The 51,315-nt window shown below is 71.0% G+C and carries 43 protein-coding genes and 1 tRNA gene (1 of these 44 cut by a window edge); 37 read left to right on the top strand and 7 right to left on the bottom strand.

Annotation, left to right across the window (positions count from 1 at the left end; genetic code table 11):
• From EFK50_RS22590 to pyk, 16 genes are all read left to right on the top strand, one after another.
• Positions 1-451, top strand: a 451-nt coding sequence (locus tag EFK50_RS22590; RefSeq protein WP_246004004.1) for a His/Gly/Thr/Pro-type tRNA ligase C-terminal domain-containing protein, incomplete at its 5' end; no start/stop codon positions are given.
• A 58-nt stretch (positions 452-509) separates the two neighbouring features.
• On the top strand, positions 510-1,160 hold the full coding sequence (locus EFK50_RS02995) for a hypothetical protein (RefSeq protein ID WP_148046034.1): 651 nt from the start codon (positions 510-512) through the stop codon (positions 1,158-1,160).
• A 4-nt stretch (positions 1,161-1,164) separates the two neighbouring features.
• A complete protein-coding gene (gene dusB, locus EFK50_RS02990; RefSeq protein ID WP_281273977.1) occupies positions 1,165-2,313 on the top strand; it encodes a tRNA dihydrouridine synthase DusB in 1,149 nt (382 codons plus the stop codon).
• Between the two features lie 160 nt (positions 2,314-2,473).
• Positions 2,474-3,289: a VldE C-terminal domain-containing protein gene (locus tag EFK50_RS02985; RefSeq protein ID WP_123226062.1), complete on the top strand. Its 816-nt coding sequence runs from the start codon at positions 2,474-2,476 to the stop codon at positions 3,287-3,289.
• A gap of 65 nt (positions 3,290-3,354) precedes the next feature.
• Positions 3,355-5,184, top strand: coding sequence for an ABC transporter ATP-binding protein (locus tag EFK50_RS02980; RefSeq protein ID WP_246004003.1), 1,830 nt, complete (start codon positions 3,355-3,357; stop codon positions 5,182-5,184).
• Entirely contained in the window at positions 5,177-6,973 is a 1,797-nt protein-coding gene (locus EFK50_RS02975; protein ID WP_342772362.1) for an ABC transporter ATP-binding protein, read from the top strand. Before EFK50_RS02980 ends, EFK50_RS02975 begins: the two co-directional genes overlap by 8 nt.
• An 82-nt stretch (positions 6,974-7,055) precedes the next feature.
• Positions 7,056-7,406 carry a phosphoribosyl-AMP cyclohydrolase gene (gene hisI, locus EFK50_RS02970; RefSeq protein WP_123226061.1) on the top strand — a complete coding sequence of 117 codons (351 nt, stop codon included), beginning with the start codon at positions 7,056-7,058 and terminating at the stop codon, positions 7,404-7,406.
• Positions 7,399-7,986 (top strand): Trp biosynthesis-associated membrane protein, encoded by a 588-nt coding sequence (locus tag EFK50_RS02965; RefSeq protein ID WP_221177248.1) that lies wholly within the window; start codon positions 7,399-7,401, stop codon positions 7,984-7,986. Before hisI ends, EFK50_RS02965 begins: the two co-directional genes overlap by 8 nt.
• Before the next feature lie 87 nt (positions 7,987-8,073).
• Positions 8,074-8,265: an HGxxPAAW family protein gene (locus tag EFK50_RS02960; RefSeq protein ID WP_123226059.1), complete on the top strand. Its 192-nt coding sequence runs from the start codon at positions 8,074-8,076 to the stop codon at positions 8,263-8,265.
• Between the two features lie 104 nt (positions 8,266-8,369).
• Positions 8,370-9,158: an indole-3-glycerol phosphate synthase TrpC gene (gene trpC / locus EFK50_RS02955; RefSeq protein WP_123226058.1), complete on the top strand. Its 789-nt coding sequence runs from the start codon at positions 8,370-8,372 to the stop codon at positions 9,156-9,158.
• Positions 9,155-10,414, top strand: coding sequence for a tryptophan synthase subunit beta (gene trpB, locus EFK50_RS02950; RefSeq protein ID WP_123226057.1), 1,260 nt, complete (start codon positions 9,155-9,157; stop codon positions 10,412-10,414). Before trpC ends, trpB begins: the two co-directional genes overlap by 4 nt.
• Positions 10,411-11,229 (top strand): tryptophan synthase subunit alpha, encoded by an 819-nt coding sequence (gene trpA / locus EFK50_RS02945; RefSeq protein WP_123226056.1) that lies wholly within the window; start codon positions 10,411-10,413, stop codon positions 11,227-11,229. Before trpB ends, trpA begins: the two co-directional genes overlap by 4 nt.
• 51 nt (positions 11,230-11,280) lie before the next feature.
• A complete protein-coding gene (gene lgt, locus EFK50_RS02940; RefSeq protein ID WP_123226055.1) occupies positions 11,281-12,279 on the top strand; it encodes a prolipoprotein diacylglyceryl transferase in 999 nt (332 codons plus the stop codon).
• Positions 12,280-12,479: 200 nt separating this feature from the next.
• Positions 12,480-17,045 (top strand): glutamate synthase large subunit, encoded by a 4,566-nt coding sequence (gltB, locus tag EFK50_RS02935; RefSeq protein ID WP_246004002.1) that lies wholly within the window; start codon positions 12,480-12,482, stop codon positions 17,043-17,045.
• Between the two features lie 68 nt (positions 17,046-17,113).
• A complete protein-coding gene (locus EFK50_RS02930; RefSeq protein WP_123226054.1) occupies positions 17,114-18,586 on the top strand; it encodes a glutamate synthase subunit beta in 1,473 nt (490 codons plus the stop codon).
• Positions 18,587-18,804: 218 nt separating this feature from the next.
• A complete protein-coding gene (gene pyk / locus EFK50_RS02925) occupies positions 18,805-20,250 on the top strand; it encodes a pyruvate kinase (protein ID WP_123226053.1) in 1,446 nt (481 codons plus the stop codon).
• On the opposite strand, the gene EFK50_RS02920 is transcribed toward pyk, so the two are convergent.
• Positions 20,216-20,794 carry a P-loop NTPase family protein gene (locus EFK50_RS02920; RefSeq protein WP_123226052.1) on the bottom strand — a complete coding sequence of 193 codons (579 nt, stop codon included), beginning with the start codon at positions 20,792-20,794 and terminating at the stop codon, positions 20,216-20,218. The two genes, pyk and EFK50_RS02920, sit on opposite strands and share 35 nt — an antisense overlap.
• A gap of 198 nt (positions 20,795-20,992) precedes the next feature.
• On the opposite strand from EFK50_RS02920, the gene EFK50_RS21790 reads away from it, so the two are divergent.
• The 5 genes from EFK50_RS21790 to EFK50_RS02905 all read left to right on the top strand — a co-directional run bounded on the left by EFK50_RS21790 (position 20,993) and on the right by EFK50_RS02905 (position 25,033).
• Positions 20,993-21,367 (top strand): hypothetical protein, encoded by a 375-nt coding sequence (locus tag EFK50_RS21790; protein WP_148046033.1) that lies wholly within the window; start codon positions 20,993-20,995, stop codon positions 21,365-21,367.
• 145 nt (positions 21,368-21,512) lie between these two features.
• Positions 21,513-22,073, top strand: coding sequence for a hypothetical protein (locus EFK50_RS22045; protein WP_183407673.1), 561 nt, complete (start codon positions 21,513-21,515; stop codon positions 22,071-22,073).
• Positions 22,063-23,172, top strand: coding sequence for a peptidoglycan-binding domain-containing protein (locus EFK50_RS02915; RefSeq protein WP_183407672.1), 1,110 nt, complete (start codon positions 22,063-22,065; stop codon positions 23,170-23,172). The genes EFK50_RS22045 and EFK50_RS02915 overlap by 11 nt, the downstream gene beginning before the upstream one ends.
• Positions 23,169-23,858 (top strand): ABC transporter ATP-binding protein, encoded by a 690-nt coding sequence (locus EFK50_RS02910; protein WP_123226050.1) that lies wholly within the window; start codon positions 23,169-23,171, stop codon positions 23,856-23,858. The genes EFK50_RS02915 and EFK50_RS02910 overlap by 4 nt, the downstream gene beginning before the upstream one ends.
• Complete coding sequence (locus tag EFK50_RS02905) at positions 23,855-25,033, top strand: ABC transporter permease (RefSeq protein WP_123226049.1); 1,179 nt, start codon at positions 23,855-23,857, stop codon at positions 25,031-25,033. Before EFK50_RS02910 ends, EFK50_RS02905 begins: the two co-directional genes overlap by 4 nt.
• 46 nt (positions 25,034-25,079) lie before the next feature.
• On the opposite strand, the gene EFK50_RS02900 is transcribed toward EFK50_RS02905, so the two are convergent.
• A tRNA-Leu gene (locus tag EFK50_RS02900) sits at positions 25,080-25,155 on the bottom strand.
• 76 nt (positions 25,156-25,231) lie between these two features.
• Here EFK50_RS02900 and EFK50_RS02895 point away from each other — a divergent pair.
• From EFK50_RS02895 to EFK50_RS22930, 6 genes are all read left to right on the top strand, one after another.
• The gene (locus tag EFK50_RS02895; protein WP_123226048.1) at positions 25,232-25,834 is read left to right on the top strand and encodes an ANTAR domain-containing response regulator; all 603 of its coding nucleotides are present in this window, start codon (positions 25,232-25,234) and stop codon (positions 25,832-25,834) included.
• A gap of 186 nt (positions 25,835-26,020) precedes the next feature.
• Positions 26,021-27,157: a branched-chain amino acid ABC transporter substrate-binding protein gene (locus EFK50_RS02890; protein WP_123226047.1), complete on the top strand. Its 1,137-nt coding sequence runs from the start codon at positions 26,021-26,023 to the stop codon at positions 27,155-27,157.
• 88 nt (positions 27,158-27,245) lie between these two features.
• Positions 27,246-28,277: a branched-chain amino acid ABC transporter permease gene (locus EFK50_RS02885; protein WP_246004001.1), complete on the top strand. Its 1,032-nt coding sequence runs from the start codon at positions 27,246-27,248 to the stop codon at positions 28,275-28,277.
• The gene (locus tag EFK50_RS02880; protein WP_123226046.1) at positions 28,274-29,488 is read left to right on the top strand and encodes a branched-chain amino acid ABC transporter permease; all 1,215 of its coding nucleotides are present in this window, start codon (positions 28,274-28,276) and stop codon (positions 29,486-29,488) included. The genes EFK50_RS02885 and EFK50_RS02880 overlap by 4 nt, the downstream gene beginning before the upstream one ends.
• Complete coding sequence (locus EFK50_RS02875; protein ID WP_123226045.1) at positions 29,485-30,270, top strand: ABC transporter ATP-binding protein; 786 nt, start codon at positions 29,485-29,487, stop codon at positions 30,268-30,270. The genes EFK50_RS02880 and EFK50_RS02875 overlap by 4 nt, the downstream gene beginning before the upstream one ends.
• Positions 30,260-31,552, top strand: coding sequence for an ATP-binding cassette domain-containing protein (locus EFK50_RS22930; RefSeq protein ID WP_123226044.1), 1,293 nt, complete (start codon positions 30,260-30,262; stop codon positions 31,550-31,552). The genes EFK50_RS02875 and EFK50_RS22930 overlap by 11 nt, the downstream gene beginning before the upstream one ends.
• 9 nt (positions 31,553-31,561) lie before the next feature.
• Here the strand turns inward: EFK50_RS22930 and EFK50_RS02865 are convergent, their stop codons facing one another.
• Complete coding sequence (locus EFK50_RS02865) at positions 31,562-32,314, bottom strand: DUF554 domain-containing protein (protein ID WP_123226043.1); 753 nt, start codon at positions 32,312-32,314, stop codon at positions 31,562-31,564.
• Positions 32,315-32,402: 88 nt separating this feature from the next.
• Here EFK50_RS02865 and EFK50_RS02860 point away from each other — a divergent pair, with 88 nt between their 5' ends.
• The gene (locus tag EFK50_RS02860; RefSeq protein WP_123226042.1) at positions 32,403-32,999 is read left to right on the top strand and encodes a GNAT family N-acetyltransferase; all 597 of its coding nucleotides are present in this window, start codon (positions 32,403-32,405) and stop codon (positions 32,997-32,999) included.
• Here EFK50_RS02860 and EFK50_RS02855 read toward each other — a convergent pair.
• Positions 32,996-33,424 (bottom strand): hotdog fold thioesterase, encoded by a 429-nt coding sequence (locus EFK50_RS02855; RefSeq protein ID WP_123226041.1) that lies wholly within the window; start codon positions 33,422-33,424, stop codon positions 32,996-32,998. The two genes, EFK50_RS02860 and EFK50_RS02855, sit on opposite strands and share 4 nt — an antisense overlap.
• A gap of 63 nt (positions 33,425-33,487) precedes the next feature.
• Here EFK50_RS02855 and polA point away from each other — a divergent pair, with 63 nt between their 5' ends.
• Together polA and EFK50_RS02845 are read left to right on the top strand one after the other, a co-directional pair.
• Positions 33,488-36,175, top strand: a complete 2,688-nt coding sequence (gene polA, locus EFK50_RS02850; protein ID WP_123226040.1) for a DNA polymerase I — start codon at positions 33,488-33,490, stop codon at positions 36,173-36,175.
• A gap of 50 nt (positions 36,176-36,225) precedes the next feature.
• Positions 36,226-37,404, top strand: a complete 1,179-nt coding sequence (locus EFK50_RS02845) for an acyltransferase family protein (protein WP_123226039.1) — start codon at positions 36,226-36,228, stop codon at positions 37,402-37,404.
• Positions 37,405-37,413: 9 nt separating this feature from the next.
• On the opposite strand, the gene EFK50_RS02840 is transcribed toward EFK50_RS02845, so the two are convergent.
• Positions 37,414-38,727: a lipopolysaccharide biosynthesis protein gene (locus EFK50_RS02840; RefSeq protein ID WP_148046032.1), complete on the bottom strand. Its 1,314-nt coding sequence runs from the start codon at positions 38,725-38,727 to the stop codon at positions 37,414-37,416.
• A 109-nt stretch (positions 38,728-38,836) separates the two neighbouring features.
• On the opposite strand from EFK50_RS02840, the gene EFK50_RS02835 reads away from it, so the two are divergent.
• A complete protein-coding gene (locus EFK50_RS02835) occupies positions 38,837-39,883 on the top strand; it encodes a hypothetical protein (RefSeq protein WP_123226037.1) in 1,047 nt (348 codons plus the stop codon).
• Here the strand turns inward: EFK50_RS02835 and EFK50_RS02830 are convergent.
• The gene (locus EFK50_RS02830; RefSeq protein ID WP_123226036.1) at positions 39,877-40,623 is read right to left on the bottom strand and encodes a class I SAM-dependent methyltransferase; all 747 of its coding nucleotides are present in this window, start codon (positions 40,621-40,623) and stop codon (positions 39,877-39,879) included. The two genes, EFK50_RS02835 and EFK50_RS02830, sit on opposite strands and share 7 nt — an antisense overlap.
• An 82-nt stretch (positions 40,624-40,705) precedes the next feature.
• On the opposite strand from EFK50_RS02830, the gene EFK50_RS02825 reads away from it, so the two are divergent.
• From EFK50_RS02825 to EFK50_RS02810, 4 genes are read left to right on the top strand one after another with little or no spacing between them, the layout of a single operon-like run.
• Entirely contained in the window at positions 40,706-44,779 is a 4,074-nt protein-coding gene (locus tag EFK50_RS02825; RefSeq protein ID WP_183407671.1) for an alpha-(1->3)-arabinofuranosyltransferase domain-containing protein, read from the top strand.
• Positions 44,772-46,604: a hypothetical protein gene (locus EFK50_RS02820; RefSeq protein ID WP_148046031.1), complete on the top strand. Its 1,833-nt coding sequence runs from the start codon at positions 44,772-44,774 to the stop codon at positions 46,602-46,604. Before EFK50_RS02825 ends, EFK50_RS02820 begins: the two co-directional genes overlap by 8 nt.
• Positions 46,601-48,334, top strand: a complete 1,734-nt coding sequence (locus EFK50_RS02815) for an MmpA family trehalose lipid delivery protein (protein WP_148046030.1) — start codon at positions 46,601-46,603, stop codon at positions 48,332-48,334. Before EFK50_RS02820 ends, EFK50_RS02815 begins: the two co-directional genes overlap by 4 nt.
• Positions 48,335-48,373: 39 nt before the next feature.
• Positions 48,374-48,595: a hypothetical protein gene (locus tag EFK50_RS02810; protein ID WP_123226032.1), complete on the top strand. Its 222-nt coding sequence runs from the start codon at positions 48,374-48,376 to the stop codon at positions 48,593-48,595.
• Positions 48,596-48,685: 90 nt separating this feature from the next.
• Here the strand turns inward: EFK50_RS02810 and EFK50_RS02805 are convergent, their stop codons facing one another.
• Positions 48,686-49,771: a glycosyltransferase family 4 protein gene (locus EFK50_RS02805; RefSeq protein ID WP_183407670.1), complete on the bottom strand. Its 1,086-nt coding sequence runs from the start codon at positions 49,769-49,771 to the stop codon at positions 48,686-48,688.
• Between the two features lie 161 nt (positions 49,772-49,932).
• Here EFK50_RS02805 and EFK50_RS02800 point away from each other — a divergent pair, with 161 nt between their 5' ends.
• Positions 49,933-50,625: a class I SAM-dependent methyltransferase gene (locus EFK50_RS02800; protein WP_246004000.1), complete on the top strand. Its 693-nt coding sequence runs from the start codon at positions 49,933-49,935 to the stop codon at positions 50,623-50,625.
• A gap of 153 nt (positions 50,626-50,778) precedes the next feature.
• A protein-coding gene (pgfA, locus tag EFK50_RS02795) for a cell envelope lipid trafficking protein PgfA (RefSeq protein ID WP_123226029.1) crosses the window boundary here: on the top strand, positions 50,779-51,315 show its 5' portion. The gene runs 426 nt beyond the window's last position; only the first 537 of its 963 coding nucleotides appear in the window; its start codon is at positions 50,779-50,781; its stop codon lies off the right edge, out of view.

Raw genomic sequence — 51,315 nt, 5'->3', positions numbered from 1 at the left:
CAACGAGCGGTACTTCCCCTACGTCATCGAGCCGGCGGCCGGACTGTCGCGGAGCCTGATGACCTTCCTGGTCGACGCGTACACCGAGGACGAGGCCCCGAACACCAAGGGCGGTGTCGACAAGCGCACCGTGCTGAAGCTCGACCCGCGGCTGGCGCCGGTCAAGATCGCCGTGCTGCCGCTGAGCCGCAACGAGGACCTGACCCCGAAGTCCAAGGCGCTCGCGACCGAGCTCCGGCAGTACTGGAACGTCGACTTCGACGACTCCGGCGCGATCGGCCGCCGCTACCGCCGTCAGGACGAGATCGGGACGCCGTACTGCGTCACCGTCGACTTCGACACCCTGGACGACAACGCAGTCACCGTCCGCGAGCGCGACTCGATGCACCAGGAGCGGATCTCGCTCGACGGCCTGCGCACCTGGTTCGCGGAGCGGCTGGTCGGCTGTTGAGCGTCCGGTCGGGCCTGATATCCCGCACTCCGGGTGCTCTGCCGTGCACAATGTCCGGGTGATCGTGCGCACCCACCGCTCCCTGCTGACCCTTCCGGTCGCCGCCCTGGTGGCTGCGCTGACGCTGGCCGGGTGCGGCGGCCAACCGGAGAAGAAGGCCGGGCCGAGCGCCGACGCCAACGCGCAGACCGAGGTGCCGGTCCCGACCGGGATCGAGCTCACCGACTTCGGCTCGGAGCTGAAGTTCGGCGAGGCGGCCCGGGTGGCCTACGCGCCCAACGAGCAGCGCAAGTCGGTCCTCGAGCTGACCGTGCTCTCCGCGACCCAGGGCACCATCGGCGACCTCAGCGGCTACTCGCTGGAGGAGCGCACCCGGAACTCGACGCCGTACTACGTCCAGGTGAAGGTGAAGAACGTCGGCGACGGCGACGTCGGCCAGACCCCGATCCCGCTCTACCTGGTCGACAACCGCACCCCGAAGACGCTGATCATCGCGTCCAGCTTCACCAACTCGTTCACCAAGTGCCCTTCGACGAAGCTGCCGACGACGTTCGCGCCGCAGGCCGAGCTCAGCACCTGCCTGGTCTACCTGGCGCCGGACCACGGCACCATGACCGGGGTGTCGTTCCGGGGTGCCGACCAGAAGGGCGACCCGATCCTGTGGACCGGCACGGTGACCGTCCCCCAGGACAAGAAGAAGGCGTCCTGACGCTGTGCCTGCTTCTGGACTAGCCCTCGGCTCGGTCCGGGTCGACGTACCCGTGGTGCTGGCCCCGATGGCCGGGATCACCAACGCCGCCTACCGCCGGCTCTGCCGTGAGCAGGGCGCCGGGCTGTACGTCTGCGAGATGATCACCAGCCGCGGGCTGGTCGAGGGCGACGCGACCACGAAGCAGATGCTGGTCTTCGACGAGCTCGAGGACGTCCGCTCGGTCCAGCTCTACGGCACCGATCCGGCGTACGTCGGCAAGGCCACCGAGATCCTCTGCGCCGACTACGGCGTCCACCACGTCGACCTGAACTTCGGCTGCCCGGTGCCCAAGGTGACCCGCAAGGGCGGCGGCGCCGCGCTGCCCTGGAAGCGGAACCTGCTCGGCGAGATCCTCACCGCCGCGGTCTCCGCCGCCGCCCGGTACGGCGTCCCGGTGACGATGAAGACCCGGATGGGGATCGACCCGGAGCACCTGACCTACCTCGACGCCGGCCGGATCGCCGAGGAGTCCGGCGCCGCGGCGATCGCCCTGCACGGACGGACCGCCGTCCAGGGCTACTCCGGCACCGCGGACTGGGCACCGATCGCGGAGCTGGTCGAGCACGTCGGCATCCCGGTGCTCGGCAACGGCGACATCTGGGAGGCCGCCGACGCGCTCCGGATGGTCGAGGAGACCGGCGCGGCCGGTGTCGTCGTCGGACGCGGCTGCCTCGGCCGGCCGTGGCTCTTCCGCGATCTCGCGGCCGCCTTCACCGGCACCGCGGGACCCGGCGCGAGCGGCCTGGTACTGCCGACGCTGGGCGAGGTCCGCACGATGATGTACCGGCACGCCGAGCTGCTCAGCCAGCACATGGGCGAGGAGCGCGGGTGCAAGGAGTTCCGCAAGCACATCTCCTGGTACCTGAAGGGGTTCAGTGCCGGGGGAGACCTGCGGCACGCGCTGGCGCTGGTGAGCTCGCTGGCCGAGCTGGAGCGGCTGCTCGCCGAGCTCGACGGCGACGAGCCGTTCCCGACCGTCGTCCTGGGGGCGCCACGGGGGCGTCAGGGGAGTCCGCGCAAGCGGGTGGTGCTGCCCGAGGGCTGGCTGGACGACGAGGACGGCACAGGGTTGAGCTTGCAGGAGGACGCCGACGAGGTCAGCGGCGGCTGAGCGTGAAATCCGGGGTTACGGCCTCCGCGGGTGGGACGCGTCACGACCGTTTCGTCCCTATATGTCGCGAGTTCAGTTGGTCTTTTGACGCTGATCCGTGTTTGCATGGTCGCGCCCTCTCGGGCGGGCAGACCCTGTAGTCAACGTTAGGACCCACCCCGTGCCCCAAGGCCGACACAGCCTTGCCTCGCGCAACTCTCGGGCCCAGCGCCTCACCCTGATCGCCGCTCCTCTCGTCACCTGCGCCGTCGTCGGCGCCGGCGTCGCGCTCGCCGACGACGCCTCCCAGAAGCCCGACCCCGCGCTGCAGGCATCCAGCACCGTCGCCGCCGGCGCTGCCGCGGCCGCCACCGCCGACCGCTCCGCTCCGCTCTCCCGGAGCGTCGAGCGCGTCCCGGTCGTCACCGCCAAGCGCTGGTCCACCGCGGACCTCGACCTCCGACTCGCTCCGACGGACGGCGCCAGGACCCGCGGTGAGGTCGACAGCCTCAGCCGGATCGCCGTCACCGGTGTGAAGCGGGCCGGCTACGCCCAGGTCGTCGTGAACAAGAAGGCCTACTGGGTCACCGCCGAGTACCTGGTCGCCAAGAAGCCGACCTCCCCGGGGAACCTGCCGATCGTCGACAAGCCCTGCGCCGGCACCAGCGGCGTCGAGAGCGGCCTCACCGCCGGAGCGATCCGGGTCTACCGGGCCGTCTGCAACAACTTCCCGCAGATCACCAGCTACGGCGGTCGCGACAACCATGGCGAGCACCGCGGCGGCAAGGCCATCGACATCATGACGAGCGATGTCTCGCTCGGCACCGCGATCGCCGAGTTCCTGCGCGCCAACGCCGCCGAGTTCAATCTCTACAGCGTGATCTGGCGGCAGCGGATCTTCACCCAGGAGCGCGGGGGAGAAGGCTGGCGCTCCATGTCGAGCCGCGGCTCCGCCACCGCGAATCACATGGACCACGTCCACGTGTCGGTCTACTGAGGCCCGTTCCCAGCACAGAAATCCGCGCGCGGGAACAGACCGCCAGCACCTAGGGTTGGCCCACTGTGAGCACTGACCCCGCGACCGACGACACCCTGGTGGACGCGTCGCGGACGACCCTGATGGACGGGTTCCGGGTGCTCGGGGTGGCGATCCGGCGGGAGCCGTGGGTCTTCACGCTCTCCACCCTGGGCAGCGTGCTCTTCGGCGCGCTCACCGTGGCCGACGCCTGGGTGCTCGGCTGGTCCACCGACCACGTGCTGCTGCCGGCGTTCCGGACCGGGGAGACCTCGGCCGGGCTGCTGTGGGCAGTGCTGGCGCTCTTCGTCGGCGTCGCGATCCTGCGCGCCGTCGGCATCGTCGCGCGCCGGCTCGGTGCCGGCGTGATGCAGTACCGGATGCAGGCCGCCTACCGGCGCGAGGTGACGTCGCAGTACCTGCGGCTCCCGATGGCCTGGCACCAGCGGCACCCCACCGGCCAGCTGCTCTCCAACGCCAACGCCGACGTCGAGGCGGCCTGGGCACCGATCGCACCGCTCCCGATGGCGGTCGGGACGGTCGCGATGATGGCGATCGCCGTCGCCCAGATGCTGCTCGTCGACCTGACCATGGCCGTGGTCGGACTGATGGTCTTCCCGCTGGTCACGGTCGCGACGCTGACCTACCAGCACTTCTCCTCGCCGCTGTTCACCCGGATCCAGGCGCTGCGCGCCGAGCTCTCCGAGATCGCGCACGAGTCCTTCGACGGGGCGATGGTCGTCAAGACCCTGGGCCGCGAGGCCGAGGAGACCGAGCGGTTCGCGGCCAAGGCGAACGAGCTGCGCGACCTCGGCATCCGGGTCGGCCGGATCCGCGCCGTCTTCGACCCGATCCTCGAAGCGATCCCCAGCCTCGGCGTGCTCGCCGTCCTCGGCGTCGGCGTCTACCAGATCCAGCACGGCAACGCCGGTGCCGGCGACGTCGTCACGATCGCCTACCTGCTCACCATCGTCGCCTTCCCGATCCGCTCGATCGGCTGGCTGCTCGGCGAGTTCCCGCGCTCGGTGGTCGGCTTCCGCCGGGTCCACCGGGTCCTCGACGAGCCGGTCCGGACCACGTACGGCGACGCCACGCTGGCGGCCACCGGCACGGGTGCCCGGCTCGAGGTGGACCGGCTCGGGTTCGGCTACCCGGGCGGTGCGGCGCTGCTCGACGAGCTCAGCTTCACCGTCGAGCCCGGGCAGACGGTCGCGATCGTCGGCGAGACCGCGGCGGGCAAGAGCACCCTGACGACGCTGCTGACCCGGTTGGTGGACCCGGGCACCGGGCGGGTCCTGGTCGACGGCACCGATGTGCGCGACCTCGCCCCCGGCCAGCTCGCCGGGCACGCGGCGCTCGTCCCGCAGACAGCGTTCCTCTTCGACGACACCGTCCGCGGCAACGTCACCCTGGGCGAGGACGTCAGCGACGAGGACGTCTGGGCCGCTCTGCGCACCGCCCAGGCCGACGGGTTCGTCGCGGCGCTGCCGCACGGGCTGGACTCCAGGCTCGGCGAGCGCGGCACCACGCTCTCCGGCGGTCAGCGGCAACGGCTCTCGCTGGCCCGGGCACTGGTCCGCCACCCGCGGCTGCTGATCCTCGACGACGCCACCTCGGCGGTCGACCCCGAGGTGGAAGCCCGGATCCTGGCGGCGATGCGGAGCACCAGGGCGGACGCCGACGCCGCCGGGTCGACGCTCGTCCTGATCGCCTACCGCAAGGCCACGATCGCGCTGGCCGACGAGGTGCTCTTCCTCGCCGACGGCCGGATCGCCGACCGCGGCGCCCACGAGGACCTGCTGCTCCGCAACCCCGCCTACGCGCACCTGGTCAACGCCTACGAGACCACGGCCGCGGAGGTGGTCGCCGGTGAGTGAGGCAATCGGCGCTGCGACCGCGATGGACTCGGGCGAGAACATCTCCGCCTGGGCGACGATCAAGCGCGGCGCGGAGATCTCCCCGGAGCTCAAGCAGGGCTTCTGGGGCACGATGGCGCTGGCGCTGCTGGGGACGGCCGGCCGGGTCGTCGTACCGATCGCGGTGCAGCAGACCCTGGACAAGGGCATCAACGGACCGAACGGCGTCGACCAGTCGTACGTCGTCGCGATGGCGCTGCTGGCCGCGGCGGCGATGGTGCTGACCGGGATCTCGTCGTACCTGATGACCGCGCGGCTCTTCACCACCGCGGAACGCGGCCTGGCCACCCTGCGGATCAAGGCGTTCCGGCACGTCCACGACCTGCCGCTGCTCACCCAGAACACCGAGCGTCGCGGGGCGCTGGTCTCCCGGGTCACCAGCGACGTCGACCAGGTCAGCCAGTTCCTCGTCTTCGGCGGCATCATCGGCATCATCAGCGTCGGCCAGATCGTGGTCGCCACGGTGATCATGCTGTTCTACAGCTGGCAGCTGACGATCGTGGTCTGGGTCTGCTTCCTGCCGCTGTTCGGATCGTTGCAGTACTTCCAGCGCCGGCTCTCGGAGTCCTACGGCACCGTGCGCCAGATGGTCGGCCAGATGCTGTCGGTGGTCGCCGAGCCGGTGGTCGGAGCCCTGGTGGTCCGGACGCACGCGATCGAGGACCGGACCCAGGCGCGCATCGACGACTCGATCAGGCGGTACCAGGCCGCCAGCACCCGGGCCCAGGGCCTGACTGCGTTCTCCTTCTCGCTCGGCGGCCTCTCCGGCGGACTGGCGAACGCGCTGGTGCTGATCGTCGGGATCTGGCTCGGCTTCGACGGGCAGATCACCTCCGGCGAGGTCCTCGCCTTCGCGTTCCTGGTGACGCTGTTCGTCAGCCCGGTGCAGATGGGCACCCAGGTGCTCACCGACGGGCAGAACGCGATCGCCGGGTGGCGCCGGGTGATCGGCATCCTGGACACCCCGGCCGACCTCGACGACCCGGGGACGACGGGGGAGCAGCTGCCGCACGAACCGCTGGGCATCGCGTTCGACCACGTCGAGTTCCGCTACCCCGACGGGCCGCCGGTGCTGATCGACGTGGACCTGGAGATCGAACCCGGCACCCGGGTCGCCGTCGTCGGCGAGACCGGCTCCGGCAAGACCACCTTCGCCAAGGTCCTGACCCGCCTGATGGACCCGACGGCCGGGTCGGTCCGGCTCGCCGGCCACGACCTGCGTGACGTCGGCTTCGCCTCGTTGCGCCGCCGGGTGGTCCTGGTCCCGCAGGAGGGATTCCTCTTCGACTCGAGCCTGCGCGACAACGTCCTGTACGGCGACCTGGCGGCCGGCACCGAGCGGATCCGGGAGGCGATCGACGAGCTCGGCCTGACCGACTGGCTCGACGGCCTGCCGCACGGGCTGGACACCCGGGTCGGCCAGCGCGGAGAGTCGCTGAGCGCCGGGGAGCGGCAGCTGGTCGCCCTGATCCGGGCGCACCTGGCCGACCCCGACCTGCTGGTCCTCGACGAGGCCACCAGCGCCGTCGACCCGGCCCTGGAGATGCGGATCGGGCGGGCGCTCGAGGCGCTGATGTCCGGCCGCACCAGCGTCACCATCGCGCACCGGCTCACGACGGCCGAGAACGCCGACGAGGTGATCGTCTTCGACCGCGGCCGGGTGGCGCAGCGAGGCCCCCACCAGGCCCTCGTCGCCGAAGGCGGAATCTACGGCCGCCTGCACGCCTCGTGGACCGCCCAACAAAGTTGAACAGGCCCTTCTTGTCGGGCGAGCGGGCCGTTGTCGTCGGACGAGTGGGCCGGAGTTGTCACCCGTCGGAGATAATCGACCCGTGACCTCCCTCGACCCCGCGATCTCCGCCCGCCTCAAGCGCAACGACCAGGGCCTGGTGCCCGCCGTGGTGCAGCAGCACGACACCGGCGAGGTGCTGATGCTGGGCTGGATGGACGACGAGGCGTTGCACCGCACGCTGACCACCGGTCGCGGCACGTTCTGGAGCCGGTCGCGCAACGAGTACTGGGTCAAGGGCGAGACGTCGGGGCACCGCCAGCACGTCGTCGAGGTCCGCCTCGACTGCGACGGCGACACCCTGCTGGTGAAGGTCGACCAGGAGGGGCCGGCCTGCCACACCGGTGCCCGGACCTGCTTCGACGAGGACCTGCTGGGGCCGGACCGTGGCTGAGGTCAGCGGTCGCCGTACCTTCGGGCCGATCCTCCTGGCCGGCGTCGCGACCGGGGCTCTGGCCGCGGTCGCGTCCTCGCAGACCTGGCTCACCGCGAACGGCGACGCCGCCGGCATCCGGGTCAGCGTCGAGATCTCCGGGTCGGACGCGGCACCGCTCGCCCTCGCCCTCGCGCTGGTCTCCCTGGCCAGCTGGGGAGTCGTCCTGGTCTCCGGTACGACGGCCCGCCGGCTCGCGCTGGTGGTCGGTGCCGCGGCGACGATCGGGGTGCTGATCGTCGCGTTCGGTCTCGACGGCGACGGTGTCGCCGGGCGGGCGCTCGCGGACCGGGGAGCGAGCGCGGTGCGCGACCTCAGTCACCGGCCGTGGCTCTGGACGACCGTGGTCGCCGCGGTGCTGCAGCTCGGTGCCCTGGTGGCGGGCTTCCGGAGCGCGCCGACCTGGCCCTCGATGAGCAGCCGATACGACGCCCCGGCAGCAGCCGCGTCCGCGGCGGACCCCGACGCGGACCCCGCCGACGTCGACGACCTGACCCTCTGGAAGGCGCTCGACGAGGGTCAGGACCCGACCGCGCGCTGACCCGCCGGACGACGCCCCCTAGACTGCTCACGCCCGTACCTGCACCCGGTGCCTCGCCACCGGTGCCTCAGCAAGGAGTCGAAACCCATGTCGGACAACCACGGCAACACCCCTGCAGCCTGGACCGCCGTGATCCTCGGACTGGCCGGCTTCGTGGTGGGCGGGATCGGTGTGATGGTCACCTCGATGCCGCTGTTCTGGGTCGGCGTCGCGTTCGCTCCGGTCGCCCTGATCACGTTCTACGTGATGATCCGGATGGGCTTCCACGACAGCCACTGACCGGGTCGGGGTTCCGCGCCCGGAAATCGGGTTGCGGAGCGTGAGAACCTAGGGCTGGCAATGGCGCTGGCATTCGAAAGACCGTGCAACCAGTGAGGCTCACCATGTCCGTCCTCGACGACATCGTCGCCGGCGTCCGCGAGGACCTGGCCGTCCGTCAGGCTCGTACGCCGCTCGCCGAGGTCCGCGCCCAGCTCGCCGACGTCGACCCCGCGCGCGACCCGATGCCGGCGTTCCGGGCACCGGGACTGAGCCTGATCGCCGAAGTCAAGCGCCGCTCGCCCAGCAAGGGCGCGCTCGCCGACATCCCGGACCCGGCGGCGCTCGCGACGGCCTACGCGGCCGGTGGCGCGGACGCGATCTCGGTGCTGACCGAGGAGCGCCGGTTCTCCGGGTCGCTCGCCGACCTGTACGCGGTGCGTGCCGCCGTACCGACGCCGATCCTGCGCAAGGACTTCATCGTCACCGAGTACCAGCTCCTCGAGGCGCGGGCCGGCGGGGCGGACCTGGCGCTGCTGATCGTCGCGGCCCTGGATGACGCCGCTCTCGCCGACCTGTACGCGACCGCCCGCGGCCTCGGCCTGACCGTGCTGGTCGAGGTGCACGACGAGGACGAGGTCGAGCGGGCGCTGGCCGTCGGCACCGAGCTGCTCGGCGTGAACGCCCGCAACCTCAAGACCCTCGAGGTCGACCCGGACGCGTTCGGCCGGCTGGCCGCGCTGGTCCCGGACGGCATCGTCAAGGTCGCCGAGTCCGGCATCGGCGGACCCTCCGACGCCGGTCGCTTCGCCGCCCAGGGCGCCGACGTCGCGCTCGTCGGCGAGGCCCTGGTCAAGGACGGCGACCCGACCAGCGCGGTCGCCGCGATCCGCAACGCGGGAGGAGCCCGATGAGCACGGGGACACCGGGAGGATTCTGGGGACCCGACGAGACCGGTCACTTCGTCAGCGGCGACGTGCAGTGGGGCGGCCGGTTCATGCCGGAGGCGCTGATCGCGGAGCTCGACGAGCTCACCGCCGTGTGGACCGACGCGATGGCCGACCCGGAGTTCCTCGACGAGTTCGCCCGCCTGCTCCGCGAGTACGCCGGCGTGCCGAGCCTGCTCTACGAAGCCACCCGGCTGTCCGAGCACGCCGGTGCCCGGATCCTGCTCAAGCGCGAGGACCTGAACCACACCGGTGCCCACAAGATCCGCAACGTCCTCGGCCAGGCGCTGCTCGCCAAGCGGATGGGCAAGACCCGGCTGATCGCCGAGACCGGCGCCGGCCAGCACGGCGTCGCGACCGCCACGGCGGCGGCGTACCTGGGTCTGGAGTGCGCGGTCTACATGGGCAAGGTCGACACCGAGCGGCAGGCCCTCAACGTCGCCCGGATGAACCTGCTCGGCGCCGAGGTGATCGCCGTCGACTCCGGCAGCATGACGCTGAAGGACGCGATCAACGAAGCCATCCGGGACTGGGTCGCCAGCGTCGAGCACACGGCGTACTGCTTCGGTACGGCGGCCGGCCCGCACCCGTTCCCGGCGATGGTCCGGGACTTCTGCCGCGGCATCGGTGACGAGGCCCGGGTGCAGGTGCTGGAGCAGTTCGGCGCGCTGCCCGACATCGTCACCGCGTGCGTCGGCGGCGGATCGAACGCGATCGGCATGTTCACCGCGTTTCTCGACGACGCGGACGTCCGGATCGTCGGCTTCGAGGCAGGTGGCGACGGGGTCGAGACGCCGCGGCACGCCGCCACCATCCACGCCGGCGAGGTCGGCGTCCTGCACGGAGCCCGTACCTACGTCCTCCAGGACGAGGACGGCCAGACGATCGAGTCGCACTCGATCTCGGCCGGCCTCGACTATCCGGGCGTCGGGCCGCAGCACTCCCAGCTCGCGCACCTCGGTCGCGCCGACTACCAGCCGGTGACCGATGCCGAGGCGATGGACGCGCTGGCGCTGCTGGCCCGGACCGAGGGCATCATCTGCGCGATCGAGTCGGCGCACGCGGTCGCCGGGTCGCTGCGGCTGGCCGCCGAGAACCCCGGCGCCACGATCCTGATCAACCTCTCCGGACGGGGCGACAAGGACATGGGCACCGCGATCGAGTGGTTCGGACTCGCCTCCTCGGACGTCGACCCTGGCGAGACGCCCGGAGGTGCCCGGTGACCGCCAGCAGCACCGCCGCCTTCGCCACCGCTCGCGCCGAGGGCCGCGCCGCCCTGGTCGGCTACCTGCCGGCCGGCTTCCCGGACGTCCCGGGGTCGATCGAGGCGATGAAGACGATGGTCGACGCCGGCTGCGACGTCATCGAGATCGGCCTGCCCTACAGCGACCCGGTGATGGACGGCCCGACCATCCAGGCCGCCGCCCAGCAGGCCCTCGAAGGGGGAGTGCGCACCCAGGACGTGCTCCGTGCCGTCGAGGCGGTCGCCGCCACCGGCACCCCGACGCTGATCATGACGTACTGGAACCCGGTGGAGCGGTACGGCGTGGAGCGGTTCGCCCGCGACCTCGCCAACGCCGGAGGAGCGGGCCTGATCACGCCCGACCTGACCCCCGACTCGGGTGGCGCGTGGATCGCCGCTGCCGACGCCCACGACCTGGACAAGGTCTTCCTGGTGGCGCCGTCCTCGACCGATGCCCGGTTGGAGATGACCACGCGAGCCTGTCGCGGGTTCGTCTACGCGACCGCGGTGATGGGCGTGACGGGTGCCCGGGCCAGCACCAGCGACCTCGCCGGCCCGCTGGTCGCGCGCACCAAGGCCACCGTCGCCGGCTGGGGCGGCGACCTGCCCGTCGGGGTCGGACTCGGCGTTTCCAACGGCGACCAGGCGGCCGAGGTGGCCGGCTACGCCGATGCCGTGATCGTGGGGTCGGCCTTCGTCCGCCCGCTCCTCGACGCCGGCAGCGACCGGGCCGCGGGGCTGGCCGCGCTGCGCGCCCTCACCGAGGACCTGGCGCGGGGCGTCCGCGCCGGATGAGGACCCGACTGGCATGATCGAGACGCTCAGGCCCGCTACCGAGGAGTCGTCGTGATCGCCCAGTTCATCCCCAGCCCGTCGCAGGGCGTCTGGGACCTCGGCCCGTTGCCGGTCCGGGCCTACGCACTCTGCATCATCCTCGGTGTCGTCGCCGCGGTCTGGCTCGGCGAGAAGCGCTGGGTCGCGCGGGGCGGCAAGGCGGGCCAGGTCGGCGACATCGCGCTCTGGGCGGTGCCCTTCGGGCTGATCGGTGCTCGCGCGTACCACGTCGCGACCGACCACGCGCTCTACTTCGGTGAGGGCCGGAACGCGCTCGACGCGCTCAAGGTCTGGCACGGCGGCCTCGGCATCTGGGGCGCGATCGCCGGTGGCGTCCTCGGCGGTGCGCTGGCCTGCCGGCGGTACGGGATCCGGATCCTGCCGCTGATGGACGCGCTCGCGCCGGCGCTGCTGCTGGCCCAGGCGATCGGCCGCTGGGGCAACTACTTCAACTCCGAGCTGTTCGGCGGGAAGACCACCAAGCCGTGGGGCCTGGAGATCGCCCGGGACAAGATCCCGTCGGGCTTCGACATCGACAAGAACTTCCCGGACGGCGCGCCGTACACGTTCCACCCGACGTTCCTCTACGAGTGCATCTGGAATCTCGGCGCGATGGGCGTGGTCATCTACCTGGACCGCAAGCTCAAGCTCGGCTTCGGGCGCGCGTTCGCGCTCTACGTGATGGCCTACTGCGCCGGCCGGGGCTGGATCGAGCACCTGCGGATCGACACGGTGGAGTACAACGACGTCCTCGGCCTGCGCCTGAACGTGTGGACCTCGATCATCCTCTTCGCCCTCGCGCTCGGCTACTTCGTGATCGTCGGACGCCGGCACCCGGCCCCGAACAGCCGCGAGGAGTCGGTCTACCTCGACGGTCACCAGCCGCCGGAAACGGACTCCGGGCTGGTCACGGAGCCCGTCGCGGCCGCTCCGGCGGGTCAGGCTGTGGACAACTCGGACACCCCGGACGCCTCCAAGGACCCGGCTCCTGACCCCGAAACGCCGGTCTGACCTGCGGTTATGGATCCATGGGTGTGGTGTTCGGCACCCGCCCAACGCGTGAAACCGATGAGCGCGCGAGGGCTCTGCTGTTGTAGGCTGAACCTTCTTCCGCACGGGCCAGTGAAGTCCTGTGCAGCATGCTTCCACCGCCGCACTGAGCCGAGCCCCTTCGTGGGGAGCAGCCGCGTGCGCTAGACGACGACGGGAGAATGCAGATGCACGCATTCCCGCCAGCCGCTGGACTCTTCGGACGACCTGCTCCGCAGGGCCTGTACGACGGAACGAACGAGCACGACGCCTGCGGTGTCGCGTTCGTCGCGACCCTCACCGGGGTCCCGAGCCACGACATCGTTTTCAAGGCGCTCACCGCCTTGCGCAACCTGGAGCACCGCGGTGCCGCGGGTGCCGAGCCGAACTCCGGTGACGGCGCCGGCATCCTGATGCAGGTTCCGGACCGCTTCTTCCGCGAGGTCGTCGACTTCGACCTGCCCGCCGCGCACGCGTACGCGGTCGGCACCGCGTTCCTCCCCGGCGACGCCGAGCACGCCGCCAAGACGCGCTCCCGGATCGAGGAGATCGCCGCGGAGGAGGGCCTGACCGTCCTCGGCTGGCGCGAGGTCCCCACCGACTCGTCGTCCCTCGGCGCGACCGCGCTGGCCACGATGCCGGCGTTCGCGCAGGTCTTCGTCGCCGCGACCGGCAGCCGGATCCTCGGGATGGGCCTGGAGCGGCTGGCGTTCTGCCTGCGCAAGCGCGCCGAGCGCGAGACCGACGTGTACTTCCCGTCGCTGTCCAGCCGCACCATCGCCTACAAGGGCATGCTCACCACCGACCAGCTCGACCAGGTCTTCCCGGACCTCGTCGACGAGCGGGTCGAGTCCGCGGTCGCGGTCGTGCACTCGCGGTTCTCCACGAACACCTTCCCGAGCTGGCCGCTGAGCCACCCGTACCGGTTCATCGCGCACAACGGCGAGATCAACACCGTGATGGGCAACCGGAACTGGATGCGGGCCCGCGAGGCGCTGCTCTCCAGCGACGTGATCCCCGGAGACCTGGAGCGGCTGTTCCCGATCTGCACGCCGGGTGCCAGCGACTCGGCCTCGTTCGACGAGGTCCTCGAGCTGCTGCACATGGGCGGTCGCAGCCTGCCGCACGCGGTGCTGATGATGATCCCGGAGGCGTGGGAGAACCACACCGAGATGGACGCCCAGCGCAAGGCGTTCTACGAGTTCCACTCCGCGCTGATGGAGCCGTGGGACGGGCCGGCGTGCGTGGTCTTCACCGACGGTGCACAGGTCGGCGCGGTCCTGGACCGCAACGGTCTGCGCCCGAGCCGCTACTGGGTCACCGACGACGGCCTCGTCGTGCTGGCCTCCGAGGTCGGCGTGCTCGACCTCGACCCGGCGACGATCGTCCGCAAGGGCCGGCTGCAGCCGGGCCGGATGTTCCTGATCGACACCGAGGAGCACCGGATCATCGAGGACGAGGAGATCAAGTCCACCCTCGCCGCCGAGAACCCGTACGACGAGTGGCTGCACGCCGGGCTGATCAAGCTCAGCGACATCGCCGACCGCGAGCACGTGGTGCACAGCCACGCCTCGGTGACGCGCCGCCAGCAGATCTTCGGCTACACCGAGGAGGAGCTGCGCGTCCTGCTCACCCCGATGGCGAACAACCCGGCCGAGCCGATCGGCTCGATGGGCACCGACACGCCGATCGCGGTGCTCTCGGACCGGCCGCGGCTGCTCTTCGACTACTTCGCGCAGCTCTTCGCGCAGGTGACCAACCCGCCGCTGGACGCGATCCGCGAGGAGCTCGTCACCAGCCTCAACGGCACCATCGGCCCGGAGGCCAACCTGCTCGACCCCGGTCCGGCCTCGTGCCGCCAGGTGGTGCTGCCGTTCCCGGTGATCACCAACGACGAGCTCGTCAAGATCCGGCACATCAACCGTGACGGCGACATGCCCGGGTTCGTCACGCACGTCTCCCGCGGCCTCTACGAGGTGGCCGGTGGCGGCGAGGCGCTGGCCGCCCGCCTGGACGCGATCTGCGTCGAGGTCTCCGAGGCGATCGCCGCCGGAGCCCGGGTGATCGTGCTCTCGGACCGGCACTCCGACGCCGTGCACGCGCCGATCCCGTCGCTGCTGATGACGGCCGCGGTCCACCACCACCTGGTCCGGCAGAAGACCCGCACCCAGGTCGGCGTGATCGTCGAGGCCGGTGACGTCCGCGAGGTGCACCACGTCGCGACCCTGATCGGCTACGGCGCCGCCGCGGTGAACCCGTACCTGGCGATGGAGACCGTCGAGGACCTGGCCCGGGACGGCTTCTACGTGAAGTCCGAGCCGGAGCAGGCCGTCAAGAACCTGGTGAAGTCGCTCGGCAAGGGCGTCCTCAAGGTGATGTCCAAGATGGGTGTCTCCACGGTCGCGTCGTACACCGGTGCCCAGATCTTCGAGGCCCTCGGCCTCTCCGAGGAGCTGGTCGGCAAGTACTTCACCGGCACCACCTCCAAGCTCGGCGGCGTCGGTCTCGACGTGATCGCCGAGGAGGTCGCGCTGCGGCACCGCACGGCGTACCCGATCGACGGCATCGCGCCGGCGCACCGGGACCTGGCGATCGGCGGCGAGTACCAGTGGCGTCGCGAGGGCGAGCTGCACCTGTTCAACCCGGAGACGGTCTTCCGGCTCCAGCACGCCACCCGGTCGGGTCGCTACGACGTCTTCAAGCAGTACACGAAGGCGGTCGACGAGCAGTCCGAGAAGTTGATGACGATGCGCGGGCTGTTCGCGTTCAAGGACGCCGAGAGCACCGGCCGGGCACCGATACCGATCGACGAGGTCGAGCCGATCAGCGCGATTGTGAAGCGGTTCTCCACCGGGGCGATGTCGTACGGCTCCATCTCGATGGAGGCGCACGAGACCCTGGCGATCGCGATGAACCGGCTCGGCGGCAAGTCGAACACCGGTGAGGGCGGCGAGGACGCCGAGCGCCTCTACGACCCGGAGCGCCGCTCGTCGATCAAGCAGGTCGCCTCGGGACGCTTCGGCGTCACCGCGGAGTACCTGACCAACTCCGACGACGTCCAGATCAAGATGGCGCAGGGCGCCAAGCCCGGTGAGGGCGGCCAGCTGCCCGGCAACAAGGTCTACCCGTGGGTGGCCAAGACCCGGCACAGCACGCCCGGTGTCGGCCTGATCTCGCCGCCGCCGCACCACGACATCTACTCGATCGAGGACCTGGCCCAGCTGATCCACGACCTGAAGAACGCGAACCCGGCTGCCCGGGTGCACGTGAAGCTGGTCGCCGAGGTCGGCGTCGGCACGGTCGCCGCGGGTGTCTCCAAGGCGCACGCCGACGTGGTGCTGATCTCCGGCCACGACGGCGGTACGGGCGCCTCGCCGCTGACCTCGTTGAAGCACGCGGGCGGTCCCTGGGAGCTCGGCCTGGCCGAGACCCAGCAGACGCTGCTGCTCAACGGGCTCCGCGACCGGATCGTGGTGCAGACCGACGGCCAGCTGAAGACCGGCCGGGACGTCGTCATCGCGGCACTGCTCGGCGCCGAGGAGTACGGCTTCGCCACCGCTCCGCTGGTGGTCTCCGGCTGCATCCTGATGCGGGTCTGCCACCTGGACACCTGCCCGGTCGGCGTCGCGACCCAGAACCCGGTGCTGCGCGAGCGCTACTCCGGCAAGGCCGAGTACGTCGTGAACTTCTTCGAGTACGTCGCCGAGGAGGTCCGCGAGATCCTCGCCGAGCTCGGGTTCCGCACCCTGGACGAGGCGATCGGCCACGCCGAGGTGCTCGACTCCGTCAAGGCGGTCGAGCACTGGAAGGCGTCCGGCCTGGACATCGCGCCGATCTTCCACGTCCCGGACCTGCCCGAGGGAGCCGCCCTGCGGAACACCACCGGCCAGGACCACGGTCTGGACAAGGCGCTCGACAACGAGCTGATCGCGCTCTGCGCCCCGGCGCTCGAGTCCGGTGAGCCGGTCCGCGCCCAGGTGAAGGTGCGCAACGTCAACCGGACCGTGGGCACGATGCTCGGCCACGAGGTCACCAAGCGCTACCGCGCGGCCGGTCTTCCCGAGGGCACGATCGACCTCACCCTGGTCGGCTCGGCGGGTCAGTCCTTCGGCGCGTTCGTGCCGCCGGGCATCACGCTGCGCCTGGAGGGTGACGCCAACGACTACGTCGGCAAGGGCCTCTCCGGCGGGCGCGTCGTCGTCCGCCCGGACCGGTCTGCGACCTTCGACGCCTCGGAGCAGGTGATCGCGGGCAACACGATCGGGTACGGCGCGACGTCGGGCCAGATCTTCCTGCGCGGCCGGGCCGGTGAGCGCTTCTGCGTCCGCAACTCGGGTGCGACCGCGATCGTCGAGGGCGTGGGCGACCACGGCTGCGAGTACATGACCGGCGGCACCGTGATCGTGCTCGGCCCGACCGGGCGCAACTTCGCGGCCGGGATGAGCGGCGGGACGGCGTACGTGCTGGACCTCGACGCGGGTCGCGTCAACGGCGAGCTGGTCGACCTCGGCCAGGTCCCGGCGGCGGAGTCCGACTTCCTCAGGGGTCTGGTCACCGCGCACTTCGAGGAGACCGGCTCCACGGTCGCCGAGGAGCTGCTCGCCGACTGGACCGCCGCGCTGCCCCGCTTCACCGAGGTGATGCCGCGCGACTACCGCACCGTGATGGAGGCCAAGGCGAAGGCCGAGGCCGACGGGCTCGACGAGGCCGAGACCGCGAAGAAGATGATGGAGAGTCTTCATGGGTGAGCTTGCGAGTCCCGTGAAGACCATCAGCACAGTCATGGCGCCGTGCGTGCCGACGAAGGAGGCCTCGCATGGCTGACCCCAAGGGTTTCTTGAACCACGGCCGCCAGGTCGCCGACCGGCGTCCCGTCGACGAGCGCGTCCAGGACTGGAACGAGGTCTACCCCGGTGGCCCCGGTCGGGCGCTGCTGCCGATCATCCGTGAGCAGGCCTCGCGCTGCATGGACTGCGGGATCCCGTTCTGCCACCAGGGCTGCCCGCTCGGCAACATCATTCCCGAGTGGAACGACCTGGTGTACCGGGACGACTGGGACGCGGCGATCGAGCGGTTGCACGCGACGAACAACTTCCCGGAGTTCACCGGACGGCTCTGCCCGGCGCCGTGCGAGACCGCCTGCGTGCTCGGCATCAACCAGGACCCGGTGACGATCAAGAACGTCGAGGTCTCGATCATCGAGCGCGCGTTCGAGTCGCACAACGTCCGTCCGCAGCCGCCCGAGTGGCTCTCCGGCAAGACCGTCGCCGTGGTCGGCTCCGGGCCGGCGGGTCTCGCGGTGGCGCAGCAGCTGACCCGGGCCGGGCACACCGTCGCGGTGTACGAGCGTGCCGACAAGATTGGCGGGCTGATGCGCTACGGCATCCCCGAGTTCAAGATGGAGAAGAAGGTCCTGGACCGTCGTCTCGAGCAGATGCGGCGGGAGGGCACCGTCTTCCGGGCGGGCGTCGACGTCGGCGGCGAGCTGACCGGCGAGAAGCTGCGGGAGCGGTACGACGCCGTGGTGCTCGCGATCGGTTCCACGATCGCCCGTGACCTCCCGGTCCCCGGGCGTGAGCTCGGCGGCATCCACCAGGCGATGGAGTTCCTGCCGCAGGCCAACCGGGTCGCGGTCGGCGAGCCGGCGACCTCGGACGGCTCGGCCCAGATCGTCGCCACCGGCAAGCACGTCGTGATCATCGGCGGCGGCGACACCGGCGCGGACTGCCTGGGCACCTCCACCCGTCAGGGCGCGGCCTCGGTCACCCAGCTGGAGATCATGGCGCGCCCCGGCGAGGACCGCCCCGGCAACCAGCCGTGGCCGACGTACCCGATGACCTTCCGGGTCTCCTCCGCCCACGAGGAGGGGGGAGACCGCGTGTACGCCGTCTCGACCCAGGAGTTCCTCGGCAACGACGAGGGCAACGTCAAGGCGCTGCGCCTGGTCGAGGTGGACGCCTCGTTCGCCCCGATCGCGGGCACCGAGAAGGAGATCCCGGCGGACCTGGTGCTGCTGGCGATGGGCTTCGTCGGACCGGAGCAGGGCGGCGTCGTCGACCAGCTCGGTGTCGAGCTCGACGAGCGCGGCAACATCGTCCGCGACAAGGACTACGCCTCCACCGTCAAGGGCGTCTACGTCGCCGGCGACGCCGGTCGCGGCCAGTCCCTGATCGTCTGGGCGATCGCCGAGGGGCGTGCTGCCGCGGCGGCGGTCGACAAGTACCTCACCGGCGGGGCCACCACCCTCCCGGCGCCGATCCCGCCCACCGAGCGCCCGGTCACCGCCTAGTCGCCGAACGGGCCCGATCTGTCGGTCGAGCGGGCCCGTTCTGCCCGATGACTGGGCCCCACCTGGCGACTGAACGTCGGTCGTTCACCACCCGTTCATCGCGGCGCGGCGAACGGGTTGGATCGTTCCAGGTCCGGACCGATACCCTGGTGTCGTGATCCTCACTGCGTTCGTCAACGTCGCTTCGCCCACTCGGTCTCGACGAGCAGGTTCGCGACGTGCGTAGAGCAAAGATCGTCTGCACCCTCGGCCCTGCGGTCTCCACGAAGGAGAGCATCCGGGCGCTGGTGGACGCAGGCATGGACGTCGCCCGACTGAACCTGAGCCACGGCACCCACGCCGAGCACGAGGCCGTCTACCGGATGGTGCGGGAGGCCTCGGACGAGAGCGGCCACGGCGTCGGCATCTTCGCCGACCTCCAGGGCCCGAAGATCCGGCTCGGCTGGTTCCGCGACGGCGGTGTCCGGTTGCAGACCGGCCAGTCCTTCACGATCACCACCCGGGAGATCTCCGGGGACAACGAGATCGCCGGTACGACGTACGAGGGCCTGCCCGGCGACGTCAACGAGGGCGACCAGATCCTGATCGACGACGGCAAGGTGCGGCTCCGGGTCACCGCGGTCGAGGGCACCGAGGTGCACACCACGGTCGTCGTCGGCGGCCGGGTCAGCGACCACAAGGGCATCAACCTGCCGGGCGTCCCGGTCAGCGTCCCGGCGCTCTCCGAGAAGGACGTCGAGGACCTGCGCTGGGCGCTGCACCTGACGGTGGACTTCATCGCGCTCTCGTTCGTGCGCTCGGCCAAGGACGTCGAGGACGTCCGCCAGATCATGCGCGAGGAGGGAGTGATGCTCCCGGTGATCGCGAAGATCGAGAAGCCGCAGGCGATCGACAACCTCGACGAGGTGATCAAGGCCTTCGACGGGTTCATGGTGGCCCGCGGCGACCTCGGCGTCGAGTGCCCGCTGGAGGACGTGCCGTTCCTGCAGAAGCGGGTGGTCGCCAAGGCGCGCCGCAACGCCAAGCCGGTGATCGTGGCGACCCAGATGCTGGAGTCGATGATCTCCAACCCGGCCCCGACGCGGGCGGAGGCCTCCGACGTGGCGAACGCGGTGCTCGACGGTGCCGACGCGGTGATGCTCTCCGGCGAGACCAGCGTCGGGGAGTACCCCATCGAGACGGTCCGCACGATGGCCCGGATCATCTCCTCGACCGAGGACCACGAGCTCGAGCGGATGGCGGCCATCGACTGGCAGCCGAAGACCCGCGGCGGCGTGATCGCCAAGGCGGCGGCCGAGGTGGCCGAGCGGGTCGGCGCGAAGTACCTGGTCGCGTTCACCCAGTCGGGTGACTCGGCCCGGCGGCTGGCACGCTACCGCGGCACCATCCCGGTGCTGGCCTTCACCCCGGAGGCATCGGTGCGTTCGCAGCTGTCGATGACCTGGGGCGTCGAGACCTTCAAGACGGTCGCCGTCGAGCACACCGACCAGATGGTGCGTCAGGTCGACGAGCAGCTGCTCTCGCTGGCGCGGGTCCAGGAAGGCGACCTGGTGGTGATCATCGCCGGCAGCCCTCCGGGCATCCCCGGCTCGACGAACGCGCTGCGCATCCACCGGATGGGCGACGCGATCAACGAGGTGGCTCCGGCGTACCGGAGCAAGTGAGTCCGCTCCGCCAGCGCTCCACCTCGGCCGGGTTCCGCAGGCGGACCACCGGGAGCTCGGGACGGTCGCTGAGCACCTGATCGACCCGTTCGGCGGCGCGCGGATGGCTGGACCACGCCCACCGGATGATGTGCTCGGGGTCGGTGAAGATCTTGCGCAGCGGACCTTCGCGGTTGCCGTTCCACAGCACCTCGCGACGGAACCGCCGGCGCAAGGTCCGCCGGGTCACCCGCCACATCGCGACCGGCCGCGGAGTGTTGAGCCAGACCATCAGGTCGCAGCGCGCCAGCAGGATGGGCTGGGCGTCGGCGTACTGCCACTCGGTGATCCAGGTGTCCTGGGCGGCGAGCGCCCGTACGTCGTCCAGGAACTCCGGCCGCGGCGTCCAGTCCGGCCCGTGGAACAGCGCGTCGATCTCGGTGTGCGGCAGGTCGAGGTCGACGGCGAGCGCCGCGGCCAACGTGGTCTTGCCGCCGCCGGAACTGCCGTTCACCAGGACCCGCTGCGGCCTGCTCGGAAGGTGGTCGTCGGGTCCCCAAAGCACCAGTTCAGCCTAGGCGCCTCACCCCAAAAGGATGAGATCCCGGCGCACAATCTCATCCTTTTGGGATGAGGCGCCATCGCCCACTGCCTACTACCTTCGTGCGCAGCTGGACGCTCGGGCGTCCGGGCGCGAGCAGCGCCTGGTCACCCACTCTGACCGCCTCGGACCGTCCGGGGCAACGAAGGAGTAGGGAGACACATGAAACTCACATCACGACGACTGGGCTCGGCGATCGCCGCGGCCGGTCTGGTCCTGGGTACGACGACACTGGTCGCGTCGCCGGCTACGGCAGCCGATTGCAACAACACGGTCAGGTGGTGGGCGGGCTACAACGACCTCCACACCAACGCGTTCAAGGCCGACTACACACCGATTCGGAACGGTCCGTACACGTCCTGCGCGAAGGTCTCGAATGGTCACCGCTGGACCGATATCCGGTTTCACTGCATCGGCACCAATGACAACAGAGTGGTATGGGCCCACATCGCGAACACCAACTACGGCTCAGAAGGTTGGGTTCTCGGCAGCAGTCTGACCACCGCTGTGCAGAACGCCCGAGTCAGGCTCTGCTAGGTCGCCCTCAGTAACAGACCTGGGCTCGGCTCTGCCTTGTCGGCCGGGCCGAACCCAGGCTCTGTGCCAACCATGCTGTTGAGGAAGTGGGTTGCACATGTTTGGACGAGGACTGCGCGACGTCGCACGGAACAGTGCCCTGGTCATGCTCTTCGCCCTGGGAGCGTGCTCGGGTGCTGAGCGTTCCGACGTCGCCTCGGTTGAACCTGATAGGCCACCGTCGACCGTGCCGAAGAAGGGCGCGGACGCGGTCGAGGCGTACCTGGCGAAGCAGAAGAGCTTTGTCGCGTGTGTCCGGAAGAACGGCTTTCCCGCCATGCAGGACCCCGATGAGTTCGGCGGCTTCGTGATGAAGGATTTCATGGCGATGGAGGGTGACCTCATGGCCAAGATCATGCCGATCTGCGAGCCGATCATCGATGGTGTCAAGGTCCCTCAAGAGCTAGTGGATCTGGCGAGGGAGGCCAGTGCCGCGAAGATGACTCCTGCGGAGAAGAAGCGCGAGGTCGACTTCGCCCACTGTATGCAGGAGAACGGCGTGCCGGAGTATCCGGACCCGCACGCGAATGGCCTGCCGGCGGAACCCCCGTGGCAGGGCTTCCGCCCGACGGCTCCGACCCCTCCAGGCCTGGAGCGGGCTCATGATGCCTGTCTGCACCTCATGCGAGGCCCTGGAGACCCGGCCTGGCCCGACGATGCGCGGTAGCGACGAACGATCCGGCTCCCGGTCGCGGTACGTCGTCGGGGTCTGCGTGCTGGCACTCCTCGGAGCGGCGATCGCCGGCTGGTTCCTGCTCGGTGCCGGGGACACCCGGGACGAGACCGGTCGTGAACCCGACGTCGAGCTCATCGCGGTCGCGCGCACGGACCTGACCGTCGGCACCTCCTTGCAGGGCGAGCTGGGCTTCGGTTCGACCCGGACGATCCCGTTCCTGGTGTCGGGGACGGTGACCTGGCTGCCCCCGGTCGGGATGAAGGCGGAGCTGGGTGACCCGCTGGTCAAGGTCGACAACCGGCCGGTGGTGCTGCTGTACGGCGAGACCCCTGCCTACCGCGCGATGTCGGCAGGCTCGGGCGGAGGACCACGGAAGCCCGGTGGTTCTCCGGCGGACTCTCCGGACGCCGAGCCGGTGCCACCGACCCCACCGTCGACCGGGCCCGACGTCGAGCAGCTGGAAGCAGGGCTCTCGGCGCTCGGCTACACCGGGTTCGACGTGGACGAGGAGTTCACCCCGGGCACCGCAGCCGCCGTACGGCGCTGGCAGCGGGATCTCGGCATCCCGGAGACCGGGACCGTGGCGCTCGGCGATGTGGTGTTCCTGCCGGAGCCGGTCCGGCTGCACCCGGATGCCGACGCGCTGGGCCGGCCGATCAGCGACACCTCGGTCACCCGGAGCGGAACGACCAAGCTGGTCACCGTCGAGGCGGAGAGTGCCGACTGGGCCACGAAGGGCGCGCGCGTCCGGGTACTGCTGCCCAGCCAGCGTTCGGTTCCCGGGCGGGTCGTCGCGTCCGCGGCGACCGTCGACACGGAGTCGGGAGCCGGCCCGGGCAAGCAGGTCCGGATCAGCCTGGACCGCCCGCCGCGCGGCGTGGGGCAGGTCACCGTCACCTACGTGTCGGCGCAGCGTCGTGGCGTGCTGGCCGTTCCGGTCACGGCGCTGGTGGCGGTCGCCGAAGGCGGCTACGCGGTCCAGCGCGAGGACGGGGAGTACGTCGCCGTGCAGCCGGGCCTGTACGCCGAGGGCCTGGTCGAGATCTCCGGGGCAGTCGGCCCGGGCACCCGGGTACGCGTCCCGAGATGACCGACGCCGCGGTCATCGAGTGCACCGACGTCAGCCGGGTCTACCCCGGGGGCGTGCGCGCCCTCGACCGGGTGAGCCTGGCGGTGCGGCCGGGGGACTTCCTGGCCGTGGTCGGACCGTCCGGCTCCGGCAAGTCCACCCTGCTGCAGCTGATGGGCGCGCTCGACCGGCCCACCGGGGGAGAGGTCCGGGTCGCCGGCACCGAGCTCGGGCGGCTGTCGGACGGCGCACTGTCCCGCCTGCGCGGCGAGACGATCGGCTTCGTCTTCCAGCAGTTCCACCTCTCGCCGCTGATGAGCGTCTGCGACAACGTCGCCGAGGGCCTGCTGTACTCGGGAGTCCGGCACCGCGAACGGCGGCTGCTCGCCGTCGACAAGCTGACCCGGCTCGGCCTGGGGCACCGGCTCCGGCACCGCCCGGACGCGTTGTCCGGGGGCGAGCGGCAGCGCGTCGCGATCGCCCGCGCCCTGGTCGGCGACCCGGCGGTGATCCTCGCGGACGAGCCCACCGGCAACCTAGACACTGCGAACGGCGACACCGTGATCGAGATCCTCCGCGGGCTCGCGGCCGGAGGGACCGCGGTGGTGGTGGTCACGCACGACCGCGAGGTGGCGGCCGGGATGGACCGGGTGATCGAGGTCCGCGACGGCCGCATCGTCGACGTACCGGACCGGGTGACGGGTTGAGCCGGCTCAGAACCGGTGACGTCGCCCGGCTCGCGGCCCGGGGTTTGCGCGGGCACCCGGTGCGGTTCCTGCTGTCCGCACTGGGCATCGCGATCGGGGTGGCGGCGATGGTCGCGGTCACCGGCATCGCCCAGTCCTCGCAGGCGGATCTCGACCAGAAGCTCGACCGGCTCGGCACCAACCTGCTCACGGTGCTGCCGGCCGAGGACCTGAACGGGGAGCAGACCCGGCTGCCGCCGACGGCCGCCGCCATGCTCCGCCGGATCGCACCCGTCACCGCCGCCAGCGCGGTTGGTCAGCTCGACGACCTCGGCGCCTACCGGTCGCCGTACGTGCCCGAGGGACAGACCAGCAGCGTGGTGGTGGCGGCCGTGGACACGACCCTCCTGGCGACCGTTCGCGGTGAGGTGAGCCGCGGGCACTGGTTCACGCCCGCGGGCAGCAGGTACCCGACGGTGGTCCTCGGTGCGGCAGCCGCCCGCAGGCTGGGGATCGAGACGCCGGGCACCCGGGTATGGGTCGGTGACCAGTGGGCGGTGGTGGTCGGCGTGCTGGCGCCGCTGGACCTGGCCCCGGAGCTCGACCCGGCGGTGATGCTCCCGGCAGGCTCGGCGCAGCAGTACTTCGGGTCCGACGGCACCGCGACCAGCGTCTACGTGCGCACCGACGAGGACCGGGTCGCAGCGGTCAGTGACGTGGTCCCGGCGACCGCCGCGCCGGAGAGCCCGGAGCTGGTCTCGGTCTCCCGGCCGTCGTCGGCCCTCGAGGCCAAGCTCGCCGCGGACGACGCCCTGGACCAGCTGCTGCTCGGGCTGGCGGCGGTCGGGCTGCTGGTCGGCGGGATCGGGGTCTCGAACACGATGATCATCGCCAGCATCGAGCGCCGTTCGGAGATCGGCCTCCGCCGCGCCCTGGGCGCGACCCGTCCGCACATCGCGATCCAGTTCCTGGCCGAGTCGCTGCTGATGTCAGTCGCCGGCGGGGTCGGGGGAGTCGTGCTGGGATCCCTGGTCACCGCGTACTGGTCGCGGGCACAGGGGGTGCCGCCGGCGCTCCCGGTCTGGGTCGGTGCGCTCGGGATCGGGCTGACGGCGGTGGTGGGCAGTCTTGCCGGGTTGTACCCGGCAGTCCGGGCGAGCCGGGAGTCGCCGGTGTCGGCGCTGGCGTCGTTGTAGGTCGGACCTTCTCGCCGACAAGAGCGGTCGTGTCGTGGACCGACAGTGGTGCCCCGAGTGGGATTCGAACCCACACTGGATGTGGTTTGAGCACATTGCCTCTGCCGTTGGGCTATCGGGGCGGCAGCAGCCGCAAACGGTACCGGATCACCGACCTCTCGACGTCACCCCGGTACGCCGACTAGTAACCTGTGGCCCGTGACCGAGACTCCCGCCGCTGCCCCGAAACGCCGGGTCGTCATCGCCGAGGACGAGTCCCTGATCCGCCTCGACCTCGCCGAGATGCTGGCCGAGGAGGGGTACGACGTGGTGGCGGCCGTCGAGGACGGTGAGCAGGCGATCGCCCGGACCGAGGAGCTCCGTCCGGACCTGGTGATCCTTGACGTGAAGATGCCGCGGCTCGACGGGATCGCCGCGGCCGAGCGGATCGCCTCCCAGCGGATCGCGCCGGTCGTGATGCTGACCGCGTTCAGCCAGCGAGACCTGGTCGAGCGGGCCCGGGACGCGGGTGCGATGGCCTACTTGGTCAAGCCGTTCGGCAAGTCCGACCTGGTGCCGGCGATCGAGATGGCGGTGAGCCGGTTCGCCGAGCTGCAGCTGCTCGAGGCCGAGGTCGCCGACCTCTCCGAGCGCCTGGAGACCCGCAAGGTCGTCGACAAGGCGAAGGGCGTTCTCCAGGAGAAGCTCGGCCTGAGCGAGCCGGACGCGTTCCGGTGGATCCAAAAGACCGCGATGGATCTGCGCCTGTCGATGCGCGAGGTCGCCGACGGCGTCGTCGAGCACGGCATCGAGCCGTCCTGAGGGACTAGTCCGCTCGCCCGGTGGCCGCGTCGCGGTGAACGAGGCTTTCGTCACAACTTGGCAACGGTCCGAATCAGTCCTTCGCGCACGCCCCGCAACGGATTCTCCGGTGCTAGCGTCCCCCAAAACCGCTGATCGGGCTCCTCTGGGCGCTCGATCCGCATCCACCCCGAATGCGGAGGAAAGATGATCCGTTCCAAGAAGACCCTGCGCGGCGTAGTCGCGCTTGCCGGCGTTGCCGCCCTGACGCTGAGCGCCTGTGGCTCGGACGACGGCGACAAGGACAAGGACAACGGCAGCGCGAGCGGGAGCGCTCTCTGCGGCAAGAGCCTCGCCTTCCTCGGCGCTCTGACCGGCGACGCCGGTGCCCTCGGCCAGAACATGGTCAACGGCATCGACCTGGCGCTGAAGGAGTACAACGCCAAGAACGCGGACTGCAAGGTGACCCTGAAGGAGTTCGACTCGCAGGGCAGCCCCGACAAGGCTCCGGCCCTCGCGACCCAGATCATCAACGACGACTCGATCTTCGGCCTGATCGGCCCCGGCTTCTCGGGTGAGTCGCTGGCCACCGGCAAGACGTTCTTCGAGGCCGGCCTGCCGTCGATCTCCCCGTCGGCCACCAACGTGACCATCACCCAGCAGGGTTGGACCACCTGGCACCGGGTCATCGGCAACGACGACGCCCAGGGCAAGGCGGACGCCAAGTACCTGACCGAGACGGCTGGTGCCACCAAGGTCTTCGTCGTCGACGACGGCCAGGACTACAGCAAGGGCCTGGCGGGCACGGTCAAGACCGCGCTCGGCAGCGCGATGGTCGACTCCGACCAGATCTCCGTCGGTGACACCAACATGTCCGCCGTGGTGACCAGCATCAAGAACTCCGGTGCCGACGCCGTGTTCTACGGCGGTTACTACACCGAGGCCGGCCTGCTCGCCAAGCAGCTGCGTCAGGGTGGCTTCAAGGGCACGTTCATGTCGGGTGACGGTTCTCAGGACCCGAACTTCGTCAAGGTCGCCGGTGCTGACGCCGCCAACGGTGCGGTCCTGTCGGCTCCGGCCGGTCCCGCCCCCGCGGGCTTCGAGGCGACGGGTCTGTACGCGACCCAGTCGTACGACGCCACGAACATCTTCCTGGCGGCGCTCGAGGACGGCGCCGAGTCCAGCGAGGACATCAACAAGTTCATCGGCAGCTACACCAACGCCGACGGCATCAGCGGACCGATCGCCTTCGACGACAAGGGCGACATCAAGGAGTCCAAGATCTACGCCTACTTCGTCAAGGACGGCGTGATGGATGTCGAGAACCCCGAGCCGATCGAGTAACGAACCGATCGACTGAGCACTGAATGAAGGCTGCGGCCGGAGGGCGACCTCCGGCCGCAGCCGATCAGCCTGGGGGAGAGGAACCTTCTTGAACGTCCTTGCGGTGGAGTTCGGCAACCTGTTCGGCAGCCTGAGCTCGTTTCTGGACTACACGATCGGCGGATTGGTCTTCGGTGCGATCTACGCGCTGATCGCGCTGGGCTACACGATGGTCTACGGCGTCCTCCAGCTGATCAACTTCGCGCACTCCGAAGTCTTCATGTACGGCACCTTCGCGGTGGCATGGACCTTCGTGTTCCTGCACGGCACCGACTCGGTGTCCCAGAGTCTCGGCGAGGCGCTTCCCATACTCCTGGTCGCGCTGCTGGCGGCGATGCTCGTCTCGGCAGCGGTGGCGCTGCTCCTCGAGCGCTTCGCCTACCGGCCGCTGATCAACAAGAACGCACCCAAGCTGATCGCGCTGATCTCGGCGATCGGCGCGTCGTTCGCGCTGGCGGAGGCGATGGGCCTGCGCGACCGGTTCGCGGGCTGGGTCGGTCTCGACGACAACCTCGCGAACTACGTCTCGCCCGAGAAGGCTCGTGACGTCTACTCCAACCCGGTCACGATCCAGCCGAAGGACCTGTTCGACATCGGTGGCTACACCGTGAAGGACATCGACCTGGTGGTCGTGTTCGCCGCGCTCGCCATGATGGTCGCGCTGGACCAGTTCGTCCGGCGGACCAAGTTCGGGCGCGGCATCCGCGCGACCGCCCAGGACCCCGAGGCGGCCGCCCTGATGGGCGTGAACTCGACCCGGGTCGTTCAGGTCACCTTCCTGATCGGCGGGCTGATGGCCGGTGTCGCGGCCACCCTCTACATGATGAAGATCGGCTCCACCCGGCAGAACGCGGGATTCATCCTCGGCGTGAAGGCGTTCACCGCAGCCGTCATGGGCGGCATCGGCAACCTGCGCGGGGCCCTGCTCGGCGGTCTGATCCTGGGCATGATGGAGGCCTGGGGCTCGGCCGTCTTCGGCTCGGAGTGGAAGGACGTGACCGCGTTCGTGCTGCTCGTGCTGATCCTGCTGGTCCGACCGTCCGGTCTCCTGGGCGAGTCCCTCGGAAAGGCGCGCGCATGAGTACGACGACAACGCCCACCTCCGCCGGCGGCACCTCCCTGGTCACGCTCGGCAAGCGCTGGGACGTGATCGTCGAGCGCTACAACAGCCAGCCCACGATCATCAAAGCGCTCGGGCTGGCGGCGGCACTGGTCTTCGTCTACGCGCTCCCGCTGATCCGGCCGCCGTTCTTCACCACCGACCAGATCGACTTCGGCGGCGTGATGTTCAGCGTTGCCGCGTTCGCCCTGGTCGCGGTCGGCCTGAACGTGGTGATCGGGTACGCCGGCCTCCTCGACCTCGGCTACGTCGGCTTCTACTGCGTCGGCGCGTACACCACCGGCGTGCTCACGTCGTACCACTGGAGCTGGCCGTTCTTCCTGGCGCTGCCGGTGGCGATCGCCGTCACGATGGTCACCGGGGTGCTGCTCGGCGCGCCGACGCTGCGCGTGCGCGGCGACTACCTTGCCATCGTCACCCTGGGTTTCGGTGAGATCATCCGGATCTGCGTCAAGAACATCGAGTGGCTCGGTGCCTCGGCGGGGATCAAGGACATCGCGCACCCGAACACGATCGGCGCCGCACCCCAGCCGCCGTTCGACAAGGGCGGTCTCTTCGAGGTGCCGCGACTGGAGTGGGACGGACTGATCCCGTCGCTCGACACCCAGCACAAGACGGCCGTGCTGGCCTTCGGCGCGGCGGATGCGATTCCCTACTACTGGCTGATCCTGACCGCGTTGATCCTGGTCCTGATCGGCGACCGGCTGGTGAAGGCGAGCCGCGTCGGCCGTGCCTGGGAAGCCACCCGCGAGGACGAGGACGCCGCCGAGCTGATGGGCGTGCCGACCTTCAAGTACAAGCTGATGGCCTTCGCGCTCGGTGCCGCCATCGGCGGGCTCTCCGGCTCGTTCTACGCCAGCGGGCAGAGCGGCTACATCAGTCCGGACAGCTTCCCGCTGCTGCTCTCCATGCTCTTCGTCGCCGCGGTGATCGTCGGCGGCTCCGGCAACAGGTGGGGAGCGATCGCCGGTGGTGCGCTCGTCGCCTACCTGCCCGAACGCTTCCGCGACTTCGCCGACTATCGCCTGCTCATCTTCGGGCTCGCGCTGACCGTGCTGGCGGTCTGGCGCCCCGAGGGCCTGCTGCCGCCGAGACGCACCAGACGGGCCAAGGCGGCCGAGGCCGAGATAGACGCGCTCGAAGAGGGCGAGCTCGAAGGGGGACTGGCATGACGGGGCCGAAGGCGCTGCTCGAGGTCGACAACGTCACGATCAGGTTCGGTGGTCTCACCGCGCTCGACTCGGTGACCTTCGACATCCGCGAGGGCGAGATCCTCGGTCTGATCGGGCCGAACGGTGCCGGCAAGACCACCTGCTTCAACGTGATGACCGGGGTCTACCAGGCGACGTCCGGCCAGGTCCGGTTCGACGGCAAGGTGCTGACCAGGCTGAAGCGGCACAAGATCACCAAGCTCGGCATCGCCCGCACGTTCCAGAACATCCGGCTGTTCAAGTCGATGACGGTGCTCGAGAACGTGATGGTCGGCGCCGACGCGCACAGCAAGGTCGGATTCTTCGACGCCCTCTTCCGGCTGCCGCGGCACCGGCGCACCGAGGCCGCCTCGACGGCTCGGGCCAAGGAGATCCTCGAGATCGTCGGGATCAGGGCGCGGCACGACGAGCTCGCCTCGAACCTCTCGTACGGCGATCAGCGCCGCCTCGAGATCGCCCGCGCGATGGCGACCGGTCCCAAGCTGCTCTGCCTCGACGAGCCGGCGGCAGGCTTCAACCCGGCCGAGAAGCTGCGGCTGATGGAGCTGATCCGCCGGGTCCGCGACGAGGGCTACACGGTCCTGCTGATCGAGCACGACATGCGCCTGGTGATGGGCGTGACCGACCGGATCGTGGTCCTCGAGTTCGGCCGGAAGATCGCCGAGGGCGTGCCGTCGGAAATTCGTGACAACCCCGCGGTGATCGCGGCCTACCTGGGAGTGGACGAAGAAGATGCGTCCTGAATCAAGTGCTGCCGGTACGCCGACCAGCGTGCCGGTGACGGACGTGCTGCCGTACATCGGCTGGCTGCCCCGCCTGGGAGCCCGGGTGGCGGACACCCTGGTCCTCGTGCCCACCTATCTGGTCTTCCTGTTCGGATCGCAGCTCGCGGAGAGGTCCGGAGCAGCGGTCGTCGTCGGCATCGTGAGCGCGATCATCGGTGCCGTCGCGAGCATCGGTCTGCTCGTCTGGAACGAGGTGTTCCGGTTCGGTCGCACCGGGAGCAGCATCGGCCGCGAGCTCGCCGGCTACAGCGTGCTGGACCTGAGCACGCAGGAGCCCATCGGCGCCGGTCGTGCGGTCGCGCGCTACTTCGCCCACGTGCTCGACGCGGTCCCGCTGCTCCTCGGATTCCTGTGGCCGCTCTGGGACGACAAGCGGCAGACCTTCGCCGACAAGATCGTGTCGACCGTGGCTGTCGCCGGCGCTCCCGGTGAGGTGCGCGAGACGGTGGCCGCCGCGCAGGCCGCGGCCGAGTCCCGGATCGCGGCCGTTGCCGATGTCAGCAGCGCCTCGACCGCCGGGACGCTGCTGGAGGTCCGCGGCCTCTGCGTGAACTACGGGCACATCGAGGCGATCCGCGACATCAGCTTCGGGGTCGAGGAGGGCACCATCGCCACCTTGATCGGTGCCAACGGTGCCGGCAAGACCACGACGCTGAAGACGATCTCGGGTCTGCGCAAGGTGCGTGCCGGTCAGATCCTGCTGGACGGCAAGGACATCACCTACCTGCCGCCGTACGAGCGGGTGCTGCTGGGCCTGAGCCAGTCGCCGGAGGGTCGCGGGTGCTTCCCGGGGATGACGGTCCTGGAGAATCTCGACATGGGCGCATTCGTCCGTCGCGATCGCAAGACGGCCGCTTACAGGTCGGACCTGGACCGGGTCTTCGACCTCTTCCCGCGGTTGAAGGAGCGCGAGAGGCAGGCCGCCGGCAGCATGTCGGGCGGTGAGCAGCAGATGCTGGCGATCGGCAGGGCGCTGATGGCCAAGCCTCGTCTGGTGCTGCTCGACGAGCCGTCGATGGGGTTGGCGCCGAAGCTGATCCAGCAGATCTTCTCGATCATCACCGAGATCAACAACCAGGGCACCACCGTGCTGCTCGTCGAGCAGAACGCCGCGCAGGCGCTCAAGCGCGCCCACACCGCGCACGTCCTGGAGACCGGCGAGATCGTCAGGTCGGGGACCGGAGCCGAGCTCGCCGTGGACGACAGCGTCAAGGCGGCGTACCTGGGCGGCGACGTCTGACCCGGGCCGTCAGCGGAGCTGGATCACCAGCTCGGTCAGCAACGGTGCGATCAGCAGGGCCGGCAGCAGGTCACCGACCTTCAGCTGCTTGATCTCCAGCAGCCGCAGCGCCACCCCGACCAGCAGCAGGCCGCCGGTCGCCGTCAGGGCGGCCAGGTGCGCCTCCGGGAGGAAGTCGCCGAGCGCGGCGCCGAGGGCGGTCAGCGACCCCTGGATGAGGACCAGGGTCAGCACGCTGGCCGCGACGCCCCAGCCGAACGCGGCGGCGAACGCGATCGACGCGAACCCGTCGAGCGCGGACTTCAGCAGCAGCTGGTCCGAGCCCTCGCCGATTCCTTCGGTGATCGAGCCGAGGATGGTCAGCGGGCCGACGCAGAAGACCAGGGAAGCGGTCATGAAGCCCTGGATGAACCGGTCCCGGCCGGCGTGGTCCTCCGTCCCGCCACGGCTCAGCCGGCGCTGCAGGACGTCGCCGAGGCCTTCGAGCCGGTCCTCGATCCGGGCGAGCGACCCGATGATCGCGCCGATCAGCAGCGCGCCGAGCACGATCAGCATCGGTGCCGAGCCGCCGACCGCGTCCGAGAACGCGTCGTCGGAGACGGCGAAGGCCGACGAGGCAGCGATCAGCAGGGTGACCAGACCGAGCGCGTCGGTGACGACGCTCCGGGTCCGCAACGGGAGCCGGTGGCCGATCAGGACGCCGAGGCCGCTGCCCACGAGAACGGTGGTCGCGTTGACGACGGTTCCTGTCCCGATGAACATCTCCGACCCCCTATTCCGATGGTCCCGCGAAGCGTAGTCTGACACCCGCCGGTGGTCGTCCGGCGAACCCGGAGACGAGGAGGCATCGATGTCGCGGCACTCTCTCGAGATCAGAGACGCGCGACCCGATGATGCCCCCGAACTGCTGCACCTCTGGGTGGAGGCCGGCGGCAGGAACGCCGAGCAGCCCCAGCCGCGACCCGTGGACGAGGCCGTCAGCGCGCTCGCGCAGGTCGCCGCCGACCCCGACGAGCGCGTGGTGGTCGGGCTCTACGAGGGCAAGCTGGTGGCCGCGATCCACCTCCGCCGTACGGCGATGAGCCCGTTGCACACCGACGTCGCCGTGCACACGTCGTACCTGCTCGTCACGCCCGAGCACCGCAAGCACGGGTTCGCCCGGGCGCTGCTCGACGTCGCGGTGACCTGGGCCGAGGAGAAGGACATCACCCACATCACCGCGATCACGGCGAGCACCTCCCGCGACACCAACCGGTTCCTGGCCCGGCTCGGGCTGGCGACGGTGGCCTCGGTCCGGGTCGCCAGTACGGCGACGCTGCGGCGCAAGCTCACCCCGGAGTCGCTGCGGCCCCAGGACTCCCGCCGCAACCTGGGCGCCCTGCTCGCGCAACGGCGCACGATGCAGCGCCGGGCCCGCGCGGACGAGTCCGAGGACCAGGCCGACTAGCCCTTCGGCGCCTCGATCAGCGCGCAGGTGATCCGCGAGGTGCAGACCCGCTTGCCGCGCTCGTCGGTGATCACGATCTCGTAGGCGGCGCTGGTCCGGCCGAGGTGGATCGCGGTCGCCGTACCGGTCACGACGCCGGTGGTCGCCGAGCGGTGGTGCGTCGCGTTGATGTCGACGCCGACCGGGACCTTGCCCATCGGCATCGCGTGCAGGCCCGACCCCATCGACCCGAGCGTCTCGGCCAGCACCACGGACGCGCCGCCGTGCAGCAGGCCGAAGGGCTGCGTGTTCCCCGCGACCGGCATCGTCGCGACGATCCGCTCGGCGGACAGCTCGGTCACCTCGATCCCCATCTTGTCGTTCAGCGCGCCCATGCCCTGGGGCATCGCGGCGATGTAGGCGTCGATGTCTTCCTGCGTGCTCATGCGCCCATCCTGCCTGGCCCGACCAGGGCTGCCGATGTCCGGGGCACCGACTAGGGTCGGACCGTGCCTGACACCGCCTCGTCCCCCGACCGTCCCCGCCTGCTCCTGCTCGACGGCCACTCACTGGCCTACCGGGCGTTCTTCGCACTCCCGGTGGAGAATTTCTCGACCGTCACGGGGCAGCACACCAACGCCGTCTACGGCTTCACCTCGATGCTGGTCAACGTGCTCCGCGACGAGCAGCCGACCCACATCGCGGTCGCCTTCGACAAGTCCCGGAAGACCTTCCGGCTTGCCGAGTACCCGGAGTACAAGGCCAAGCGGAACAAGACCCCGGACGAGTTCAGCAGCCAGCTCTCGCTGCTGCAGCAGCTGCTCGACACCTTCCGGATCCAGCACCTGGTCTACGAGGGCTACGAGGCCGACGACATCATCGCCACGCTGACCACCCAGGGGCTGGCGGCCGGCTACGAGGTGCTGATCCTCACCGGTGACCGCGACTCGCTCCAGCTGGTCACCGAGAGCTCGACCGTGCTGTACCCGATGCGCGGCGTCTCCGAGCTGGCCCGGATGACGCCCGAGTCCGTCGAGGCGAAGTACGCCGTCCCGCCGCACCGCTACCCCGAGCTCGCAGCCCTGGTCGGGGAGGATTCCGACAACCTGCCCGGCATCCCCGGGGTCGGGCCGAAGACGGCGGCCAAGTGGATCGCCACCTACGACGGTCTGGACAACGTGATCAACCGGGCCGACGAGGTCGGCGGCAAGGCGGGGGAGAACCTCCGGGCGCACCTGGACGACGTGATCCGCAACCGCCGGCTCAACCGGCTGGTCACCGACCTCTCGCTGGAGGTCGCGCCGGGCGACCTCGGCCGGGTCGAGTGGGACCGGCAGGCGGCACTGGCCCTGCTCGACGAGCTCGAGTTCCGCGGCGAGCTGCGCACCCGGATCATGGACACGCTGGCGCCGGAGGAGGAGCCGGAGACCGAGGGCGGCTTCGAGCTGGCCGGGGAGTCCGTCGCCGCCGGTGGGCTGGCGGCGTTCCTCTCCGGCCTCGGCACCGACCCGGTGGGCCTGCACGTCAAGGGCTCCTGGGGCTCGGGGACGGGTCGCGTCGACGGTCTCGGGTTCGCCCAGGGCGACGGGCGGGCGGCGTACGTCGACATCGCCGGCCTGACCCAGGACGACGACGCCGCGCTGGCCGACTGGCTCGCCGACGCCGGCCGTCCGAAGATCATCCACGACGCCAACGGCCCGCTGCTCGCGATCGGCGCCCACGGCTGGACGCTCGCCGGTCTGGCCACGGACACCGCGATGATGGCCTACCTGGTGGCGCCCGACCAGCGCACCTACGCCCTGGCCGACCTCACCCTGCGCCACCTCAAGCGCGAGCTCAAGCAGGACAGCGGCGACGACCAGGGGATGCTGTTCGAGGAGAGCGACGCGATCGCCGAGACCGCGATGCTGCACGCCCGCGCGGTGCTCGACCTCTCCACCACCTTGCAGGCCGAGCTCGCCGACCGGGGCGGCACCGAGCTCCTCGACCAGATCGAGCTGCCCCTGGTCGACGTCCTGGTCGGGATGGAGCGGGTCGGCATCGCGGTCGACTCCGAGCTGCTGGCCGGCTTCGAGTCCGAGTTCGGGGACTCGGTCCGGGAGGCCGCCGCGGACGCCTACGAGGTGATCGGCAAGGAGATCAACCTCGGTTCGCCCAAGCAGCTGCAGGTGGTGCTCTTCGACGAGCTGGACATGCCGAAGACCAAGCGGACCAAGACCGGCTACACGACCGACGCAGACGCGCTGGCGGACCTGTTCGAGAAGACCGAGCACCCGTTCCTGGCGCACCTGCTCCGGCACCGGGACGTCTCCCGGCTGCGCCAGACCGTCGAGGGGCTGCTGAAGACGGTGGCCGAGGACGGCCGGATCCACACCACCTTCAACCAGCTGATCGCGGCGACGGGCCGGCTCTCCAGCACCGAGCCCAACCTGCAGAACATCCCGGTGCGCACCGAGGAGGGGCGCCGGATCCGGCAGGCGTTCGTGGTGGGCAGCGGTTACGAGACCCTGCTGACCGCGGACTACAGCCAGATCGAGATGCGGATCATGGCGCACCTGAGCGAGGACGCCGGCCTGATCGAGGCGTTCAACTCCGGTCGCGACTTCCACCAGGTGACCGCGGCCCGGGTCTTCGGCGTCGAGCCGACCGAGGTCAACACCGAGATGCGCGCGAAGATCAAGGCGATGAACTACGGCCTCGCCTACGGCCTCTCGGCGTTCGGGCTCTCGCAGCAGCTGAAGATCGACACCGGCGAGGCCAAGGGCCTGATGGACGAGTACTTCGAGACCTTCGGCGGCATCCGCGACTACCTCGCCGGTGTGGTCGACGAGGCACGCCGTACCGGCTTCACCGAGACGATCATGGGCCGGCGCCGCTACCTGCCCGACCTGACCAGCGACAACCGCCAGCGCCGGGACACGGCCGAGCGGATGGCGCTGAACGCGCCGATCCAGGGGTCGGCCGCCGACATCATCAAGGTCGCGATGCTCAACGTCGACCGGGCGTTGCGGGAGAACCAGATGTCCTCACGGATGCTGCTCCAGGTCCACGACGAGCTGGTCTTCGAGGTCGCGGCGGGGGAGCGCGCCGCTTTGGAAGCGCTGGTTCGGGAGCAGATGGCCGCCGCGGCGGACCTGACGGTGCCGCTGGACGTCTCGGTCGGCACCGGCGGCAGCTGGCACGAGGCTGCGCACTGAACCCTGCCAAGAGGGACACTTCGGACTAATCGGCATGCTGTAATAGGCAGGTGGGAGCGAGGGCCGGGGAGACGATCGACGACCCGACGACCCCGACGACCGCCCCGTCCCAGGCGATCCAGGTCGACTCCCTGACAGGTCTCCGCGGCTTCGCAGCGCTGGCAGTGGTGGCCGTGCACGCGTCCGGGCGGACGGACTTCGACTGGTTCGGCATCCACGGCTACGGCCCGGTCAGCCTGTTCGTGCTCTCCGGGTTCCTGCTCTACCGGCCCTGGTCCCGGTGGGCGCTCGGCCGCGGCCGCCGCCCCGAGACCCGGACCTTCGCCCGCCGGCGGCTGCTCCGGATCTTCCCGGCGTACCTGGTGGTGATGCTGACCATCGCGGTGATGCTGCCGGCCTCGCAGCCGAACGGCTGGGACGGGTGGCTGCGCGCCTTCACGCTGACCGGCACCTTCGCCAGCGACGGGCTGCGGCCCGGGTTCGAGCAGACCTGGAGCCTCGGCACCGAGCTCAGCTGGTACGTCGCGCTCCCGGTGCTCGGCCTGGTGGCCGCGCTGGTCGCGCACCGGCTGACCGGGCGCCGGGCGTTCTACTCGACGATCTGGCTGCTGGCGCTCTCGGTCCCGGTCACCGTGCTCTGGCGGGTCTGGACCGAGGTCGAGGACCTCGGCAAGGAGTTCACCTACTCGTTCTGGCTGCCCGGCTTCCTGGTCTGCTTCGCCGCCGGTGCCGCGGTCGCGCACTTCCTGGAGGGCGAGACGGCAGGCCTGGTCGACCTGACCCGGATCCGCGGGTGGTTCCGCCGGTCGTGGGTGCTGCTGGCCGTCGTGGTGACCGTGATCGTGATCTGCAACTCCTCGCTGGGCGGTCCGACCGCCTACGTGCCGGCATCGTTCAGCGAGCGCCAGGTCCGGTTCTTCTGCTCGACACTGCTCGCGGTGATCCTGCTGCTCGCGGCGGTGCTGAGCCGCGCCGACTCGCCCCAGCGACGGCTGATGTCGTGCCGGCCGCTGACCGCGATCGGCCGCTGGTCCTACGGCATCTACCTGTGGCACCTGCCGGTGATCGTGCTGCTGGAGAACGACTTCACGCACCGCACCGGCGTCGGCGGCTTCCTGCTCTGGCTCAGTTGCATCCTGGCGATCTCGATCCCGCTCGGGGCCGCCACCTATGCCTGGGTGGAGTCGCCGGCGATCGCCTGGTCCAAGCGCGGCGTCCGCCGGTCCTGACCCGGGTCGTTACCGCTCGGCCGACCCGGTGTCGCTGTCGGTGTCGCTGTCGGGGCCGTTGCCGGCACCGCTCCCGGCGAGGGGTTCCGGGTCGCCGTTCCGGAGCGCCGGATGGAACCGGGCCACCAGGACCAGGGTGACCAGCACGGCCAGGTCGACGAGGGCGACCGCGCGCACCAGCTCGTGGCCCTCGTTGACGAGCATCGCCGCGGCGCCGACGGCGACGAGCCCGGCCCACACGATCAGCACCGAGGCCCGGTGCTGGCGCGCGACCACCTCGTAGACCATCAGCTGGATCAGGGCCAGCAGCGTGCCGAGGGTCGCGAACGCCCAGATGTCGGGCTCGACCTCCTGGTAGGCGCTGCCGCCGACGAACGAGACCGCCAGCGAGCTCAGCACCACGGCGCCGGCGGTGGCCACCGCGCCGATCAGCCCGACCGCGGCGAGCCCGCGCAGGTACATCCGGTGCTTCGACGAGGACGACGACGCCATCGAGGGGAACGCGATGACGACCACGAACTGCGGCAGGAACAGCACCGCCTTGGTCAGGATCAGGCCGCCGGCGTACAGGCCCGCCTCGTGCTCGTCGAACCGCGCCCGGGCGACGATCACGTCGATGTTGGTGAGGGCGAAGAAGGCCAGCAGGGCGTAGGAGTTGCTCGCCACCTCGCGCAGGATGCTGGTCGCGCCTCGAGCGTGGATCCCGGCATGCAGGCCGACCTTGCGGTGCCGGAGCACCAGCGCCCCGATCGCCGCGGGCACCCACGCTCCGAGCGCGACCGCGAGCATCGCGCCGAAGGCGGTGTCGAGGCTCGGCATCAGCAGGAGTCCGAAGGCCATCCGGCCCAGACCCATCCCCAGGTAGACCGCGGCCAGCGGGACCCAGCGCTCCTCGCCCTGGAGGATGCCGGCCTGGCCGCCCATGATCGTCAGCGGTACGGCGCTGACGCCGATCATTGCCGCCGCGGACCAGTTGTCCAGGGCGAGGCCCCAGCTGATCAGGGGGGTCAGCGCCAGGCAGAGGAGGCCGAGGCCCAGTGCCGACCGGTAGGTGGCGGCCATGACGGAGGCCTCGATCTGCTCCCGGTTCTCCGGCGCGGCCACGACGCGGCGGGCCCCGGTCGCCTGCAGCCCGAGCGCGAGTACGTTCACGACGAGCAGCAGGCCCATCAGGCTGGCCACCCCGCCGTACTCCCGGGGGCCGAGGACGTGGGCTGCGAAGATCGTGAACACGTACGTCGCCACGTTCATCACACCCATGGCGATCGCGATACCAGCGCTGCCGCGGATCAGCGCCCGCAGACTGCCTGTTCTCGAACTCACCGGGCGAGCCTAGGCCACCCGGGATTGTTGGCGCGGGTCGAACCGCCTCAGTAGGGTCGCCAGTACGGTCCGGGGTCGTCCGGACGGGAGCGCGCGAGGGGAGCAGCGGGTGCGGAACGCCGGGTCGGCGGGGCGCCAGGCGCACGAGGTCGTCGGCCTGTACGGCGACCCGGACACCACCTGGGGGATCTGCCTCGAGCTGGGCTTGGCGGCGACGCCGGATCCGGCGGAGGCGGCCGATCGGCTGGCAGCGCTCGTGGCCGAGCACCCGCACCTGGGGCCGGCGCCCCGGGTCGAGGTGGTGCCGGCGACGGAGTGGGCGGAGCGGCGCGAGCGGGCAGCCGCGGCGCCGTACGCGGCCGGCGGCGAGCTGGTCCGGGTGCTTCTCGATGGTGAGCGGCGCCTCCTGGTGGCCGCGCACCACGGCGTCTGCGACGGGCTCGGGCTGCTCGCGATCGCCCGGGCGGCCTGCGGGGTCGAGGTCGTCGCGCACGCCCGCGGCATCGGCGACCGGGCCGCACCGAGGTCGTTCCTGCGCTCCAGCATCGGGAGGCTGGCGGAGGCGGTGCTCCGGCCGCCGCCGCGGTTCGGATCGCACCAGGTCGCCCCGGCCAAGGGGGAGCACCTGGTGATCAGCTCGCTACCGCGCACGGGCACCGGCACCGCGGACCTCGCACTCGCCGTCGGCGCGGTCTTCCGCGCCTGGAGCGGTGACAGCCGCAAGCATCCGCTGCTCGTCGCCGGCGCCTCACGCCGAGCGACCGGGATGCTGGCCCCGGACCGACAGACCGCCTACCTGCGCTTCCGGCTCGACCCGTCCTGGGGGCGCGACGCGGCCCGGGCGGCGTTCGCGGCGGTCCTGCCCGAGCCCGAGTTCCCGGAGACCTCGGCCGGCGGGATCGGTCCGCGGGTCACCCGGATGCTGCGCAGCCGGCTTGGCGGCACCGCGCAGATCAGCAACCTCGGCGTCGTCGAGGCCGCCGGGCTGGAGTACGCGGCGATGTTCCCGGCCCTGAGCGGACCGCGTGCCTTCGCGGTCGGCCTGGTCAGCACCGGTACCGCGACGACCGTCAGCCTGCGCACCCGGGCCACGGAGTTCAGCGCCTCGGACACCGCCGCGCTGCTGGACCTGCTGGTGGCCGAGCTCGCTCAGTAGGGGTCGTACGGCGAGTCGTGCCCGAACACCCGGGCGACCGGCCGCAACCGCAGCCGGAGCAGCACCTTGATCAGCACGTTGCGGATCCACCACGGCAGCTCGCCGAGGATTCGGATCCGGTCGGCACCGCTCGGCCGGGCGTTGAAGAAGAGCGCCATCGAGTCGCTGCGCGCGGCGTACCGCAGGGTCCGGGAGGGCAGCACGTGCGCCAGGATCCCGAGGGTCACGCCGATCGACGAGTAGCAGTCGTGGATCAGGATCGGGCCGTCCTCGGGCAGGTGCGCGGACCACTTCAGGTCGTCCGAGAGCGTCCAGTAGTCGTGCTTGCCGTCGATGTAGAGCATGTCGAACCCGTCGGTCCACCGCGGCCGGAGCTTGGTGCTGTACTCGGCACGCAGGTCGACCCGGTCGCCGACACCCGCAGCGGCGACGTGCTGCTCGAACTTGGTCCGGGTCGGGGTGCCGCCGAAGAGTTTCCCCTCCACGAACGGGTCCACGCAGATCACGGTGCCGCCGAGCGGTTCGAGGGCCTTGGCGAGGATCACGGTCGAGCGGCCCTGGTGGCTGCCGATCTCCAGGACGCGGGCGCCGGGGCCGAGCGCGCGAGCGTGGTCGAAGAGGAGTCGTGCTTGACCGGGCTTGAGCCAACCCGGAATGGTGTCAGCAATCGCCCAGGCGGCGGCGAAGTCGGAGTCCGGAGCCGGTTCCGGGTGCGGGATCGGCTCGTCGGCGGTGGGCATAAAAACGACCTCTCGGGATAATTCGGGCGGTATGATCGCGGATCAGGTTACTTGAATGTTGGCACGAGAAGGTGGGGATCTGGTGTCGTCGGCCCGTTCGCGCGCCCCGGAGGCGCGGGTGTCCCGCGCGTCCCGGGCACACCTGCTGGTCGTCCTCGCCCTCGGCCTCCTGAGCTTCCTGCAGCGCCCGGGGTCGACCACCTTCGACACCAAGTTCGACCTGACCGCCGACCCGGGGGCGTTCCTGCGCGCGACCCTGCACCTGTGGAACCCGGAGCTCTCCTTCGGCGAGCTGCAGAACCAGGCCTACGGCTACCTGTTCCCGCAGGGCACCTTCTTCCTCGGCGGCGACCTGCTCGGGATCCCGGACTGGGTCGTCCAGCGCTCCTGGTCGGCCCTGGTCCTGATCGTCGCGTACGACGGCGCCCGGCGGCTGTTCCGGGCCTGGGGCGTGCGCGGGCCATCCGGCCCGGCTTCCGACTGGCTGCCGATCGTGGCCGGCCTCGCCTACGCGTTCGCGCCGCGGCTGCTCGGCCTGAGCGGGGTGCTGACCGCCGAGGTGCTCCCGACCGCCGTGCTGCCGTGGGTGGTGCTGCCGCTGGTGCTGGCCCTGCGCGGCCGGTACTCACCCCGACTGGGCGCCCTGCTCTCCGGCGTCGCCGTGCTCTGCATGGGCGGCGTCAACGCCGTCGAGGTGCTCGCCACGCTGCCGCTACCGGCTCTGCTGCTCGCCTGCTCGCTGGGGACGACGCTCGGCCGGCGGCTCTCGGCGTGGTGGGTCGGCGCGGTCGCGCTGGCCTGCGCCTGGTGGATGCTTCCGCTGCTGGTGCTCGGCAAGTACAGCCCGCCGTTCCTGGACTACATCGAGACCGCCGCGGCGACCACGCACCCGCTCGGCTGGACCAACGCCACCCGCGGCGCCGACCACTGGCTCGGATTCATCCAGGTCGGCGGTGAGCCCTGGTGGCCGGGCGCGTTCGACCTGGCCACGATGCCGGTGCTGATCGCCCTGACCGCGGTCGTCGGCGCCCTCAGCCTGGCCGGGCTCTTCCACCCGAGCATGCCGGCCCGGGTGCCGCTGGCGCTCAGCGCGCTGCTCGGCCTGGTGCTGCTCACGATCGCGCACGGCTCGACGGCCGGCAGCCCGATCTCCGGTGCCGTCGCGAGCCTGCTGGACGGATCGCTGGCGCCGTTGCGCAACGTGCACAAGGTCGATCCGCTCGTCCGGCTCCCGCTGGCGCTCGGTTTCGCCCACGGCGTCGGCCTGCTCGCTGCCGGTGTCCGTGCCCGCTCGGGCGGTCGCGCCGCCGTACGTCTCCGGCTGCCGCGGCCGCTGCGGTGGGCGGTGCCGGTGCTGGCGGTCGCGCTGCTGGCCGCCTCGGCCCTGCCGTTGTTCGAGGGCACGCTGCGCAAGCCGGGTTGGGACGCCGTACCGCGGGCCTGGGAGCAGACCACCGACTACCTCGCGAAGCACGCGGACGGCCGGCGGGCGCTGGTGCTGCCCGGCTCCGGCTTCGGTCAGCAGACCTGGGGCTGGACCATCGACGAGCCGATCCAGGGGCTCGCCCGCAGTCCGTGGGTCAGCCGCAGCCAGGTGCCGCTGGTGCCCGGACCGACGATCAGGTTCCTGGACTCGATCGAGGACCGGATCATCGACGGCCGCGGATCGCCGGCGCTGGCCGACGTGCTCGCCCGGTCCGGCATCGGGTACGTCGTGGTCCGGCGCGACCTGGACCTCTACGCCAGCGACGCACCGTCGACCTCGACCGTGGACCAGGCGATCGCGCAGAGCCCGGGTCTCGAGGAGGTGGCCGGGTTCGGCTCGACCGGCCTCGGCGACCAGGACTCGATCAGCGTGTACGCCGTCCGCCGGAACGTGCCCGTGGTCGAAGCCGTCGAGTCCGCGTCGACCGCGACCGTCGCCGGCGGTCCCGAGGACCTGATCACGCTGATGGAGGCCGGTGACCTCGATGCCCGCCGGCCGGTGCTGATCCAGACCCCGACCGCCGCGGACTCCCGGGCGCCGGACCTGGTGGCCGACGGCTACCGGTTGCGGGAGCGCCAGTTCGGCCGGTTGCGGGACTCGCTGAGCCAGGTCATGACGACCGCCGAGAGGTACCGGAACAAGCGTGCCGCCCATGACTACCCGGGGGTCGACGGCGTCGCGCGGATCGCCGCGTCGTATCCCGAGATCAGTGCGCTCTCGGCGTCCTCGTCGTCCGGCTACGCCGACACCCTCGGCGCGGTCCGCCCCGAGCTCGGCCCCTACTCCGCGGTCGACGGCGTCGCCGACACCTACTGGCGCTCGGCCCCCCTGGAGCATCCCGACGGTCAGTGGCTCCAGGTTCGCTTGAAGCGCCCCCAGCCGCTGCCGTACGTCGACGTCACCGTCGGGGTCGACGGGTTCAGCGGCCTGCCGGTCCGCCGGATCCGGGTCGCCGCCGACGGCCAGGTCAGCGAGCACGCCGTCGATCCGGCTACCGGCGTCGTCCGGGTGACGCTCTCCGGTGCCGCCGTACGGACGGTCCGGGTCACGATCCTCGACACCTACGGCGAGCACGAGTTCGGCGTGATCGCGATCCGCGACATCGGCTTCCCGGGGCTGGCCCTCGGGCGCACCCTGGTGGTCCCGCCCGACGGTGCCGACGGTGCGACCGACTTCGTCTTCCGGGCCCAGCCCGAGCGCCGAGCCTGCGTGACCGGTGACCTCGGCCTGGACTGCGACGCCGAGGACGCCCGTCCGGCGGAGGAGGCCTCCGGGCTCAACCGGACCTTCACCACCACGACGCCGGGCACCTGGACGCTGACCGGCACCGTCACCGCGCGGTCGTCGGCGAGCACCGCGGCGCTGCTGCTGCCGCTGGCCGGCCAGGTCGGCGTGGTGGCCTCGTCGGTCCTCGCCGACGACCCGGCGGTCTCCGGGCAGTTCGCCTTCGACGGCGACCCGGGCACGCCCTGGCTCGCGGCCCGTGGCGAGCAGCAGCAGTCCCTGGAGCTGAGCTGGAAGAAGCCCCGGACTCTGACCCGGCTGCGGGTGATCGCTGCCGGCGGGAACGCGCGCTCCGCGTCCCGGGCGGTGCTGGAGGCCGACGGCCAGCGCCGCGAGGTGGACCTCGGCTCGGGCGGGCTGGGCTTCTTCGAGCCGCTGCGCACCGACCACGTCACGATCACGTTCCCGGCCAGCCCGGGGGACCCCCGCCCGCTCGGCATCGGCGAGCTCGCGATCGACGGCATCGAGAAGCTGACCTACGCGCCGGCCCCGTCCGCGGCGACCGGGGCGCAGTGCGGGCTCGGCCCGGAGGTGGTCGTCGACGGCCGGACGGTGCGCACCCGGGTGACCGGCCGGATCGGCGACGTGCTCGACGGCGGCGCCCTCCGGTTGAGCGCCTGCGGCGACCCGGTCGAGCTGAGCGCGGGCACGCACACCCTGACCGTCGGCTCGACGGACCGCTTCGTGCCCACCACCGTCGCGCTCACCGCCGCCGACGCGAACCCGTCGCCGACGGTCGGCACCCGCACCACCGAGATCCGGCGCTGGCAGTCGACCGACCGGAGCGTGTACGTCGGTCCGGGTGAGGCCGCGATCCTGAGGATCCCGGAGAACCTGAACGCCGGCTGGCGGGCCACCCTGGACGGCAAGGTGCTCGAGCAGGTCGCACCGGACGGCTGGCAGCAGGGCTACCGCGTCCCGGCCGGGGCGGGCGGCCTGGTGCACCTCGTCTACACCCCGGACTCGACGTACCGGCTGTTCCTGCTGCTCGGCGGCATCGCCGGGCTCCTGCTCCTGGTCGGTGCGCTGGTCGTCGGGCTCCGCGAACGGCGCCGGGCCCGGTCGACCGTGGAGCTTCCCGAGGGGCTCGCGCGGCCGCTCCCGGCCGGCCGGTTCGGGATCGCGCTGGTGGCGCTCGCCGGGATCGCCGGCGGGGTCCCGCTGCTGGTCGGCACCGCCGGCGGCCTGCTGCTGCGCCGGCGTCCGGCACTGGTGCGCTGGGCGGCGGTCGCCCTGATCGCGGTGGCCGGGATCGCCGCGGCGGTCACCGCCCGGATCGACGTCCGGACGTCCTGGTCGGCGTACGACCTGGTCACCGGAGCCGCGATCGGCCTGCTGCTCGCGACCCTGACGTACACCGCGACGAAGGAGGACTCGGATGACTGAGACCCCAATGACCGGGACCCCAGTGACCGGGACCGCGGCGGCCGGGACCGCGGCGGCCGGGACGCCGCGGGCCTGGGCGACCCGGGCCGGGCTCGTCGCCGTGCTGGTGATCGCGGCCCAGCTGCTCTGGCGGACGGTGCTGCTCGGCCACGGCTACTTCTCCCAGGACGACTTCCTGGCGATCACCTCGACCGCCACCCGGGACGGCCTCGCCGTGCTGGGCGGGGACTACGCCGGCGGCTTCTCCCCGGGCGGCTCCGCGGTCGTCTGGGCCGTCTCCGGGCTGGCGCCGTTGAACTGGCCGCTCGCCGCCGCCGTCGTCCTGGCGCTGCAGACCGGCGCCACCGCGATGATGTGGCTGGTGCTCACTCACCTGCTCGGCGACCGCTGGCTCCGGGTGCCGCTGCTGGTGCTCTTCGCCTACGCTCCGCTGACCTTGTGGTCCACCCAGTGGTGGGTGCTCGGGATCGAGTACTGGAGCGCGACGCTGCTTCTGCTCGTCGCCGTCTGGGCCGTGCTGACGGGGATCCGTGGCGACGATCCGCGCCGGGCCCTGGTGGCGGTCGGCGCCGTCGCGCTGGCAGTGCTCTTCGACGAGCGCGCCGTCCTGTACCCGGTAGTGCTGGCCGGCGTCGCGCTCCTGGCCGCCTCCGGGGCGACCGTGCGCCAACGCCTCGCCCGCGTCGTCGGGGACCTGCCGCAGCTCTGGGTCGGACTGATCCTGATCGTCGCCGGCTACGCCGTGCTGCGGTGGCAGGCAGCGCCGATCTCCCTGGACCTGGGGGACCAGCTCGGCGACGTCGTCACCGGTTACCTGCGGCACGGGCTCGCCGAGGTCTTCGGCGGGCCGTGGACCGGGAGCCTGCCGGCGCACGCCTACCTGGTGCCGATCTCCTGGATCGTCGCCCTGAACGGCGCCCTGCTGCTCGGCCTGGTCGGAGTGACCACCCAGCACGGCGGTGCCACGGCGCGGATCGGCTGGGGAATGCTGGTGGTCTTCGTCGGCGGATCGGTCGGGGTGCTCGCCCTGACCGGGCGCGCGGACCTGGTGGCCTCCCTCGGGCTGGAGCACCGCTTCGGCGCCGAGCTGGCGGCGGTGGTGACCCTCGCGCTCGCGGGAGCGCTGAGCGGGGTCGCGTTCCCGGACCTCTCCGCCCGCGGCCGGAGGTGGACCGCGAGCGGCCTGGAGACCGGTACGGCGGCGCTCGCGAGCCTGGCGCTGATCGTGTCGGCAGCCGTCTCGACCGGGTTCCTGGCGAGCAACCTGTACCACCGCGACGACCGCCACTACGTGGAGACGGCGCGGGCCGCGCTCCGTGCCGACCGCCAGGTGGTGCTCCTCGACGGCGGCGTCCCGGACGGCGTGATCAGTGCCTGGTACGGCGCCCGCGCCCGGGTCTCGACGGTCCTCGGCCAGGCCCCCGAGCGTCCGGTCTTCGACCTGCCCAGCCACTCGTTGCGGATGGTGCGCGACGACGGCTCGCTGGCGCCGATCGTGCTCGAGGGACCGGTGCGCACGGAGCCGTCCGACGACAAGGCGTGCGGCTACCCGGTGCGGACCGGCGGCACCCTGATCCCGATGCAGGCGGAGGTCCCGGACGGGCGCTGGGTGCTCCGGCTGGGCTACTACACCAGCGCCGACGGGTTCGCCGTCCTCGACGTGGTCGGCACGCGTTACCGGTTCGCGGTCAGGTCCGGGCTGCACGCGCTCGACGTGGTGGTGAACGGCGGCTTCACGAACTTCCGGGTGACGCTGGAGAGCGCGGCGACGACGTTGTGCCTCACCGACGCCGCGGCCGGCGTACCCCGACCGGAACCGCGATGACGTCGACCCGCGGTGCCCGCGTCGTCGGCCCTGCGGTCGTCGTGGCGCTGGCCTGCCTGGCGCTGGCCCCGGTCCTGCTGGCCCGCGGGTTCGTGCTCGTCGGGGACATGACGTTCGTGCCGGAGCAGCCGTGGAGCGGTGCCTGGCTCGGGCTCGACGGCTCGGTGCCCCGGGCGGTGCCGGCCGACGCGTTCGTCTCGGCGGCCACCCAGGTGCTGCCGGGGGACCTGCTCCAGAAGGCGGTGCTGCTGCTCGCGCTGGTCCTCGCCGGGTTCGGGATGCTGCGCCTGGTGCGGGCCTTCCTGCCGGCGGCGGTGATCCCCGCGACCGGCGCCGCCGTGCTCTACCTGTGGAACCCGTGGGTGCTGGAGCGGCTGGCGATCGGCCACTGGGGTCTGCTGGTCGGGTACGCCGCGCTGCCGTGGGTGACCGTCGCCGCCCTCGCCGTACGACGGGGGGAGCGCGGTGTCCTCGCCGTCGTCCCTGCCCTCGCGGTCGCGGCGTTCAGCAGCCCCACCGGTGGCATCGCGGCCGCCCTGGTCGCGCTCGTCGTGGTGGCCGAGCGGGCACGGCTCGCTCGCGCCGCGGCCCTGCTCGGTGCGGTCGTCGTCCTCAACCTCCCGTGGTTGCTGCCCGGCCTGCTCGGCAACGCGGCACCGACCGACCCCGAGGGGGTGCACGCGTTCGCGGCCCGCGCCGACACCCCGCTCGGCGCCTGGGGCTCGCTGCTGACCTTCGGCGGGATCTGGAAGAAGTCGATCGTGCCGGGGGAGCGCGATGCCTGGTTGCTGGTGCTGCTCGCGCTGGCCCTGACCGTGGCCGGGCTGGTGTTCCTGGTCCGGCGCGCCCGCGCCGCCGACGTCCCGGTACGACGCCTGCTCGCCCTCGCCGGGGCCGGGTGGGTGCTGGCCGCCCTTCCGACCTCGGCCGTCGGCGCCGACGTCGTGGTGGCGCTCGTCGAGCACGTCCCGGGGGCCGGCATCCTGCGCGACTCGCAGAAGTGGCTGCTGCTCCTCGTCCTCGCGGTCTGCCTCGGCGTCGGTCTCGGCCTGGAGGCGCTGCAGCGCTGGCTGGACGCCCGGGGCGGACCGGCGCGAGCCGTCACCGCGACCCTCGCGCTGCTGCCGGTGGTGCTGCTGCCGACCTTCGCCTGGGGGATCTCCGGCGACCTCGACCCGGTGCGTTACCCGGCCGAGTGGTCCCGGGCGGCGTCGGTGCTCGGCGACCGGCCCGCCGCCGACCGCCGTACGGTGGTGCTGCCTTGGTCCGCCTACCAGCGGTTCACCTGGAACGGCGACCGGGCGGCACTGGATCCGGCGATCCGGTTCTTCCCCGGCCAGGTCGTCACCAACGACGACCTGGCTGTCCGGGACCGGACGGTGACGGGGGAGGACCGGGCGGCGGCCAGGATCGGTGCCGCGCTCGGGGACGGCCGGCCGCTGGCACCGGTGCTCGCGGACCTCGGCATCCGCTACGTGCTGATCGAGCGGACCGCCCCGGCAGGGGAGTCGTCCACGGCGGCGTACCCGGCGCTGCGCGCGGCCGGAACGGTCCTGCACCAGGGACCGGAGCTGGAGCTGCTGGACCTCGGTTCCGGCCGATCCGCCCCGAGCGTCTCGTACGCGCCGCTGATCGTTGTCGGCGACGTGCTCGCTCTCGTCCTTGCTCTCGGATCCATGATCTTCTGCGCAGTTCGCCGGATACGTAGCAAACCGGACAATCTCGGGTAACATGGGCGGTGGGAGCACGTACAACAGTGAGGGAAACCAATGTCGTTCTTAGGATTCGGTGGAGCCGCAGGCGCGGCCGGGGCAGCATCCTCCGGCACGGCTGCGACGGTCGGTGCGATCATCGCCGCCAGTGTCACCGGCGCAGTAGCGGCGGGGGCGATCGCGGTGGCCACCACCCAGGTCGCCGCCAACGTCACGCAGCCGGACGCCACCAAGGCCAACACCAGCAACGTCAATTCGCCGACCTACGCCGACGAGTGATCGGCAGTCGGGCCTGACGCCTGAGGTGCACGAAGAGGGCCCGTCGCGAGCAATCGCGACGGGCCCTCTTTCGTGTCTCCGGAGGTCTGCTCAGGCCTCGTCGATCGCTCCGGCGATCACCCGGGCCGCCGCTTCCCAGGTGAATTCGCCCGAGCGGACCAGTGCCTTGTGGCCGAGCTCGTCGCGCAACCGGGAGTCCCGGAGGACAGCACCGAGCCTGACGGTCAGGTCCGCCTCGTCGTCGGCGAGGAGCCCGGTGACGCCGTCCAGGATCGCCTCGGTCACGCCGCCGGCGCTCGCGTAGGCGACCGACGGGGTGCCGACGTGGCCGGCCTCGACGATCGAGAGCCCCCAGCCCTCCTTCACCGACGGCAGCACGTGCACCCAGGCGCTGGACAGCTCCTCGAACTTGGTCCGGTCGCTGACGTGGCCCAGGAAGTCGATGCGGTCGTCGAGGCCGAGCGCGGTCGCCTGGCTGCGCAGCTGCTCGCCCCACCAGCCGTCGCCCAGGATCCGCAGCCGGACGTCCGGGAACTCGCCGGCGAGCTCGGGCAGCGCGGTGATCACGTGGTCGATCTGCTTGTGCGGCACCAGCCGGCTCAGCACGACCAGGGTCGGTGCGGCGGCGCGCTCCTGCGCCTCGAAGGCCGGCACCGGCGGCATCCCGTTGTAGGCGAGGCTGATGTCGCCGGCCCGGACGCCCAGGTCGATGAGCTCGCGACGGGTCACGTCGGAGACGGCGACGTACCGGTGGCCGCGGTTGGCGAGCACCGCCACCCGCGACTCGAGCAGCCAGCCGATGCGGGCGAGGACCGGCCCGACAACCGACCACTGCTCGCGGTGCACGTGGTGCACCAGCACGACGACCTTCGACCGGGTCAGCCAGGAAGCCAGGAACGGCATCCCGTTCTGGACCTCCAGGACCGCGTCCACCCCGCCGGTACGACGGCGCAGGCTGCCGCTCAGGAACATCCACGCCACCCACAGGTAGATGGTCAGGTGTCCGCCGCGGCGGATGAAGCGGATGCCGTCGACGACCTCGTCGCGGGCGGCGCCCGGGTAGGACGCAGTGACCCAGGTCAGCCTTCTGCCTGAGTCGCGCAACTCCTTCGCCACCTGGTGGACGTACAGCTCGGAGCCGCCGCCTTCCGGGTGCCAAGGGTCACGCCAGTTCAAGACGACCACGCTGCTCTTTCGGGCAGCCTGGACGTCCTCCCCCCTGAATCGCACAGTGGTTCTCCCTCCCCGGTGCGAAACCGAATCTGTGGTGAGGGTAACATTTTTCTGTGCCCTTTGTCCGTTTCAGCCGAGATGCCGGTCTGGCCCGATCAGTCCGTTTGTTCCGTTCGTTCCTGACCGAGCAGACCGACCCCGACGGCTTCTACTCATTGATCGCCGACGACGCTGTCGCACTGGTCGCCGAGCACGTCGACCTGGCCGGCGCGACGGTCGCCGACTTCGGGGGCGGGCCGGGCTTCTACTCGCAGGCCTTCCGTGACGCCGGCGCCACGACGGTGCTGATCGACGCCGACATCGACGAGATCCGGCTGCACGGTCGCCGTACCCCGGGTTCGGTCGTCGGCGTGGCCGAGCGGGCACCGCTGGCCGACGGGGCCGTCGACCTCGCGTTCTCCAGCAACCTGCTCGAGCACGTCAGCGACCTCGGCGCCGTCTCCGACGAGATCGCCCGGGTGGTGCGTCCCGGGGGAGTCGTGGTGCTCTCGTACACGATCTGGCTCGGCCCCTGGGGCGGCCACGAGACCTCGCCCTGGCACCTGCTCGGCGGGCACCGGGCGGCGCGACGCTACGAGCGGAAGAACGGCAAGCCGCCGAAGAACGTCTTCGGCACCTCGATGTTCGCCGCCTCGGTCAAGGACGGGCTGGCCTGGTTGCGGTCGCGGCCGGACCTGGAGGTCCTGGACCTGCGCCCGCGCTACCTGCCGCGGTGGTCGGCCTTCCTGCTCCGGGTCCCGTTCCTCCGCGAGCTGGTCACCTGGAACCTGTGGATCGTGGTGCGCAAGCCCGTCTGAAGCACAGATCATCCGGTCTGGACCAGGTAGCCAGGGAATGTCACGGTTCAGGTAACGAAGTGATGAATGTCCGATTTACGGCATGTTTCCTGATACCGTCGACAGTGCGTCGCGGGAGGGAGCCCGTGGCGCAGCTATGGGAGGAGCGCGTGAATGCGCCGTTTTAGTCTTGTCCTGATCGCCGTGGGGGCGTTCCTGATCGTCCTCGCGCCGATGATCCGTTTCTACGCGTACCCGCGTCTCGCGGTGGCGCCGGCCAACCAGCGCAGCGTCACCACGCTGGTCGGCCCGAACGCGACCGTGTTCGACATCGGCACGCTCAAGGAGATCACCACCGACCTCACCACCAAGGTGAACACGTCGGGTGACGCGACCACGCCGGACAAGTGCTCGGGAGCCGTGACCTACGTGAACACCACGTCGACCACGTCCTCCGACGGGGTGATGCGGTCCCGTGACGTCGAGCGGATGACCTTCAACGCACGCACCGGCGAGGGCGTGCCGAACTGCGGCAACGACTACATCTCCGACCAGGAGGACGTGCAGACCCCGGTCAAGCACACCGGCCTGCCGGCGAAGTTCCCGTTCCAGACCGAGAAGAAGACCTACCAGTTCTGGGACAGCACGCTGCGCAAGTCCGCGCCGATCGACTACCTCGGCACCGCCAAGGTCGACGGCGTCGACACCTAC

Origin of the sequence: Nocardioides marmoriginsengisoli (genome assembly GCF_003725695.1) — a bacterium.
GTDB lineage: Bacteria > Actinomycetota > Actinomycetes > Propionibacteriales > Nocardioidaceae > Marmoricola > Marmoricola marmoriginsengisoli.
The sequence above is the reverse complement of the archived record's forward strand: the minus strand, read 5'-3'. Positions and strand labels throughout refer to the sequence as shown.

Coding starts and splice junctions, on each gene's coding strand:
- EFK50_RS02960 (WP_123226059.1), top strand. CDS start 8,074: ATGTCGGACAACCACGGCAACACCCCTGCAGCCTGGACCGCCGTGATC.
- trpC (WP_123226058.1), top strand. CDS start 8,370: ATGTCCGTCCTCGACGACATCGTCGCCGGCGTCCGCGAGGACCTGGCC.
- trpB (WP_123226057.1), top strand. CDS start 9,155: ATGAGCACGGGGACACCGGGAGGATTCTGGGGACCCGACGAGACCGGT.
- gltB (WP_246004002.1), top strand. CDS start 12,480: ATGCAGATGCACGCATTCCCGCCAGCCGCTGGACTCTTCGGACGACCT.
- EFK50_RS02930 (WP_123226054.1), top strand. CDS start 17,114: ATGGCTGACCCCAAGGGTTTCTTGAACCACGGCCGCCAGGTCGCCGAC.
- EFK50_RS21790 (WP_148046033.1), top strand. CDS start 20,993: ATGAAACTCACATCACGACGACTGGGCTCGGCGATCGCCGCGGCCGGT.
- EFK50_RS22045 (WP_183407673.1), top strand. CDS start 21,513: ATGCTCTTCGCCCTGGGAGCGTGCTCGGGTGCTGAGCGTTCCGACGTC.
- EFK50_RS02915 (WP_183407672.1), top strand. CDS start 22,063: ATGCGCGGTAGCGACGAACGATCCGGCTCCCGGTCGCGGTACGTCGTC.
- EFK50_RS02910 (WP_123226050.1), top strand. CDS start 23,169: ATGACCGACGCCGCGGTCATCGAGTGCACCGACGTCAGCCGGGTCTAC.
- EFK50_RS02890 (WP_123226047.1), top strand. CDS start 26,021: ATGATCCGTTCCAAGAAGACCCTGCGCGGCGTAGTCGCGCTTGCCGGC.
- EFK50_RS02880 (WP_123226046.1), top strand. CDS start 28,274: ATGAGTACGACGACAACGCCCACCTCCGCCGGCGGCACCTCCCTGGTC.
- EFK50_RS02875 (WP_123226045.1), top strand. CDS start 29,485: ATGACGGGGCCGAAGGCGCTGCTCGAGGTCGACAACGTCACGATCAGG.
- EFK50_RS22930 (WP_123226044.1), top strand. CDS start 30,260: ATGCGTCCTGAATCAAGTGCTGCCGGTACGCCGACCAGCGTGCCGGTG.
- EFK50_RS02865 (WP_123226043.1), bottom strand. CDS start 32,314: ATGTTCATCGGGACAGGAACCGTCGTCAACGCGACCACCGTTCTCGTG.
- EFK50_RS02860 (WP_123226042.1), top strand. CDS start 32,403: ATGTCGCGGCACTCTCTCGAGATCAGAGACGCGCGACCCGATGATGCC.
- EFK50_RS02855 (WP_123226041.1), bottom strand. CDS start 33,424: ATGAGCACGCAGGAAGACATCGACGCCTACATCGCCGCGATGCCCCAG.
- EFK50_RS02830 (WP_123226036.1), bottom strand. CDS start 40,623: ATGCCCACCGCCGACGAGCCGATCCCGCACCCGGAACCGGCTCCGGAC.
- EFK50_RS02820 (WP_148046031.1), top strand. CDS start 44,772: ATGACTGAGACCCCAATGACCGGGACCCCAGTGACCGGGACCGCGGCG.
- EFK50_RS02815 (WP_148046030.1), top strand. CDS start 46,601: ATGACGTCGACCCGCGGTGCCCGCGTCGTCGGCCCTGCGGTCGTCGTG.
- EFK50_RS02810 (WP_123226032.1), top strand. CDS start 48,374: ATGTCGTTCTTAGGATTCGGTGGAGCCGCAGGCGCGGCCGGGGCAGCA.